The 55,913-nt window shown below is 61.7% G+C and carries 55 protein-coding genes and 1 tRNA gene (2 of these 56 only partly in view); 27 read left to right on the forward strand and 29 right to left on the reverse strand.

The annotated features are described in order from the left end of the window. Nucleotides 1-16, reverse strand: partial view of a substrate-binding protein gene (locus OEG81_RS11250; RefSeq protein WP_264129334.1) — the 5' portion only. Its footprint begins 1,337 nt before the window's first position; the window shows 16 of its 1,353 coding nt (coding positions 1-16); it begins with the start codon at nt 14-16; its stop codon lies beyond the left edge, outside the window. A gap of 372 nt (nt 17-388) precedes the next feature. On the opposite strand from OEG81_RS11250, the gene OEG81_RS11255 reads away from it, so the two are divergent. The 5 genes from OEG81_RS11255 (at nt 389) to OEG81_RS11275 (ending at nt 3,894) form a co-directional block, all read left to right on the forward strand. Continuing rightward, on the forward strand, nt 389-586 hold the full coding sequence (locus OEG81_RS11255; protein WP_264129335.1) for a hypothetical protein: 198 nt from the start codon (nt 389-391) through the stop codon (nt 584-586). A 155-nt stretch (nt 587-741) separates the two neighbouring features. Next, nucleotides 742-1,233, forward strand: a complete 492-nt coding sequence (locus OEG81_RS11260; protein WP_264129336.1) for a hypothetical protein — start codon at nt 742-744, stop codon at nt 1,231-1,233. 16 nt (nt 1,234-1,249) lie between these two features. Continuing rightward, entirely contained in the window at nt 1,250-1,612 is a 363-nt protein-coding gene (locus OEG81_RS11265) for a hypothetical protein (protein WP_264129337.1), read from the forward strand. Between the two features lie 45 nt (nt 1,613-1,657). Continuing rightward, nucleotides 1,658-1,999 (forward strand): hypothetical protein, encoded by a 342-nt coding sequence (locus OEG81_RS11270; RefSeq protein WP_264129338.1) that lies wholly within the window; start codon nt 1,658-1,660, stop codon nt 1,997-1,999. Between the two features lie 29 nt (nt 2,000-2,028). Continuing rightward, a complete protein-coding gene (locus tag OEG81_RS11275; RefSeq protein ID WP_264129339.1) occupies nt 2,029-3,894 on the forward strand; it encodes a monovalent cation:proton antiporter-2 (CPA2) family protein in 1,866 nt (621 codons plus the stop codon). Here the strand turns inward: OEG81_RS11275 and OEG81_RS11280 are convergent. The 3 genes from OEG81_RS11280 to OEG81_RS11290 all read right to left on the reverse strand — a co-directional run bounded on the left by OEG81_RS11280 (nt 3,891) and on the right by OEG81_RS11290 (nt 8,435). Then, complete coding sequence (locus OEG81_RS11280; RefSeq protein ID WP_264129340.1) at nt 3,891-6,737, reverse strand: adenosylcobalamin-dependent ribonucleoside-diphosphate reductase; 2,847 nt, start codon at nt 6,735-6,737, stop codon at nt 3,891-3,893. The two genes, OEG81_RS11275 and OEG81_RS11280, sit on opposite strands and share 4 nt — an antisense overlap. 197 nt (nt 6,738-6,934) lie before the next feature. Then, nucleotides 6,935-7,651: an SDR family oxidoreductase gene (locus tag OEG81_RS11285; RefSeq protein WP_264129341.1), complete on the reverse strand. Its 717-nt coding sequence runs from the start codon at nt 7,649-7,651 to the stop codon at nt 6,935-6,937. Nucleotides 7,652-7,793: 142 nt separating this feature from the next. Further along, nucleotides 7,794-8,435 carry a TetR/AcrR family transcriptional regulator gene (locus OEG81_RS11290; protein WP_264129343.1) on the reverse strand — a complete coding sequence of 214 codons (642 nt, stop codon included), beginning with the start codon at nt 8,433-8,435 and terminating at the stop codon, nt 7,794-7,796. Nucleotides 8,436-8,883: 448 nt separating this feature from the next. Between OEG81_RS11290 and OEG81_RS11295 the strand changes: the two genes are divergently transcribed. Beyond that, a complete protein-coding gene (locus OEG81_RS11295; protein WP_264129344.1) occupies nt 8,884-9,075 on the forward strand; it encodes a hypothetical protein in 192 nt (63 codons plus the stop codon). Between the two features lie 67 nt (nt 9,076-9,142). Here the strand turns inward: OEG81_RS11295 and OEG81_RS11300 are convergent, their stop codons facing one another. Beyond that, a complete protein-coding gene (locus tag OEG81_RS11300; protein WP_264129345.1) occupies nt 9,143-10,039 on the reverse strand; it encodes a manganese catalase family protein in 897 nt (298 codons plus the stop codon). A 261-nt stretch (nt 10,040-10,300) separates the two neighbouring features. Between OEG81_RS11300 and OEG81_RS11305 the strand changes: the two genes are divergently transcribed. After that, nucleotides 10,301-10,684 carry a hypothetical protein gene (locus OEG81_RS11305; RefSeq protein WP_264129346.1) on the forward strand — a complete coding sequence of 128 codons (384 nt, stop codon included), beginning with the start codon at nt 10,301-10,303 and terminating at the stop codon, nt 10,682-10,684. A gap of 362 nt (nt 10,685-11,046) precedes the next feature. Here OEG81_RS11305 and OEG81_RS11310 read toward each other — a convergent pair whose 3' ends face one another. Next, complete coding sequence (locus OEG81_RS11310) at nt 11,047-11,355, reverse strand: hypothetical protein (protein ID WP_264129347.1); 309 nt, start codon at nt 11,353-11,355, stop codon at nt 11,047-11,049. A gap of 280 nt (nt 11,356-11,635) precedes the next feature. Between OEG81_RS11310 and OEG81_RS11315 the strand changes: the two genes are divergently transcribed. Further along, complete coding sequence (locus OEG81_RS11315; protein WP_264129349.1) at nt 11,636-11,815, forward strand: hypothetical protein; 180 nt, start codon at nt 11,636-11,638, stop codon at nt 11,813-11,815. 101 nt (nt 11,816-11,916) lie between these two features. Here the strand turns inward: OEG81_RS11315 and OEG81_RS11320 are convergent. Together OEG81_RS11320 and purB are read right to left on the reverse strand one after the other, a co-directional pair. After that, nucleotides 11,917-11,992, reverse strand: a tRNA-Lys gene (locus tag OEG81_RS11320). 151 nt (nt 11,993-12,143) lie between these two features. Beyond that, nucleotides 12,144-13,520, reverse strand: coding sequence for an adenylosuccinate lyase (gene purB, locus OEG81_RS11325; RefSeq protein WP_264129350.1), 1,377 nt, complete (start codon nt 13,518-13,520; stop codon nt 12,144-12,146). Nucleotides 13,521-13,792: 272 nt separating this feature from the next. Between purB and OEG81_RS11330 the strand changes: the two genes are divergently transcribed. Further along, the gene (locus tag OEG81_RS11330; RefSeq protein WP_264129351.1) at nt 13,793-14,407 is read left to right on the forward strand and encodes a glutathione S-transferase N-terminal domain-containing protein; all 615 of its coding nucleotides are present in this window, start codon (nt 13,793-13,795) and stop codon (nt 14,405-14,407) included. Between the two features lie 65 nt (nt 14,408-14,472). On the opposite strand, the gene leuD is transcribed toward OEG81_RS11330, so the two are convergent. Both leuD and leuC read right to left on the reverse strand, forming a co-directional pair. Further along, the gene (gene leuD / locus OEG81_RS11335; RefSeq protein ID WP_264129352.1) at nt 14,473-15,117 is read right to left on the reverse strand and encodes a 3-isopropylmalate dehydratase small subunit; all 645 of its coding nucleotides are present in this window, start codon (nt 15,115-15,117) and stop codon (nt 14,473-14,475) included. Further along, nucleotides 15,114-16,535 (reverse strand): 3-isopropylmalate dehydratase large subunit, encoded by a 1,422-nt coding sequence (leuC, locus tag OEG81_RS11340; RefSeq protein WP_264129353.1) that lies wholly within the window; start codon nt 16,533-16,535, stop codon nt 15,114-15,116. The genes leuD and leuC overlap by 4 nt, the downstream gene beginning before the upstream one ends. 125 nt (nt 16,536-16,660) lie before the next feature. Between leuC and OEG81_RS11345 the strand changes: the two genes are divergently transcribed. Next, complete coding sequence (locus OEG81_RS11345; RefSeq protein ID WP_264129354.1) at nt 16,661-17,584, forward strand: LysR family transcriptional regulator; 924 nt, start codon at nt 16,661-16,663, stop codon at nt 17,582-17,584. 47 nt (nt 17,585-17,631) lie between these two features. Here the strand turns inward: OEG81_RS11345 and OEG81_RS11350 are convergent, their stop codons facing one another. Beyond that, nucleotides 17,632-18,432: an IclR family transcriptional regulator gene (locus OEG81_RS11350; RefSeq protein WP_264129355.1), complete on the reverse strand. Its 801-nt coding sequence runs from the start codon at nt 18,430-18,432 to the stop codon at nt 17,632-17,634. 112 nt (nt 18,433-18,544) lie between these two features. Here OEG81_RS11350 and OEG81_RS11355 point away from each other — a divergent pair, with 112 nt between their 5' ends. The 6 genes from OEG81_RS11355 to OEG81_RS11380 all read left to right on the forward strand — a co-directional run bounded on the left by OEG81_RS11355 (nt 18,545) and on the right by OEG81_RS11380 (nt 24,815). Continuing rightward, the gene (locus tag OEG81_RS11355; protein WP_264129357.1) at nt 18,545-19,462 is read left to right on the forward strand and encodes a polysaccharide deacetylase family protein; all 918 of its coding nucleotides are present in this window, start codon (nt 18,545-18,547) and stop codon (nt 19,460-19,462) included. 13 nt (nt 19,463-19,475) lie between these two features. Beyond that, on the forward strand, nt 19,476-20,702 hold the full coding sequence (locus OEG81_RS11360) for an LVIVD repeat-containing protein (RefSeq protein ID WP_264129358.1): 1,227 nt from the start codon (nt 19,476-19,478) through the stop codon (nt 20,700-20,702). 2 nt (nt 20,703-20,704) lie between these two features. Further along, complete coding sequence (locus OEG81_RS11365; protein WP_264129359.1) at nt 20,705-21,769, forward strand: CobW family GTP-binding protein; 1,065 nt, start codon at nt 20,705-20,707, stop codon at nt 21,767-21,769. 40 nt (nt 21,770-21,809) lie between these two features. Beyond that, nucleotides 21,810-22,787 carry a Bug family tripartite tricarboxylate transporter substrate binding protein gene (locus OEG81_RS11370; protein WP_264129361.1) on the forward strand — a complete coding sequence of 326 codons (978 nt, stop codon included), beginning with the start codon at nt 21,810-21,812 and terminating at the stop codon, nt 22,785-22,787. A gap of 83 nt (nt 22,788-22,870) precedes the next feature. Then, nucleotides 22,871-23,869, forward strand: a complete 999-nt coding sequence (locus tag OEG81_RS11375) for an asparaginase (RefSeq protein WP_264129362.1) — start codon at nt 22,871-22,873, stop codon at nt 23,867-23,869. 136 nt (nt 23,870-24,005) lie between these two features. Beyond that, on the forward strand, nt 24,006-24,815 hold the full coding sequence (locus OEG81_RS11380) for a sulfite exporter TauE/SafE family protein (protein WP_264129363.1): 810 nt from the start codon (nt 24,006-24,008) through the stop codon (nt 24,813-24,815). A gap of 97 nt (nt 24,816-24,912) precedes the next feature. Here the strand turns inward: OEG81_RS11380 and mnmA are convergent, their stop codons facing one another. The 6 genes from mnmA to aroG are packed head-to-tail and all read right to left on the reverse strand — an operon-like array spanning nt 24,913 to nt 32,494. Next, complete coding sequence (mnmA, locus tag OEG81_RS11385) at nt 24,913-26,028, reverse strand: tRNA 2-thiouridine(34) synthase MnmA (RefSeq protein WP_264129364.1); 1,116 nt, start codon at nt 26,026-26,028, stop codon at nt 24,913-24,915. A 9-nt stretch (nt 26,029-26,037) separates the two neighbouring features. Then, nucleotides 26,038-27,276, reverse strand: a complete 1,239-nt coding sequence (gene glcF, locus OEG81_RS11390) for a glycolate oxidase subunit GlcF (RefSeq protein ID WP_264129365.1) — start codon at nt 27,274-27,276, stop codon at nt 26,038-26,040. Between the two features lie 9 nt (nt 27,277-27,285). Then, nucleotides 27,286-28,386 carry a glycolate oxidase subunit GlcE gene (gene glcE, locus OEG81_RS11395; protein WP_264129366.1) on the reverse strand — a complete coding sequence of 367 codons (1,101 nt, stop codon included), beginning with the start codon at nt 28,384-28,386 and terminating at the stop codon, nt 27,286-27,288. Nucleotides 28,387-28,395: 9 nt separating this feature from the next. Then, a complete protein-coding gene (locus OEG81_RS11400; RefSeq protein ID WP_264129367.1) occupies nt 28,396-29,889 on the reverse strand; it encodes an FAD-linked oxidase C-terminal domain-containing protein in 1,494 nt (497 codons plus the stop codon). Nucleotides 29,890-29,933: 44 nt separating this feature from the next. Beyond that, on the reverse strand, nt 29,934-31,346 hold the full coding sequence (locus OEG81_RS11405) for an FAD-binding oxidoreductase (protein WP_264129368.1): 1,413 nt from the start codon (nt 31,344-31,346) through the stop codon (nt 29,934-29,936). A gap of 53 nt (nt 31,347-31,399) precedes the next feature. Next, entirely contained in the window at nt 31,400-32,494 is a 1,095-nt protein-coding gene (gene aroG / locus OEG81_RS11410; RefSeq protein ID WP_264129369.1) for a 3-deoxy-7-phosphoheptulonate synthase AroG, read from the reverse strand. A 373-nt stretch (nt 32,495-32,867) separates the two neighbouring features. Here aroG and ehuB point away from each other — a divergent pair, with 373 nt between their 5' ends. The 4 genes from ehuB to ehuA are packed head-to-tail and all read left to right on the forward strand — an operon-like array spanning nt 32,868 to nt 35,882. Next, the gene (gene ehuB / locus OEG81_RS11415) at nt 32,868-33,725 is read left to right on the forward strand and encodes an ectoine/hydroxyectoine ABC transporter substrate-binding protein EhuB (protein WP_264129370.1); all 858 of its coding nucleotides are present in this window, start codon (nt 32,868-32,870) and stop codon (nt 33,723-33,725) included. A gap of 15 nt (nt 33,726-33,740) precedes the next feature. Continuing rightward, nucleotides 33,741-34,412, forward strand: a complete 672-nt coding sequence (gene ehuC, locus OEG81_RS11420) for an ectoine/hydroxyectoine ABC transporter permease subunit EhuC (RefSeq protein ID WP_264129371.1) — start codon at nt 33,741-33,743, stop codon at nt 34,410-34,412. Nucleotide 34,413: 1 nt separating this feature from the next. After that, nucleotides 34,414-35,106, forward strand: coding sequence for an ectoine/hydroxyectoine ABC transporter permease subunit EhuD (ehuD, locus tag OEG81_RS11425; protein WP_264129372.1), 693 nt, complete (start codon nt 34,414-34,416; stop codon nt 35,104-35,106). Continuing rightward, nucleotides 35,103-35,882 carry an ectoine/hydroxyectoine ABC transporter ATP-binding protein EhuA gene (gene ehuA, locus OEG81_RS11430; protein WP_317135347.1) on the forward strand — a complete coding sequence of 260 codons (780 nt, stop codon included), beginning with the start codon at nt 35,103-35,105 and terminating at the stop codon, nt 35,880-35,882. Before ehuD ends, ehuA begins: the two co-directional genes overlap by 4 nt. A gap of 81 nt (nt 35,883-35,963) precedes the next feature. On the opposite strand, the gene thpD is transcribed toward ehuA, so the two are convergent. From thpD to OEG81_RS11465, 7 genes are all read right to left on the reverse strand, one after another. Beyond that, nucleotides 35,964-36,884, reverse strand: a complete 921-nt coding sequence (thpD, locus tag OEG81_RS11435) for an ectoine hydroxylase (protein ID WP_264129373.1) — start codon at nt 36,882-36,884, stop codon at nt 35,964-35,966. 16 nt (nt 36,885-36,900) lie between these two features. Further along, complete coding sequence (locus OEG81_RS11440; RefSeq protein ID WP_264129374.1) at nt 36,901-37,296, reverse strand: ectoine synthase; 396 nt, start codon at nt 37,294-37,296, stop codon at nt 36,901-36,903. Further along, the gene (gene ectB / locus OEG81_RS11445; RefSeq protein WP_264132576.1) at nt 37,293-38,600 is read right to left on the reverse strand and encodes a diaminobutyrate--2-oxoglutarate transaminase; all 1,308 of its coding nucleotides are present in this window, start codon (nt 38,598-38,600) and stop codon (nt 37,293-37,295) included. The genes OEG81_RS11440 and ectB overlap by 4 nt, the downstream gene beginning before the upstream one ends. Nucleotides 38,601-38,713: 113 nt before the next feature. Beyond that, nucleotides 38,714-39,277, reverse strand: a complete 564-nt coding sequence (gene ectA, locus OEG81_RS11450; RefSeq protein WP_412034061.1) for a diaminobutyrate acetyltransferase — start codon at nt 39,275-39,277, stop codon at nt 38,714-38,716. Beyond that, complete coding sequence (locus tag OEG81_RS11455; protein WP_264129376.1) at nt 39,274-39,816, reverse strand: MarR family winged helix-turn-helix transcriptional regulator; 543 nt, start codon at nt 39,814-39,816, stop codon at nt 39,274-39,276. The genes ectA and OEG81_RS11455 overlap by 4 nt, the downstream gene beginning before the upstream one ends. Before the next feature lie 647 nt (nt 39,817-40,463). Continuing rightward, entirely contained in the window at nt 40,464-41,921 is a 1,458-nt protein-coding gene (tldD, locus tag OEG81_RS11460; protein WP_264129377.1) for a metalloprotease TldD, read from the reverse strand. Nucleotides 41,922-41,943: 22 nt separating this feature from the next. Beyond that, nucleotides 41,944-42,762 carry a carbon-nitrogen hydrolase family protein gene (locus OEG81_RS11465; RefSeq protein WP_264129378.1) on the reverse strand — a complete coding sequence of 273 codons (819 nt, stop codon included), beginning with the start codon at nt 42,760-42,762 and terminating at the stop codon, nt 41,944-41,946. Nucleotides 42,763-42,908: 146 nt separating this feature from the next. Between OEG81_RS11465 and OEG81_RS11470 the strand changes: the two genes are divergently transcribed. After that, nucleotides 42,909-43,274, forward strand: a complete 366-nt coding sequence (locus tag OEG81_RS11470; RefSeq protein WP_264129379.1) for an H-NS histone family protein — start codon at nt 42,909-42,911, stop codon at nt 43,272-43,274. A 107-nt stretch (nt 43,275-43,381) separates the two neighbouring features. On the opposite strand, the gene OEG81_RS11475 is transcribed toward OEG81_RS11470, so the two are convergent. Further along, nucleotides 43,382-43,999, reverse strand: a complete 618-nt coding sequence (locus tag OEG81_RS11475; protein ID WP_264129380.1) for a DUF4136 domain-containing protein — start codon at nt 43,997-43,999, stop codon at nt 43,382-43,384. Between the two features lie 217 nt (nt 44,000-44,216). Between OEG81_RS11475 and pepN the strand changes: the two genes are divergently transcribed. Together pepN and OEG81_RS11485 are read left to right on the forward strand one after the other, a co-directional pair. Next, nucleotides 44,217-46,910, forward strand: a complete 2,694-nt coding sequence (gene pepN / locus OEG81_RS11480; RefSeq protein ID WP_264129381.1) for an aminopeptidase N — start codon at nt 44,217-44,219, stop codon at nt 46,908-46,910. 15 nt (nt 46,911-46,925) lie between these two features. After that, on the forward strand, nt 46,926-47,936 hold the full coding sequence (locus OEG81_RS11485) for a class 1 fructose-bisphosphatase (protein WP_264129382.1): 1,011 nt from the start codon (nt 46,926-46,928) through the stop codon (nt 47,934-47,936). A gap of 39 nt (nt 47,937-47,975) precedes the next feature. On the opposite strand, the gene OEG81_RS11490 is transcribed toward OEG81_RS11485, so the two are convergent. Then, entirely contained in the window at nt 47,976-48,962 is a 987-nt protein-coding gene (locus OEG81_RS11490; RefSeq protein ID WP_264129383.1) for a quinone oxidoreductase family protein, read from the reverse strand. Between the two features lie 81 nt (nt 48,963-49,043). Between OEG81_RS11490 and OEG81_RS11495 the strand changes: the two genes are divergently transcribed. Next, nucleotides 49,044-49,910: a DMT family transporter gene (locus tag OEG81_RS11495; protein WP_264129384.1), complete on the forward strand. Its 867-nt coding sequence runs from the start codon at nt 49,044-49,046 to the stop codon at nt 49,908-49,910. 7 nt (nt 49,911-49,917) lie between these two features. Here the strand turns inward: OEG81_RS11495 and OEG81_RS11500 are convergent, their stop codons facing one another. From OEG81_RS11500 to OEG81_RS11510, 3 genes are read right to left on the reverse strand one after another with little or no spacing between them, the layout of a single operon-like run. Next, nucleotides 49,918-50,985 carry a tartrate dehydrogenase gene (locus tag OEG81_RS11500; RefSeq protein ID WP_264129385.1) on the reverse strand — a complete coding sequence of 356 codons (1,068 nt, stop codon included), beginning with the start codon at nt 50,983-50,985 and terminating at the stop codon, nt 49,918-49,920. Between the two features lie 32 nt (nt 50,986-51,017). Further along, entirely contained in the window at nt 51,018-51,956 is a 939-nt protein-coding gene (locus OEG81_RS11505; RefSeq protein ID WP_264129386.1) for a 2-hydroxyacid dehydrogenase, read from the reverse strand. A 30-nt stretch (nt 51,957-51,986) separates the two neighbouring features. Further along, entirely contained in the window at nt 51,987-53,492 is a 1,506-nt protein-coding gene (locus OEG81_RS11510) for a helicase HerA-like C-terminal domain-containing protein (RefSeq protein WP_264129387.1), read from the reverse strand. Nucleotides 53,493-53,599: 107 nt separating this feature from the next. Here OEG81_RS11510 and OEG81_RS11515 point away from each other — a divergent pair, with 107 nt between their 5' ends. The 3 genes from OEG81_RS11515 to hemF form a co-directional block, all read left to right on the forward strand. Next, nucleotides 53,600-54,331: a YebC/PmpR family DNA-binding transcriptional regulator gene (locus OEG81_RS11515; RefSeq protein WP_264129388.1), complete on the forward strand. Its 732-nt coding sequence runs from the start codon at nt 53,600-53,602 to the stop codon at nt 54,329-54,331. Nucleotides 54,332-54,395: 64 nt separating this feature from the next. Then, the gene (gene purD, locus OEG81_RS11520) at nt 54,396-55,685 is read left to right on the forward strand and encodes a phosphoribosylamine--glycine ligase (RefSeq protein ID WP_264129389.1); all 1,290 of its coding nucleotides are present in this window, start codon (nt 54,396-54,398) and stop codon (nt 55,683-55,685) included. A 41-nt stretch (nt 55,686-55,726) separates the two neighbouring features. Next, nucleotides 55,727-55,913, forward strand: the beginning of a protein-coding gene (hemF, locus tag OEG81_RS11525) for an oxygen-dependent coproporphyrinogen oxidase (RefSeq protein WP_264129390.1). Its footprint extends 722 nt past the window's final position; only the first 187 of its 909 coding nucleotides appear in the window; the start codon lies at nt 55,727-55,729; its stop codon lies beyond the right edge, outside the window.

Genomic DNA, 55,913 nt, shown 5'->3' on the forward strand with positions numbered 1-55,913 from the left:
ATTTGTTGTCATCCATCCTGAATCTCCTTTGTGAATTACAAAAAAATGCTGATGTGCCTCGTGCCGGTCTGCGTCGGCTTGGAAGCGTCAAAACGACTAAACGACCTCATGCCCCCCCGAAAAACCTATCGTCTGACGATATCAATGAACGATATATCCATGCGACAGGCATAAACGGACACTATTCCGATAGAATCAAAAAGAACTTTTTGCTTCAGTGGTGCAAAAAACGATATGGCTTTGTCTCATACCGCCGACGTGGAACCGGCAGCTTGAATAATTAGAATTTCCGGCGCGAAAACATTTTGCTTTCGCGCTCAGTATTAGAAATACAATTTGAAACTTACGTAAAACTTACATAACAGCTTTGCGCGTCCGCATAAACTCAATGAAAATCTGGTTCATCCTGCTCAGCCTGCTGGCCATGGCTGCCACATGGTTCTGGGGAAACTACCGTCATCCGCAAGCGCGCGCCTCGTTCGGTCAGCGCATGAAACTCCTGTCCCGCAGCCTGATCGCGGGGGTCATCGTGTATTTCGCATTGATGTCGGCCGCCCTGCTCTTTCTGATGGTCAAAACCGGCTAGCGGGGGTTCGCATCCTTTTGTGTCCGCATGGGCGAAACCACTTGCGCGACGGGCTAAAATGAAATGTAATAGTCCTTACAATGCAAGCACTTAATGCATGATTTGTAACGAGTGCTGCTACCTTGTCCGTCCCGTTTTCTGCTCAGGATCCCACCATGGCTGTTTCTCCTGCTTGCTGGGCGGTTGGCGTAATGCTGATGGCCACAAGCCTGCTGGCTTCCGCGACTTCACCCGCCACCTGGCCCGTCAGTCCTTCGCGGCTGAACCTTGCAACGCCTTACGGCACGCTGCAGGTCGCCACCAGCGAATACGTGTACGAATCGCAATTGCGCATCGACGGCATCGACGTCTATCCAGTCATACGCGGCATCCTGAACATCACTTATGCGTTCAAGATGCCCAAGGCGCAGGTCGCCCTGGTGTCCATCAACAACGGCAACAATCTGTGCCCCATCGCCTACCGCTGGGTGGTGCTGCAAAAGTCGGGCTACACGGTCTCGCCCGAGTTCGGGTCCTGCAACGACCAGATCAAGGTGTCGGCCAAGGGGCGTGTCCTGACCCTGCAAACACCCAACACGCAAAAGCCGGATAAAATCGACGTATACATCTACGACGGTAAAACGCTCAAACAACGCACCACGCCTTAATTCCGAAGACACGAATTTGACTACGCCCAGTAACGAATCTTGGGGTTTCCTGCACCCCGAATGCCACGGCCATAACGCATTGCTTTTTTTCAGTTGGGATCTGGCCAAGACGATCGAACAGCAATTCAAGCTGCATGCCGAATCCTCGCTCGCCGTACAACTGCACGAAGCGCAAAAGGCCGTCGACCGGCTGTTGAACCAGTACGTGCAGATACAGGCCAACCCGGGCGCCTTTGAAGGCCAGAGCATCAAGCTGCGGCTCGAGCGCGACGACAACAGCCCCGATACGCCAGTGCTTGCGCTGCAAACGTCCCCGCGCCTCGAAGAGCTCATCCTTGAAGTGCAGGCGCAGGAAAAAGCCTCCCGCACGATCAACTAGGCTTTGCGGGCCCCAACCAATTCGCCCCTCTTGTTCGAGGCTGACATGACAACACGCCCCTGGGGTTACGAACGCGCCGACTGCCGCGGAGACTTTGCGCTTAGCCTGTTCCTGGACGACATCGAGCACCTGGTCGATCACTATTCGGCCCGGACCGAAGAGCAATTGGAAGCGCGCATTTTCCGGGCGCAGGCCGCGGCAAACAAGCTTTTGCAAGCCTACGAAAAAAATGCGCGCAACACCGATGCATTCACCCGCCAGTTCATCGAGATCAAGTGCGTCACCGATGAACACGACACGCAACAGTTCGTGCCCATTTTTTCCAGCGGCCTGAAAGCGCAATTGCTCAGGCTGCTGCACCGTACGAACCAGACCTCGCGGCACTGACCGGAACCCGCCGCCACGGAATTGCCGATATGGAAAGCACAGGCTTATTGTGGTTGGCCTTCGTCTACCTGACGGCCGGCGTGATTTCGGTTCCCATCGCCCAACGGCTGGGACTTGGGTCGGTGCTGGCCTATCTTATCGCCGGCCTGCTGATCGGCCCCTTCGTCTTCCATCTCGTCGGCGACCAGACCGATATCATGCACTTCGCGGAATTCGGCGTGGTCATCATGCTGTTCCTGATCGGACTGGAGGTGCGTCCCGCCGTGCTCTGGAGCATGCGCGGCGTTTTTTTCGGCCTGGGAGGCGCTCAGGTGGCCGCCACCAGCGCAGCGCTCGCCGCGGCCGGCATGGCAGCCGGGCTGGACTGGCGTCCGGCCCTGGCCCTGGGCCTTTGCCTGTCGCTCTCGTCCACGGCGATCGTGCTGCAGACCTTTCAGGAAAAAGGACTGCAGCACACAGCGGCGGGCACCGCCGCCTTTGGCATTCTTCTGTTTCAGGATGTCGCCACGATCCCCATGTTCGCCGCGCTGCCTCTATTGGCCATGGGAGGCACGGGCCAGACAATGCCGGAGCACGGCATGCTGAACGCCTATCCCGCCTGGATCCAGGCGCTCGCGGTTCTTGCGGCGGTGCTGCTGGTCATCGCCGCCGGCCGGTACCTGACTCGCCCCGCCTTCCGCTTCATCGCCCAGACCCGGTCGCGTGAAATATTCACCGCCTCGGCGCTGCTGCTGGTCATCGCCGTTGCCCTGCTGATGGAGGCGGTAGGCCTGTCGCCGGCCCTGGGCGCCTTCCTGGCCGGCGTGGTCCTGGCGGACAGCGAGTTCCGGCGTGAACTGGAGGGCGACATAGAGCCGTTCCGGGGCCTGCTGCTGGGCCTGTTCTTCATTTCCATTGGCGCCAGCATCGATCTCCAGCTGGTCGGCTCCAGGCCTTTGCAATTGGGGCTGTTCGTGACCGGCCTCATGATCATCAAGGCTTTGGCCATCTACCTCGTCGCGCGCCTGTTCGGCATGCGGGGCCGGGCCGCCACGCTGACCGCGGTCGCATTGGCCCAGGGCGGCGAATTCGCGTTCGTGCTGCTGGGCATCGCCTCGGCTTCCGGGCTCATCGCCGCGGATATCTCGTCGCTGGCGGTGGCCGCCGTGGCGCTCTCCATGGCCCTGACGCCGATAACCCTCATAGCCTACAAGCGCTGGTGTTCGCTGGGCCTTTCCTCCGCGACCGGGCAGCCCGAGAACGGCGCCTTCGATGAACGCCCCGATGTCGTCGTTGCCGGATTCGGGCGTTTCGGCCAGATCGCCGCGCGCCTGTTGATCGTCAATGGCTTCAAGACATCGACGCTGGACTCCAGCGCCGAACAGGTCGAGCTGGTGCGCCGATTCGGACGCAGGGTGTATTACGGCGACGCTACCCGGCTGGACCTTCTGCGGGCCTCGGGCGCCGCCGAGGCCAGGCTGCTGATCGTCGCCATCGACGACCGGGACCAGGCCGAAAAACTCGTCGAGCTCGCCGCCCGCCACTTTCCCAACTTGACGATACTGGCCCGCGCCTATGACAGGCGGCATGCCTATCGCCTGCTGGACAAGGGCGCCCACGCCGTGGAAAGGGAAACCTTCGAAGCGGGGCTGACCCTGGGCGCCCGGGCACTGGAAGCGCTGGGCATGCACAAGGCCCAGGCAACGCGCGCCGCCCGCCTGTTCCGCCACCACGATGAACGAATGTTCACGGCACTGGCGGATGTCTGGGGCGATGAAGAGCGTTTCGTCATTGCCAGCAGGGAAACCAGCGACCGCATGAATGAACTGCTGGCCGCCGACATACAGTCGATGCTGAACGAGCCGGATGCCGGCGCGGATGCGGCGGCATCCGGCCGGCCGGACAGCCCGGCTTAGCCGCAGGCCCCTATCGCGCCGCACACGGTGCAGAACTCGCAGCCGTCCTTCTTGATGACGGCATGGTTGCCGCATTCGGAGCAGCGCCTGCCCACCATGGCGGGAGCCGTGGCCGGCCTGTGCTGAGGCTCGTCGGCCACCACGCCCATGGCGTTCACCGGCATGCCTTCTTCAGTCAGGATGCCCAGCATGGCATAGCGATGTATGACCAACTGCGCCACATAGGCGACGGTCGAGGGATAGTTGGCTTGCTTCTCACTGCCCGGGACACGCGCCAGGAAATCGCCGCGCGGCTCGGCATAATTCAGCAGCTTGCGCAGCTTCATGCCTATCCAGGCGGGGTCCACCACCCGCATGTCCAGGCTCAGCAGCTTGCACAAGCCATCGAGGGCGCGCGGATGCGCGCCCGTCAGCCACATGCTGTAGGGGCGGCGGCTGCCATCGGGCATCTGCAGTTCCTTCAGCATCAGCACGAAATCATCGTCAGTGGATGGATTTCGCACATCGGCCACCCAGGCCAGCGTGCCATCCGTGCCGGTTTTGGGTTCGTGCGGCGCGAACAAGGCATTCAGCACGGGCGAAGGATCGCCCTCGCGGGCGCTCAGTGCGCCCAGGTCGTTGTAGCGCCATTCGACCAGCCTGGCGAGCGCCGCCGTCGCGCTGGGCACCTGAACCTGTTTGCCGTCAGGCGGCATGGGCATCCGGAATCCGTCTCCGTAGGCGTGGGCCAGCACCGACAGCTTCTTGCGCAGCCACCCGCGATCGTTGGCGCGCATATCGGTCGACAATGTTTTTGCAATGGCGTCCAGTCCGCGGGGCGGCTGCCCGCCCAGCACCCAGACTTCGAATGGGACGCTGTCGTGGTCCGCCACCGCTACGGCGAATTCGCCCTGGGGAGTGTGTATGGTTTCACTGACCCACCCCGCCGCGCCGGCCGGAAGCGCGGGGCGCGAAGGCCAGCGCAATGAGGCCAAGGGCGGGGACATCGCCACCTCGGTCAGCACCAGCCGCTTGTCCTGTTCCGACAAGGTAATGGGCGCAGGCGCGCTGGCCGCATCCACCGGCACGGACAGCACCGCGCCCAGTATGGCGTTCGGACGGTAGGTGGTTATGCCTTTAAGGCCACGATGCCAAGCCTGCAAATACAGGTCCTTGAAATCATCGTAGGGATAGTCGGCTGGAACATTGACGGTTTTTGAAATCGCCGCATCGACATGGGGCGCCACGGCGGCCACCATCAGCATGTGATCGATGGCCGAAATATCCAGCGCCGACACAAAGGCATCGGGCAGATTGCCGGTATCTCCGCCCATGGCCCGATAGGCCCGATAGGCATGGTCCTCGACCGTATAGTCTTTCTTGCTGCCGTCGGGCATGCGCTTGCTGCGTGTGTAGAACCAGGAAAAGGCGGGCTCTATGCCGTTGGACGCATTATCGGCGAAGGCCAGCGAGATCGTGCCGGTGGGCGCAATGGAGGTCAGGTGCGAGTTGCGTATGCCGTGCTCACGGATGGCTTCTTGCAGCGCTTCAGGCAATCGCGAAGCAAAACCGCCTTGCAGATACCGTTCGGCATCGAACAGCGGAAAAGCGCCCCGCTCCCGGGCCAGTTCGACCGATGCCTCGTAAGCCGCGACGCACATTTCCCGCGCCACGTCGGCCGCCAACCGGCGGCCCTGTTCGGAGTCGTAGCGCAGGCCCATCATGATCAGCGCGTCGCCCAAGCCGGTAAAGCCCAGGCCCAGACGCCGCTTGGCATCGGCCTCGCGCTGCTGCTCCTCCAGAGGCCATTTGGTGGCGATCAGCACGTTGTCCAGCATGCGCACGGCCAGGCGGGTGGCCTTCTTCATTTTCGCGAAATCGAATCCCGCCCTGTCGCTGAAGGGCGAGGTGATATACGCGGTCAGGTTCAGGCTGCCCAGGCAGCAGCAGCCATAATCAGGCAAAGGCTGCTCGCCGCAAGGATTGGTGGCCTCGATGACTTCGCAGTAGGCCAGGTTGTTCTCGGCATTTATGCGGTCCAGATAAAGCACGCCGGGCTCGGCGGCCGCATAAGTGCTTTGCATGATCAGGTCCCAGACCTCGCGCGCCTGCACTTTTTTGTATACCCATAAGCCGTCCTCGCGCAGATAGGCGCCCTGGCCCTTCAGCTCGGCGGCGGGTTCGGCGGCATGCGTCAACTCAAAGAGGCCGCCCGACTCGACCGCTCTCATGAACTCGTCGGTGACTCCGACGGAAACGTTGAAATTGTTCAGTTGGCCTCGTTCCTGCTTGGCCGTGATGAATTCCATGACGTCGGGATGAGTCACATTCAAAACCGCCATCTGCGCGCCGCGCCGCGCCCCCGCCGATTCCACCGTCTCGCATGAACGATCGAACACCCGCATGTAGGAAATGGGCCCCGACGCGCTGCTGCCCGTCCCCTTGACCCGGGCGCCCTTGGGGCGAATGGCGGAAAAGTTGTACCCCACTCCGCCCCCGCGCCGCATGGTTTCCGCGGCCTGGGCCAGGGCCGTATAGATACCCGGCTTGCCGCCGATGTCTTCGGTAATGGAGTCGCCCACGGGCTGGACGAAGCAATTGATCAGCGTGCTTTGCAATTCGGTGCCCGCGGCGCTGTTTACCCGGCCGGCGGGAATGAAGCCATGCTGCATGGCCCACAGGAATTCGTCTGCGTATTTCTTGCGTTGCTTGGGTTCTTCCACTTGCGCCAGCGCGGCGGCCACCCGCGCCCTGACCTCGGTGATGCCGGCCTCGTTCCCTTTGGCGTATTTCTCGAGAAGGACTTCGGTGGAGATGGCTTGCGGCTCCGCCAAGGCGATGGCGGTGCTTTCCATGTGTTGCATGATAGATTCCTTGATGCCCCGCGCGGCGCCATGAACTGGGCGCCGGCTGCGGAAATTACGGTGTTGCATCACCAAGATATCATATCGGGCCTCGCCCACCTTTGATCTCCATTAAGAAGACATGGCGGCTTACATCCTCGATAAATCGTACTGCAAGCGCGTCAGGCCCGCCAGACCCGCTCACCGCTCGCAAGGAGCTAGGCGGCCGCCCTATGAGGATGGCTCAGATAGATGGCCGGCTCGGCCGAAAGACCGCGCTTCACCTGCCGCGTGCTATCGTCGGCCAACACCTCCTGAGCCCCGGCGGCTAAACCGTCCAGCGCCTGGCTGACGACGGCCGCCGGCGGTATTTTGGGAACATCCAGCCCGCGCGTCAGGTCGGTATCCACAAAAGACATGTGCAGGCCCAGCACCTGGGTGCCCTGCTCGTGCAGCTCATGGCGCAGGCCGTTGGTCAACGCCCAGGCCGCCGACTTGGAAGAGCCATACGGGGCAAGGCTGGGCAAGTTCGTCCAACTGGCGACGGACAACACATTCAGGATCGCACCGCCGCCATTGCGCGCAAGGATGGGGGCGAAGGCCCTGCTCATCGCCAGCATGCCAAAAAAATTTGTGTCCATATGGCGACGGGTCGACTCCACGCTGTCTTCCGCCAGGAAACCACCCAGATGGGCGATGCCGGCATTGTTGATGAGCAGGCTTACATCGCCGCAAAGCCCGGCGGCGGCCTTTACTTGCGCATCATCGGTCACGTCCAGGCGCAAGGGCACGACACCCTCGAGCGTAACCGTGGATGGATCCCGCGCGGCGGCATAGACCTTTCGGGCGCCGCGCGCCAGCGCCTCCTTGGCAAAGGCCAGGCCCAAGCCACGATTGGCCCCTGTGATCAGTACGACGGAATTGCTGAGATCCATGATGTTCTCTCCTTGAATAAATGATGCTGGATGAGCTGTTGATAAATAAAATCAAAACCTCTTAATATGACGATCATCATATTTTTGGCCGGCATTGAGCGCTAGGAAAATCCTTGATGCAACCATGGGGCGGCGTCTGATGTCAGGCCGGGTTGGGGATCGGGCTTGGACCGCCCAGCCCCGAATCGTCCTTGGCTGGATGGCCCGGATCGTCGTACCGCGCCAGCAGCGCGGCACGGCTGCTGGCCAGCAGAGTCTTGCTTTCCGGCCCGCCACCCAGGGCACGGGCCAGCGAAAGCGTCCCTACCAGGGTGCTGGCAATCACCGCGGCCTGGTCGGGATCTACATGCTCGGGCAATACCTGCCGGACCACGCTGAACATGATGTGCACGCGCTCACGCGAAGCGGCCTGAACCTCCGGCACCTGCCGGGGCATGTCGGATGCGAGAGCCGCAACGGGACAGCCGTTTTCCAGCCCTTCCAGATGCCGCTCGGACAGATAGCTTTCGACGAGGGCCCGAAACGGACTGGCGCCTTGCTTGCGCAGTTCCTCGGTCCGCTCGGCATATATCTGCAGGACCTGCCGGCCGGCGTATTGCACCGCCTCGGCCAACATGGCGTCGCGCGACGGAAAATGCGCATAAAAGCCGCCGTGGGTCAGGCCGGCTTCTTTCATGATGTCGGCCACGCCCACTCCGCCATAGCCGCCGCGGCGTATGGCTCGGGCGGCCACTTCAACGATGCGTTTATGGGTCGCCTCTTTACGGCTGAGTTTTGTGTCCATGGCATCAATGCCCTAATATGATGACAATCATATTATTATCCGGACGACGGGCGGTCAAGAAATTTATTTGCTGCGGGAACGATACTTGCTACCAAAGGTCTCAAAACCAAAAGTATTTTAACGGAGAGCGGTATGAACCCCAGCGGCATTTCATTCCTTCTTTGCGCTCTTGGAGCACTCTTTATCGGCATATCCGCCTGCCTGCAATGGTGCGAACGACGATTGAACCATATGACGGATAACACCCGGCAACGGCGTCCAGCCGCCGCAGCGTCTGCATGGCGCTCATTCCGGTTTCGAGAAAGCGGCGAGGCGCCGGCCTCGGCAATGGCGCAGCCGGGCGGCGAGTAGGCACATGTCCCTAAACCGAAGAGCGGACGCCGATCCCCGGTTCAGGGCATGGAAGTTGCTGCTGCCGCAGCATCTGAATTCATCAAGTGGAGCATATATGACGCAAGCCAAGATCGAACCCGGTGAAACCGATATTTCACTGGCGGGCAGGCAGAAGCCGCGCGATGACATTCAAGACAAGGCCCGGAAAGATTTACACCCGGGCTCCGATTCAAGGCAATCGGGCAAGAAAAAAAGCGGCCAGCCCAAGGCTGGACCGCTGGATCGCGGCATAGACCTGGGCAATTGACGGCCGTCTTTCAATGCCCGGCGGGCCGGATCATGGGATCCGGCCTTTCCTTTTCATGGTACTGATGTCAAGCCAGGTCGTCATCATCGTCGAAGTCACTGCTTCCGAGCTCGGCTCCCGTCACCGGATCGGCCATCGGGTCCGACGCTGTCCGCACAGCCATGGCCTTCACCACTTGCGCCTCTTTGTCGCTCAGATTTACCGACGCCGCTCCATCTCCGCCATCGACCGCGGACATTTCATCCCATTGATCGACTCGCCTGAAATTGGCCTCGTTGTTCCATGGCCCTTCCATCGCTCCCTCTCCCTGGGATAAATTGAAATACGTATCGGCAAATTCGGGATCCGCGGGCAGCTTCCCGGGAGGGAAGTTCGGAGAGATCGAGTACAAGGCTTTTTCGAATGACTTCAGGTGGGCCGCTTCCCGTGTCATCAGGAAGATCAGCGCATCCTTCACACCGGGATCGTCAGTGACGTTTATAAGGCGTTCATAGACGATTTTCGCTCTTGCTTCCGCGGCGATGTTCGAGCGCAAGTCAGCGGTCGGTTCGCCGATGGTATCGATATAGCCCGCCGACCACAACTGACCGCCGGAGTTGGTCAAGGCGGGGCCACCGCCATAGAGCACCTGCGTGACATGGGAATCGTTGCCCGCGCCGTGCAACTTCTGGTAGAGCTCCGCCTCGGTATCGACCGCCTCGGCCAGCTCGCCCTTGGCTCCTTTATTGAGCATGGCCACCAAGTGCCCGATGATTTCCAGATGGCTCAGTTCCTCTGTGGCGATATCAATGAGCATGTCCTTGCGCCCGGGGTCATCCTCGCCGATATATTGGGTGAAATAGCGACAGGCGGCGGCAAGCTCGCCTTGCGGACCGCCGAATTGCTCCAGCAGCAAATTGGCCAGGCCCGGGTTGGTTTCCGCCACCCTGACGGTGTACTGCAAACGCTTGTTATGGGCAAACATATATGGTTCTCCTTTGAATAGCGCTCAGTCCGGGAGATCCAAAACAGAGCGTTCCGGCGCACAGCAAGGGCTATGCCTGTAAAGCTCTGGATCGATACCGGCCTGGCCGTCGCACCAGGCCCGCATGGGCCGGCGCTTCGTGGGAACGTCGCTTGCTTTACCGGGACACAAGCTGCTCTTGAAGGCTGTCTCGGTCGAGCGACCCAGGTGAGCTTGGGGGGACGCAGCGCAACCCTCAATCGTTTTGATAGGAGTATTTCCATGAATGGCAAAATGAATTTTTTCAAACCCTTGCTTGTCGGCGGATTCGCATTGGCGTCGGCTTTCGGCTCCGCCGCCTGGGCCAACGAAACGCATGCCGGCATGACCGCCGATCAAATCTCATCGCAATATGACAGCGCAATGAAGCATTGCGACTCCCTGAAAGGTAATGACAAGGACGTCTGCGAGGAGAAGGCCAAGGCACAGCGCGATTCCGCGAAAGCCGACGCCAAAGCCGGCAAGGCTTCCGCGGAAGCGCAGCATGACGCGACCGAGGAAGAACGCGACTCCGCTTACAACGTTGCCAAGGAAAAGTGCGACGCCATGTCGGGCGATGCAAAAGATCAATGCATCACGCAAGCCAAGACAAAATTCGGAAAGTAAGCGCCTGGATGGCCATGCGGCTTGAATTGACGGCCCACTTTGCTGACAGGAGGAAATATGACCAAGCATATGCCAGATACCGATCCGCTGAAACGCGAACCACCCGGAGCGGTCAGCAGAGTCCCGGATAAGGACGTAGACCGCAGCGGTCCGCCAGCCGGCAAACCAGACGAGCAAGGCGGCGCGGCAACAGGCGGCCGACCCGGAGACAAGCAGCCCAGGGGCGATGAGCCCTTGAATCGTTGACATTCCACACTTGATCCAGACCCGCTTCGGCGGGTCTTCTTTTGCCGCCCGCCCTATATGATGAGTTCGGATGAGGCCCGACGCTTTGTCGCTGTAGAAGCGGACACGGCGGTGCTTTACGCCAAACTGGCCGCGTCGGGCTCGGGCTCCAAACCCCGCCGGTCGTCGCTTCCGCTCTTGACGGCAAGCCGCCCCTCTTCGACGGTGATCCGGATCGGACCGGGCGTAGGGCGATCGGCCAGTTCGCAGAGCAATTCGGCCAGTTCCGTTCGATCATGATCAAGGACACACAGCTCCAGAACGATGCGCCTTGGCCCACCCCGAAGATATAGCTTGCACCCGCCATGGTCCGGTAAATTATCGTAGGCAATGATGTGACGCTTCAGAGGCACTGGCAAGCTTCCGATCCATTTTCCGTAACTCATAACGACACACTTGCTCCTATTTGGCTGCAACGCAGGATACCGACCCGGCATTCATGGAATGCCCATTTGGCTTGGCCCGCTACGCAACGCGTTCATACCCCTGCGCTGGAAGGCGCAAATTAAACCGCCAGATTCCCGCATGACGGATTCCGGGTTCTGCTCATGGGAGCATAGGATACAAGCGCTTTTTCATATTGGCAAAATGGCGTCGCCGCAACACCATCCACCGTCAGGCATGCTTATTGCGGCCCGGTTCCGCCAAACTGACAGGAGTGCAAACATGACGGAACCCGAACTCGACAAAGAATCCCCCAGCCTGACGCCTCATGGAGATGTCATTAGAGTGCCCGGCGGCAAGCCGAAAGATGAAGAATCCATCGATAAGGCGAAGAAAGAGGAACGGCCCACGGACGACAAGCAGCATTACCGGTCTGAAGGCGACGAACCGAAGAACCGCTAAGGATTCCGGTCATAGACGAGATGAAGGAATGCCCTCACCTCGCGCCTCATAAAAGCAAAAGGCCAACCCCCGAAGAATTGGCCTAAATGCTTGATTTTTACTGGTGGGCTGTGACAGGCTCGAACTGTCGACCTACGGATTAAGAGTCCGCTGCTCTACCAACTGAGCTAACAGCCCATCGCTGCAAAGAAAAAGATTCTAACTCGAAAAAAGCCTTCGCGGCAAGAAAAAAATACAAAAATCGTAATGAACGGCGCAGTCCACCACGTTCAGAAATCAATGCCGCGTGACGCAGCGGGCTCGAACCAACCCGCTTGAACGCACATGCTTAAATCTTCCTGGCCAGTTCGGCCGCCAGGCCGACGTAGCTGCGTGGAGTCATGGCCAGCAGGCGGGCCTTGGGTTCGTCGGGCAGATCCAGGCCGCCGATGAACTCAGTCAGCCCTTCGCGGTTGATGCCTTTGCCGCGCGTCAGCGCCTTCAGTTGCTCGTAGGGCTGAGGCAGCCCGTAGCGGCGCATGACCGTCTGCACGGGCTCGGCCAGGACTTCCCAGCACTCGTCGATATCCCGATCGATGGCGGCGGCATTCAGTTCCAGTTTGTGCAGGCCGCGCAGGCAGGCATCGTAGGCGACAGCGCAGTAGCCGAAAGCCACGCCCAGGTTGCGCAATACGGTCGAGTCGGTCAGGTCGCGCTGCCAGCGCGATACGGGCAGCTTTTCCGACAAATGCCGCAGCACGGCATTGGCCAGTCCCAGGTTGCCCTCGGAGTTCTCGAAGTCGATGGGATTGACCTTGTGCGGCATCGTGGACGAACCGACCTCGCCTTCCTTCAGGCGCTGCTTGAAGTAGCCCAGGGCGATATAACCCCAGATGTCGCGATTCAGGTCCAGGATGATGGTATTGGCGCGCGCGACGGCATCGAACAACGCCGCCATCCAGTCATGCGGTTCGATCTGTATGGAGTACGGATTCTGCTCCAGTCCCAGGCTGCCCAGCACCCCCGCGCTGAAGGCCGGCCAGTCGATTTCCGGATACGCCGACATGTGGGCGTTGTAGTTGCCGGTGGCGCCGTTCATCTTGGCCAGGGGCTGCACCGCCTTGACGGCGGCGACGGCGCGATCGAGGCGGGCCGCGACGTTGGCGAATTCCTTGCCCAGCGTGGTGGGGCTGGCCGGCTGGCCATGCGTGCGGGACAGCATGGGCTGGTCGGCAAACTGGCGCGCCAGCGTCTTCAGGTGCTCGCACAGCTCGGTCAGGCGCGGCACGATGAACTCGGAACGCGCGCGCGTCAGCATCAATGCATGAGAAGTATTGTTGATGTCTTCGGACGTGCAGGCGAAATGAATGAACTCCGCCGCGGCGGCCAGCTGCGCATTGCCCGCCACGCGCTCCTTCAGCCAGTACTCGACCGCCTTGACGTCATGGTTGGTGGTCTTTTCGATTTCCTTGATCCGGGCGGCGTCGTCTTCCGAGAAATCGTCGACCAGCGCTTTCAGCAAGGCCTTCGATTCGGCGGAGAACGAAGGCAGCTCGGGCAGGCCGGCTTCGGACAGGCCCAGCAGCCAGGCCACCTCGACTTCGACGCGGTGGGCCATGAAAGCCGCTTCGGACAAGGTATGGCGCAGCGTCTGCCCTTTGGCGGCGTAGCGGCCGTCCAGGGGCGACAAGGCATTGAGATGGCTTAATTGCGGGGCTATTTGCATTGCAGTACAGGTAAAGAAAATCCAGCCCGAATTCTAGCATCCGTCACCCGTGCGACTTGGGTTCTGAATAAAAGCTGAATAACATCGATCCAACGCGGGGATTCCCCCTTACCCGACTTTCGCTGAAATGTCACACCCCGACAGTCGAATAAGCATATAAACGACACATTGCATAGGTATACCCTTAGGTAGCGGTTTTGTCCGCCCATTCGCGACGAATACGCAACGGTATCCTGCTATACTTTTTTTGCCTGTAACTTCCAAACTTTGCCATGAAACTTATTGGTTCGCTCACTAGTCCTTACGTTCGCAAAGTACGCGTCGTAATGGCAGAGAAAAAGCTCGATTACGAATTCGTACTCGAGAATGTGTGGGCCGAAAATACACAAATACAAGCCCACAACCCCCTGGGGAAGGTGCCCTGTCTACTTATGGACGATAACGGCAGTCTCTTCGATTCCCGGGTCATCGTCGAATACCTCGATACGCTTTCTCCGGTCGGCCGCCTCATTCCGCAACAAGGCCGTGACCGCGCCGCGACCAAGTGCTGGGAAGCCATCGCCGATGGCGTCCTCGACGCCGCGCTGGCCATCTACATCGAAACCCACCGGCGTCCGGCCGAGCTGCGCAGCCAGCAATGGATAGACCGCCAGTACGGAAAGATAAACGTGGCGCTCGACTCCATGGATAAAAGCCTGGACGACCAGCCTTTCTGCATGGGCGTCAATTTCAGCCTGGCCGACGTGGCCGTCGGCTGCGCATTGGGCTATCTGGACTTGCGTTTCTCGGAGCTCAATTGGCGATCCAAGTACGGAAACCTGCAGCGGCTCGAAGAGAAGCTGCAAACCCGGCCTTCCTTCATGGCGACAGTGCCGGTCCAAAGCTGATAGCAGTTCATCGCATAAAAGCCAGGCTTGCCGCAAGCCTGGCTTTTTTATTGAGCCGTGCCGGCTCAGCCCCGGTGCAAACGTTCACGGGTGCGGCCGGCCACATTCTTCAGCCAGGGATACAGATCCCCGTGCCGCGAGGCGAAGGCATCGATGGCGGGCCTGTGCTCCAGCGTGGCGCCTATCATGTCCAGGCCTTCAAGAAACATGTGGCGATGCCTGGGCGCCATGGTGAAGCGGGCTTCGCAACTGTGGCTGCGCACCGTCATGGCCTGTATGTCGATGGACATTTCGGATGTCGAAGGCCGATCGGCATCGGCCATGATGGCCTGCACTTCGGGCTCGGTCAGCGCCACAAGCAATAGCCGGTTGTTCATGGCATTGGCATGAAAGATCTCGGCAAAGCTGGATGCGATCACCGCCTGTATGCCGAATTGCTGCAAGCCCCAGACGGCGTGCTCGCGACTCGATCCACAGCCGAAATTCGAACCTGCCACCAGTATGCGGGTTTGCGCATACGCCGGCCGGTTCAGCACAAAGTCGTCGTGCTTGCGGCCCTTTTCATCAAAACGCATGTCGTAAAAAACACCGGCGTCCAGGCCGCTTTTGTCGATGCCGCGCAAAAACTGCTTGGGCATGATCTGATCGGTGTCCAGATTGGCCAGCGGCAAGGGGGCCGCCACCCCGCTGATGCGAAAATTGTCGCTCATGGGATTTCCTGGGTGGAAAGGTGCCGGACATCGGTAATGACACCTGTTACGGCCGCCGCCGCGGCCATGGCCGGACTCATCAAATGCGTAATGGCGCCGCGCCCCTGACGCCCCTCGAAATTCCGGTTGGTGGTCGATGCGCAACGCTGATCCGGCCCCAGCACATCGTCATTCATCGCCAGGCACATGGAACAGCCCGGCTGCCGCCATTCGAAGCCGGCCTGAATGAGTAAGTTGGCTATGCCTTCCTGTTCAGCCTGGGCTCGGACGGCGCCCGAACCGGGCACCACCATGGCCCTGACGCCTTTGGCAACCCGCTTGCCGCGGACGACCCGCGCCACGTCGCGAAGGTCTTCGATCCGGCCGTTGGTGCATGATCCTATGAAGACATGCTGTACCGGAACCCCCTGCACCGCCATCCCGCCGGACAGGCCTGTATAGCGCAGCGCCTGCAGGGCCGACGCCTTGTCCACGCCATCGGCCAGCTCGTCGGGCGACGGTATGGCGCCATCTATCGCTATGGCCTGGTCGGGGCTGGTGCCCCAGGTGACGTAGGGCGCCACGTCGGCCGCATCGAACCGATATTCGCAATCGAACGGCGCGTCGGCGTCGCTGGCCAGCGTGGCCCAGTGGGCGACCGCCTGTCGGCGCATATCGCCGCTTATATCGGGCGCCCTGGAAAGCACGTAGTCGATCGCGCGCTCGTCCGGCGCGATGAGCGCGCCACGAGCTCCCGCCTCCACCGTCATGTTGCACAAGGTAAAACGCGCTTCGATGGACAAGGCGTCGATGGCCGGGCCGCAGAACTCGACGGCATAGCCGCGCGCGCCCTGGGCCCCGATACGGCTGATGATCATCAAAATAAGGTCTTTGGCGGTGGTGCCCAGCGGCAAGACGCCATCCACCCGTATGCGCATGTCCTCCGCCGGACGATAGACCAGCGTCTGGGTTGCCAGCACATGTTCGACATCCGACGTTCCGATGCCGAAGCCCAGGGCGCCCAGGGCGCCGTAGGTGGTGGTATGGCTGTCTCCGCAGATGACGACCATGCCCGGCCGTATCATTCCGTGCTCCGGCGCCACGACATGTTCGATGCCCTGCAAGGCATCGTTCGTGTCGAACAACGGTATGCCATGGCGCTGGCAGTTGCGCTTCAGGTTGCTGGCCTGCAAGGCGGACGCCGGATCCGCGATGACGCGGGGCCGGACCGGATGCGTGGGGATGATGTGGCTGACCACGGCCACATTCTGTTCGGGCGCATACACGGCGCGCCCCTGTTCGTGCAGCCCCGCAAACGCCTGAGGGCTGGTGTATTCGTTCATCAAATGCAGATCGGCATAAAGCAGCACATTCTGGTCGTCCAGCCTGGCCACCGTATGCGCGTCCACGAGTTTCCGGTACAAGCTGCGCGCTGACATTGCATAACCTTGAAGATTCCTGCTACCCGGCAATGTTAATATGAGAGTCGAAGTTGATAATGTCGAAAACTCCACTACATTATTTACTCTAAAGACATAATCGCCTCCGCCTCAATCCTGTCCTCATGGATCCCATCTCCGATCTCGGCTTTTTCGTCTTGACGGCCAAGCATGCGACCCTGGCCCGCGCCGCCCAGGAGCTGGGGGTCACCGCGTCCACCGTCAGCAAAAGACTGGCCGCGCTGGAGCAGCGGCTGGGCGTGCGATTGATGAATCGCACGACCCGGCGCATCAGCCTGACCGCCGAAGGCGAGGCCTATCTAGCCGAAGGCTCCACATTGCTGGATGGGCTGAACGTACTGGAGCAGACCATCGCGGGCGGCCACGCCGTGCCGCGCGGACTGCTGCGGGTCCATGCGACACTGGGCTTCGGCAGGCGCCACATCGTTCCGGCGGTGTCCCGATTCATCCGGGAATTTCCCCAGGTCGAGGTTCAGTTGCACCTGAGCGATCGCCCCGCCAGCCTGGTCGAAGATGGATTCGACGTCGCCATCCGTTTTGGCGACATGCCCGACTCCCGACTGACCGCGCGCACCATCGCCCTGAACCGCCGGCTGCTGTGCGCCTCGCCGCGGTATCTTGAGAAAGCCGGCGAACCCGCCCGCCCTTCCGACCTGCCGTCGCACGACTGCATCGTCATCCGCGAAAGCGATGAAACCTACGGCACCTGGTATTTATCGTCGGGCTCGCGAACGGAAACCCTGAAAGTGCGCGGCCGGCTGAGTACCAACGACGGGGCGGCCGCACTGGAATGGGCGCTGGACGGACACGGAATACTGCTCAGGTCCGAATGGGAAGCCGCAGCCTACCTGCGCTCGGGCCGGCTGAAACAGGTATTGGCCGACTGGACCCTGCCGTCGGCCAACATCGTTGCCGTCTATCCCACACGTCAGAATCTGTCGGCCCGCACCCGCGCCTTCGTCGGGCAACTGGCCGACTGGTTTGCGGATCAGCGGCGGCTTGGCGCCAAGGTCGGAGACCACTGGTAGCCAGGTGCGGTCAATCTCCGGCCGGCCCGCTGGGCCGTCAATGCAGGCTAACGCCGGTACAGCAAGCCGGCCAGCAAATCCACCTCGGCGCGCAGCACAGGCAGCAGCTCCGCCTGGCGTTGCGGCGTCATGCGGCTGGTGGTGGCGGCCATGGTAAGGGCCGCCGCGGGAGATCCGAATTGCGTTATGACAGCCAGGCCCATGGCGGTGACGCCAGGCACGGCCATCTCGCCTATGCTGGCATAGCCCAGTTCCCGGCTGCGCGCCACCAGCCTGCGGATATCGGCCTCGTCGCAATTGCCGTACACGCCAAGCCGTGTAGCCACGGCCGCCAGAATCGTATCTATTTCGGACGAGGACAAGGCCAGCAACATGGCCAGTCCTCCCGCATTGACTCCCAAAGGCTGTCGGCTGCCTATGGTTACCACCGGAGTCTGGATGGAGTAATGCCCCAGCACGCGATCGATGCAGACGGCATCGTTGCCTCGGCGAATGAACAGGAAGGCGGTGTCGCCGCTCGTGTCGGCCAGCCTGCGCAAGGACGGCGCGCTCATTTCCAGCAGATTGAACTGCGGCGCGGCGGCAATACCCAGTTCGAATGCCAGCGGACCGAGCCGGTAGCGGCGAGTGGCGGCGTCACGCTCCACCATCTGCTCCGCCTGCAAGGCTTTGAGCATGCGGTGGGCAGTCGGCTGCTGCAAGCCGCAAAGCTGGGCCACTTCGACAAATCGCAGGCCGGCCTCCTGGTACTCCGCCAGGACCTTAAGCACATCGACCAGGCGGCGGATGGCCTGGGTACCTGGCACGGCTTCCCGGCGAGTCGATCCAGCCTCAGGAAAATTATCCATATTGTGGAATTATAAACAACAGCCGTTGACACTGCCAAAGCACGTATCTAGATTGGCGGTAAGGTTGAAAATTTCGAACTTCATATTACCGCACTTACATGTTATCCATATTATGAATACTAATCCTTCTGCAATACCCGCCGAACGACTGCCCTACTCGGCCATCATAGATCGCGCCCCGTTAAACAGGCCCGGCAATGCACGCATCATCGTGTGGCCTATCGTCAATGTGGAGCACTGGGACATTGCCCGTCCCATGGCCCGCCAGGTGTTGCCGGCTCCGACCGGCGTCACGCCCTTTCCCGATATCCCCAATTGGGCCTGGCATGAATATGGCATGCGTGTAGGGTTCTGGCGCATGAAGGCCTTGTTCGACAAACTGGGGGTCGTTCCCACGCTCTCCATCAATGGCATGGTTTGCTCCAGCTATCCGCGAGTCGCCCAGGCTGCGCATGACGCCGGCTGGGAATTCATGGGGCATGGCTATATCCAGATGCCGACGCACGCGGTCGACGACCAGGCCGCCATGATCGCCAAGACGGTCGACGCCATACGCAGCTTCACGGGCAATGCGCCCGTCGGCTGGCTTGGCCCCGGACTCACCGAAACCCTGGACAGCGTCGACCTGCTTCATGCAGCCGGCATACGGTACATCGGCGACTGGGTTCTGGACGACGAGCCATGCCGCCTGAAGACCGCCACCGGCCCTATGGTGGCCATGCCTTATTCCGTGGAACTGAACGACGTTCCCATGATGGCGGTCCAGCACCATCGCTCCGAAGAGTTCTACACACGCGTGCGGGACAGTTTTGATCGCCTGTACATGGAAGGCGAGGAACGCGTGCGGGTGATGGCGATTGCCGTCCATCCCTTCCTCAGCGGCGTTCCCCACCGCATCAAGCACCTGGAGAACGCGCTGACCTACATAGCAGGGCATGAAGGCGTCCGCTTCATGACCGGCCAACAGATACTGGAATGGTACGACAAGGTCAGCCCTGCCCAACCCGGCCCCGCAACCGCTCAACCCTAAGGAAACCCAAGGCATGCAGAAAACCTTTTATCCTCAGCAGCGCAACATGCGCTTGCTATCGCAAGACACCCTGGGCGGTTTCGGCGGCGTAGGCGAAGGCATCGCCATGCAGTGCCTGCCGGACGGACGACGCGTCCTGTGGCTGGCGCACGAAGGCGCCCCGAAGAATTTCACGGCCGTCGATGTCTCCGATCCTCGCCGCCCCCGGGTGCTGGTCCAGACCGATCTTCCGCACGCCAACGTGCGGTCGAACTCGCTGGAAGTCAGCGGCAACCTCATGGCAGTAGCCTATCAGGTCAGCCAGCCAGGCCTGGCTCCCGCCGGTTTCGACCTTTTCGACATCAGCCAACCCGAAAAACCCCGCCTGCTGTCCCACTTCGACGCCTCCGCCCCCCACTCCAGGGGCGCGCACTGCCTGTGGTTCGTGGACGGCACGACCGTCCACATGGCTTGCGGCGATCCCGAACTGGTTCCGCGCAACCCCAAGGATGATCAGGTGTATCGCATCGTGGATGTCAGCGACCCGACCTCGCCCAAGGCCATAGGGCGCTGGCACATGCCCGGAACCATGGAAGGCGACGACGCGCCGCCTCCCCAGCGCCTCGCCCCGGAATTCGACTCGGGCTTCCGCGCCCACAACACCAATGTCTATCCGCAGCGTCCCGACCGCTGTTATCTGGGCTACCTGGACGGCGGCGCATTCATCATGGATATCTCGGACCTGAGCAATCCCAAGCCGATCTCGCGCTTCATGAATTCCCCGCCATTCAAGGGCTTCACGCATACCGCGATGCCGCTGTTCGACCGCAAGCTGATGGTGGTCAGCGACGAAACCGTGCAGGACAACGCCGCGGACTGGCCCAAGCTGGTCTGGTTGGTGGACATCAGCGACGAGAAGCATCCGATCAGCATCTCCACGCTGCCCATGCCGCCGGTGGAGATACACAAGCAGAGAGGCGGCCGCTACGGGGCGCACAATGTGCACGAAAACACGCCGGTTCCTGGATCCTGGAAGTCGGAGGACATTCTTGTCTGCTCGTACTTCAACGGCGGCATACGCGCCTACGACATCCGCGATCCCTACAGTCCGCAGGAAGTCGCCTATTTCGTGCCTGACGCGCCGGCGGGTTCACCGGCCGGCTCCATACAGTTCAACGACGTCTTCGTCGACGACCGCGGCATCGTGTTCGCCGTCGACCGTCATGCGGGCGGACTGTATGCGATCGAGATGACGGTATAGCCATGCGGACGGATGCGCGCACACCCGTCATTGTCGTATCGGGCTTTCTGGGCAGCGGCAAGACCACGCTGCTCAAGAAAGTGCTGGCCACGCCGGAATTGTCCAACTCGATGCTCATCGTCAATGAGATCGGCGAAATCGGGATAGACCATCAGTTGCTCGAGCGCTCGAACGACGAAACGGTGCTGCTCGATAACGGCTGCATGTGCTGCCAATTGCGCGGGGACCTCCAGGCGCTGCTCGTGGACCTGGGCATGCGCCGATACCGCGGAGAGCTGCCCAGTTTCGACCGCGTCATCATAGAGACCAGCGGCCTGGCCGAACCCGGCCCCATCGCGCAAACCCTGTATGGCGATGGCCCGCTGTCCCGCGACTACCGGCTCGCCCATGTCGTCACGCTGGTCGACCCGATCAACGCACAGGCGCGTCAGGCCGCACAGGCCATAGCGGATGCCCAGATGGCGGCGGCCGACCTCATCGTCATGAGCAAATCCGACCTGGCCACGCCTGCCCAGGCCGAGGCCGCCTGGGCCTGGGCGCGCTCGGTCAATGGCTATGCCCATGGCATCGCCGCGACGCAGGGCGACATCGACATTGCCCTGCTGGCTCATGCCACACCGTTCAATCATCCCGCCTTGCTGCCGGCCGGGGGCGGCGGGCTGTTCGGCGACATTCGCGCCCTCAGGGAGGACGCGCCCGATGAAGCCGCCGCGCCGGACGCCGCTGGCGCCTACCTTGCCCGGCAGCGTTCCATTCACCCCGCCGGCATCGCCAGTTTCGCGCTGCGCTTCGACGTCCCGCTCGATCGTCCTTTGTTCGATCTGTTCATGTCCACCCTGCTCCGCCTTCGGGGCCAGGACCTGCTGCGCGTGAAGGGCATCGTCTATTTCAAAGGCGAGAGCCAGGCGCAGCTGATCCAGGGCGTATGCCATGTCTACGACAAGCCCGTGGCCCTGGAACGCGACCCCGATGACGCCCGCCAGTCCGCACTGGTGTTCATCGCCCGCAATCTCGAGCGCAGGCAGATCGAAGACTACTGGCAGTCCCTGCTGGCGCTCGCCCATTAACCCCCTTCCACCTTTTACGTTGCTATAACAGGAGACATATATGTTCAAAATTGCACGACTTTCCCGACCCTTGCTTTGCGCACTCGCGCTGGCGGCCAGCCCCGTTCTTGCACAGGGCAGTTACCCATCGCAACCCATACGCATGATCGTCGGCTTTCCTCCAGGAGGCATCTCCGACGTCGTGGCGCGCGCCGTGGCCAGCGAAGCCTCCACGGTTCTGGGACAGACCATCGTAGTGGAAAACCGCCCGGGTGCGGGCACGACCATCGCTTCGGATGTCGTGGCTCGCTCCAAGGCCGATGGCTACACGCTGCTGTTCCAGGATCTGACCACGCATGCGATCAATGCCAGCCTGTACAAGAAGTTGCCCTACGACACCGTCAAAGACTTCACCCCTGTGGCGATGGTATCGTCCACCCCCTTGCTGCTGGTCATCAACTCGAACTCGCCCGTCAAGACCGTGCAGGAACTGAACAAGCGCATACAGGAGAAGCCGGGCACGTACTCCTACGGTTCATCCGGCAATGGCACCATCATCCATCTGGCCAGTGAAATGATGAACAAGGAGGCCAAGAATGACATCGTCCATATTCCCTACAAGGGCAGCGCGCCGCTGGTGACCGCCATCATTTCCGGAGACATCGAGTACGCATTCAGCAGCATGCCTCCCGCCATCGCGCAGGTCAATGCCGGCAAGCTGCGTGCGCTCGCCGTCTCCACCCCCGACCGCGTCGACGCGCTGCCCGATGTCCCGACCATCCGGGAAGCGGGCGTACCCGCGGCCGAACTCACGCTGTACAGCGGAATCCTGGGGCCCGCAGGCATGCCCGACGAAATCGTGTCCCGCCTGAACGAAGCCTTCGGCAAAGCCGTGCAAAGCCCCAAAATAATCCAGACCTTCAGCAAGCTGGGCGCGAAGCCGCTGAGCACGCCACCCGCGGAGATTGCAAAATTGCTGGATTCGGAAATATCCCGCTATGGCAAGGTCGTGAAGGAAACCGGCATTACCATAGATTGACCAACCCGCCGGCGACAGGCAAGGGGCGCCTTGACGCGCCCCTTGCAGCGCATTCAGCAATCATCAAACATAGAATACACAGCATGTCCAAGCCCAAGCTCATCGTCGTTTCCACCGGCGGCACCATTACCATGACCAGCGGCCAGGGGGCGAAAGGCATCGCGCCCACGCTCACCGCCGCCGACCTGCTGAATGCCGTCCCCCAGATTGCGCAGCAAGCCGACATCGAAGCCCTGACCTTCAGCAGCATGCCCGGCGCTTCGCTGACGACGAACCATATCGTCGATCTCGCAAAGCTGATTCAGCAGCGGTTCGACGCCGGCATCGACGGCGCCATTGTCATCCAGGGCACGGACACCATCGAGGAAACGTCCTTCCTGCTCGATCTGCTCGTCGCCGACAGCAAGCCGCTCATCGTCACCGGCGCCATGCGGGGAGCCCAGGCCGCCGGCGCCGATGGTCCCGCCAACCTGCTGGCTTCGGTGGTGGTGGCCGGCTCGCCCCACGCCGCCGGCCGCGGCTCCCTGGTCGTACTGAACGACGAAATCCATGCCGCCGCCTTTGTCCGAAAGGGGCATACCGGCCTGACATCCTCCTTCATATCCCCCAACTGCGGCCCCATCGGACTGGTCTGCGAGCAGCGCGCGCTGTTCACATCCTCACCCGCCGCGCCCCGACGCTCCACGCCCGCACCCGGCGCCCTGGCGGACATTGCCATCGTCAAGGCATGCCTGGGCGACGACGGCCGGATTCTCGACGCCTTGCCCGGCATGGCCTATGCCGGCGTCGTCGTCGAAGCGATGGGTGCGGGACACGTTCCGCAAAGCTGGGTCCCCGGGCTGTCCGGCCTGGCTGAAAAAATGCCGGTCGTGCTGGCCGTGCGCACGCCTGCGGGGCCGGTATTCAACAATACATACGGGTTCCCGGGGTCCGAGATCGACCTGATAAACCGGGGGCTGATACCCGCCGGGCTGCTGGACGCACTGAAGGCGCGCCTGCTGCTGGGGGTATCGATGGGGAATAACGAAACGCCGGAGGGCATACGCCTTCAATTCAAGCGTTTCAGCTATCTGCAAGATTGACAGCACTTCAATCGGTGGAATGTGTCATGATACCGGTGGTTTTTATTCCGGTACCTGGCGCTGCTTGCCAGGCGCATTCTTTTTTCATGGCGCAAGCGTCCGTCATTCCGGCGCCGCGCCAAGCCAGCTCAACGTTATGAATACCTTCCACATCATCGAACTTCTTCTACTTGGGATCGGCAGCGGCTTTCTGGCCGGCCTGCTCGGGATAGGCGGAGGCATGGTCCTCGTGCCCTTTCTTACCTTCATGTTCTCTTCGCAGGGCGTCGACAGCGAGTTGGCGGTCAAAATGGCTATTGCCACATCCATGGCAGTCATCATCTTCACCTCCATCTCCAGCGTGCGGGCCCACCACAAGCGCGGCGCGGTGCGCTGGGACATCGTGCGCAAGCTCGCCCCGGGCATTGTCATCGGCAGCATGATAGGCAGCGTGGGCGTGTTCTCGATTCTCAAGGGCGCCTACCTGGCCATCTTCTTCGGCATCTTCGTCGCCTTTTCAGCCACGCAGATGTTCCTGGACAAGAAGCCGCCACCCACACGCCAGATGCCGGGCACCGGCGGCCAGTTGCTCGCGGGCGGCGCCATCGGCTTCCTGTCCGGCCTGGTCGGAGCGGGCGGCGGCTTCATCAGCGTGCCCTTCATGGCCTGGTGCAACGTTGCCATCCACACGGCCGTGGCCACCAGCGCGGCACTGGGCTTTCCCATCGCGGTCGCCAACGTGGCGGGCTACATCGTTTCGGGAATGTCGGTCACCGGGCTGCCACCGGGGGCCTTCGGCTATATTTCCCTGCCCGCACTGGGCCTGATTGCCGCGGCCAGCGTCTGCACCGCCCCCCTGGGGGCCAGGGCCGCGCACAACCTGCCCGTCAAGAAGCTCAAGCGTGTCTTTGCCGGCATGCTGTATGCCCTGGCGATCTATATGTTCCTGAAAGGCATCAACTCCTGATCGGACGCGGACGCGGGCCCGGCGACCCGACCGGCCCGCGGGCGCAGCGATCCCCGAAGCGCTGGAGATTTCCAGCGCTTTTTCATGCCGATGAACGCTAGGCGATGATCCCGCCGCCCAGGCAGACGTCGCCGTCATAGAGCACGGCCGATTGCCCCGGCGTGACCGCCCACTGATGCTCGGCAAACGACAAGGAAAAACCGCCTTCGGCGGCGCCCTCCAGGGCGCATGCCGAATCGGCTTGCCTGTAGCGGGTCTTTGCCGAATAGGAACCCGGTTCGGGGGCATGGCCGGCCACCCAGCTGGCGTCCAGGGCATGCAGACTCTGGCTCAGCAGCCAGGGATGATCGTGCCCCTGCACGACGTACAGGGTGTTGCTTTCAATGTCCTTGCGGGCCGTATACCAGGCGTCCGCCGTGCCATCGTCGCGCTGCCTGCCCTTGACGCCGCCTATGCCCAGCCCTTTGCGCTGGCCCAGGGTGTAGAACGACAGCCCCTGGTGCTGCCCCAGCACCAGGCCTTCAGGCGTCTTGATGGGGCCGGGCCGGGTGGGAAGGTAGCGGTTCAGGAATTCCCGGAAAGGCCGTTCGCCGATAAAGCAGATTCCGGTCGAGTCCTTCTTGGCGGCATTGGGCAGTTGCAGGGACTGTGCAATGCGCCTGACTTCAGTCTTGGGGATCTCCCCCAGGGGAAACAGCGTTCTGGCCAGTTGCGCCTGGTTCAGCCTGTGCAGGAAATAGCTTTGATCCTTGGTCAGGTCCAGCGCCTTCAGCAACTGATGCTGGGTGCCGTTGGCGGTTTCGACCTTGCGCACCCGCGCATAATGGCCGGTCGCGATATGCTCCGCGCCCAGCGACATGGCGTGGTCCAGGAAGGCCTTGAACTTGATCTCGGCATTGCACAACACGTCGGGATTGGGCGTGCGGCCGGCGGAGTACTCGCGCAGGAAGTCGGCGAATACCCGGTCTTTGTATTCAGCCGCGAAATTCACGGCCTCGATGTCGACGCCGATCAGATCCGCTACGCTGGCGGCGTCCAGCCAGTCCTGCCGTGTGGAACAGTATTCGGAGTCGTCATCGTCTTCCCAGTTCTTCATGAACAGGCCCAGCACGTCGTAGCCCTGCTCCTTCAGCAGCCACGCGGTGACCGAGGAATCGACCCCGCCGGACATGCCGACCACGACACGCCCTTTCGATACAGAATTTTTAGCCATGCGCGTATTTTAGACGCTGGCGCGGGACAAGGCCTGATCGACGACTTCTATCCAATGGCGAACGGGTATTTCCGTGCCGCTTTGCAAATGCGTAATGCATCCGATATTCGAGGAAACGATGCAGTCGGGCCCGCTTGCCTGTATGGCATCCAGTTTCCGGTCGCGCAGGGACCTGGACAACCCGGGCTGGGTGACCGAATAGGTGCCGGCCGAGCCGCAGCACAGATGCGATTCATTGAAAGGCTGCATGGCAAACCCCAGGTCGGCCAGCATGCGCTCGCTGACGCCCCGCAGCCCTTGCCAATGCTGCAGCGTGCATGGCGGATGGAACGCCGTCTTGCCGGGCAGGCCTTCCAGCCTGGCCTTGAGCTCTCCGGCATGGGGCGCGACGATCTCGGCCACATCGCGCACTTTGTCGACCAGGCGCAGGGCCTTGGTGACGTACTCGGGATCGTGGCGCAGATGATGCGCATATTCCCGGACCATGGCGCCACAGCCCGATGCATTCATGATGATGCTCTCGGCCTGGCCGTTATCGAGCAGCGGCAGCCACGCATCGATATTGGCGCGCATCTGGTCGAGCGCGGCTTCCTGCGCATCGAGGTGGAAATTGATCGCTCCGCAGCAGCCGGCGCCCGGGACGACCCGTGTGCCTATGCCAAGTGCGTCGAGCACGCGTATGGTGGCGGCGTCGATGGCGGGCATCATGGCGGGCTGCACGCAGCCTGACAGCATCAGGACCTGGCGCGCATGGCGCGCGCCATCCGATGGGACGGCGCCGGCGGGCCGGAGCGCGGGAATCTTGTTTTTCAGTACCTCGGGCAGCGCCGGGCGCAGCAGCCGGCCCAGCGTCAGGGCCGGGCCGAACAAGGGCGAATTCAGCATGCGGCGCAGCACGGCGCGCGTCATGCGCTGTCCGATCGGCCGCTCGACCCGCTGATCGACCAGATTGCGTCCGATGTCCACCAGAGCGCCGTATTCAACGCCTGAAGGACAGGTGGTTTCGCAGTTTCTGCATGTCAGGCATCGATCCAGGTGCTCTTGCGTGGCGGCGGTGGGCTCCACGCCTTCGAGCACCTGCTTGATCAGATAGATGCGCCCGCGCGGGCTGTCCCGCTCGTCGCCCAGGATTTGATAGGTGGGACAGGTGGCCAGGCAGAAACCGCAATGCACGCAACGGCGCAGGATTTCATCGGCATCCTGCCCCAGGTCGGATTCCTGCGCCCATGACGCTAGATTTGTTTGCACGGTTTACTCTCAAAAATCGGGAAACAGGCGTTTAGGATTGAAGATGCCCACCGGGTCGAGTTCCTGCTTCAGGCGCCGATTGATATTCTTCAGGCCAGGCTCCAGGGGGTGGAACACCGGCACGCCGGACGGTTTGGAATCGAAGCGGAACAGGGTCGCGTGTCCGCCGCGCCGGGCGACGGCGGCGCGGAAATCCGCAGCCGAATCCACCGCCGAGACCCATCGCTGTCCGCCATTCCATTCGATCAGTGTCGGGCCGGCGCCCAGCATCGGTGTTTGGGGCGGCACCGCCACACGCCACAAAGGCCGCGCCTGGAAGAACGGATGGGTCTGATCGCGCAGGCTGTCCCAGAATTGCGTGGCCGCCGGCTCGGGCATCGTGTCGCCGCCCAGCCTTTTCAGGCCGTTCAATACCGCGGGCTCGCTGCCCGACAGCCGGACATGCAGCAAACCGGCGGGCGCATCGGCTTGCGCCAGCCAGGCGGTTCCGGTAATGGGCATGGGCAGGCTGCGCCATGTGTTGAAGCGCTCCAGCGCGCCGGCTTCATCGACCTGGATCAGGACGGTTTTTTCCTGGAAAGGCTTGGGCGCGACCTTGATGGAGACTTCGATGAGCGCCCCGAATATGCCCATGGAGCCCGCCAGCAGCCGCGACACATCGTAGCCCGCGACGTTCTTCATGACCTCGCCGCCGAAACTCAGGGTGAGCCCCGAAGAATCCAGCAGCTTCGCGCCCAGGACGAAGTCGCGCACACTGCCGGCCGCCATGCGCCTGGGGCCGGAAAGCCCGCTGGCGACACATCCGCCTATGGTGGAGGCGGCGCCAAAGCGCGGCGGCTCGAAGGCCAGCATCTGGTTCTGCTCGTCCAGCGTTTTTTCGAGGTCGCTGAGCAGCGTTCCGGCCTTGACGGTGACCACCAGTTCGGAGGGCTGGTAATTGACGATGCCCTGATAGCCGGACAGGTCCAACACGGCAAAGTCGGGAATGGCCTCGCCGTCGAAGGGCTCGCCGTAGAAATTCTTGGTGCCGCCGCCCCGTATATAAACAGGGCGCTCGGCTCCGCGGGCGGCCATGACTTGTTGCGAAAGCTCGGACAGCGCGAAATCCATGCTTGATCCTTAAAAGCGGGGCAGATCGGGAAAGCGGATTTCACCGCCGTGGACATGCATCTTGCCGTATTCGGCGCAACGCACCAGCGTGGGGATGAGCTTCTCGGGATTCAACAGCCCATAGGGGTCGAAGGCCTTCTTGAAGGCACTGAAGAAATCCAGCTCTTCGCGCGTGAACTGCACGCACATCTGGTTGATCTTCTCCAGGCCCACCCCGTGTTCGCCGGTAATCGTGCCGCCCACCTGCACACAGAGCTCCAGAATGGCCGCACCGAATTTCTCGGCGCGTTCAACTTCGTTGGGCTGGTTCGAGTCGAACATGATCAATGGATGCAGATTGCCGTCGCCCGCATGGAAGACGTTGGCGCAACGCAGGCCGTATTCGTCCTCCATTTGCTCGATGGCGTTCAGCACACGCCCCAGGTGCCGGCGCGGAATCGTGCCGTCCATGCAGTAATAATCGGGCGATATCCGCCCTGCGGCGGGAAATGCGTTCTTGCGGCCGGCCCAGAACAGCAGCCTTTCCTCTTCGGAGCCCGATACTTGCAAGCGGGTGGCGCCGGCTTGCTGGAACACCGCCTGCATGCGCGCGATCTCGTCGTCCACTTCTTCGTCGGTGCCGTCCGACTCGCACAGCAATATGGCGGCGGCATCCAGATCGTAGCCGGCATTGACGAAGGGCTCGACCATATGGACGGCCCGCTTGTCCATCATTTCGAGGCCGGCGGGAATGATGCCGTCGGCAATCACGTTGGTGACGGCCTGGCCCGCCGTTTCGACACTGGGGAAACTGGCCATGATGACGCGGGCGCAGGTGGGCTTGGGTATCAGCTTGACGGTGACTTCGGTGACGACGCCCAGCATGCCCTCGGACCCGATGAAGGCCGCCAACAGGTCCAGCCCCGGGCCGTCCGGGGCTTCGGAGCCCAGTTCCAGGATATCGCCGTCTATGGTCACCACGCGTACGCGCAGGATGTTGTGCACGGTCAGGCCATACTTCAGGCAATGCACGCCGCCGGAGTTCTCGGCGACGTTGCCGCCGATCGAACAGGCGATCTGGCTGGATGGATCGGGCGCATAGTACAGTCCATAAGGCGCGGCGGCCTCGGATATGGCCAGGTTGCGCACGCCCGGCTGGACCACCGCCGTGGCGGTCTGGGGATCGATTTTCCGGATGCGGTTGAGCTTGGCCAGACCCAGCAGGATGCCTTGCGCATGCGGCATGGCGCCGCCCGACAGGCCGGTGCCCGCGCCGCGCGCGACGATGGGAATGTTGAAGGCCTTGCAGGCCTGCAGAATGGCCACGACCTGCTCTTCGTTCTCGGGCAGCACGACCACCGGCGGCAGGGCCCGGTACAGCGAAAGGCCGTCGCACTCGTAGGGCCGGGTGTCTTCCACTTTGGTCAATATGCAGTGCTGGGGCACGTTGTGCCTGATCCGCGCGATCAGGCCGGCAAAGTCCGGCACGGTCTCCTGTGCCGGCGCTATCGAAGTCTCGTTCATGTGTCTCTTTTGTTATTGCTGCGCCCCTTTTGGCACAGGCGCATTTATGTATGCGGAATGATCTTACCCGGATTCAGAATGTTGTGCGGGTCGAAGGCTTCTTTCAGGCTGTCCATCAGGTCCAGCGCATCCTGCCCGTGCTCGGCAAGCATGAACTCCATTTTGTGCAGGCCCACGCCGTGCTCGCCCGTGCAGGTGCCTTCCATCTGGATGGCGCGCTCGACCAGGCGGTGATTCAGCCTTTCGGACTCTTCCCATTCCTGGGGGTTGTCGGCATCGAGCAGCATCAGCACATGGAAATTTCCGTCGCCGACATGGCCCACGATGGTATAGGGAAAACTGGCGCGGTCCAGTTCGGCCGCGGTCTGGGAAACACACTCGGCCAACCGCGAAATGGGCACGCAGACGTCGGTGGTGCTGGCCCGGCAGCCCGGCCGCAATTGCAGGCCCGCGAAATAGGCATTGTGGCGCGCCGTCCATAGCCGGCTGCGGTCCTCGGGCCTCTCGGCCCATTGGAAATCCATGCCGCCGTTATCGTGGGTAATGCCCTGCACGATCTCGGCCTGCTCTTTGACGCTGGCCGGACTGCCATGGAACTCGAACAACAGCAGCGGGGACTCCTTCAGGTCCAGCTTGCTGTAGGCGTTGGTGGCCTTGACCGCCCAGGTGTCCATGAACTCGACGCGCGCCACCGGCACGCCCATTTGTATGATTTCGATCACGCTCTGGACGGCGGCGTCCAGGGTGGGGAAATTGCAGATGGCCGCCGAGATGGCCTCGGGCTGGGGGTACAGGCGGACCGTGACCTCGGTAATGATGCCCAGGGTGCCTTCGCTGCCCACGAAAATACGCGTCAGGTCGTAGCCCGCGGAGGACTTCCGGGCGCGATTCGCCGTTTCGATGACCCGGCCGTCGGCAGTCACGACTTTCAGCGACATGACGTTTTCGCGCATGGTTCCGTAGCGCACCGCGTTCGTGCCCGAGGCGCGCGTGGCCGCCATGCCGCCCAGGCTGGCGTCGGCGCCCGGATCGATGGGGAAAAACAGGCCGGTATCGCGGATTTCCTCGTTCAGCTGCTTGCGGGTGACGCCCGCCTGCACCGTCGCGGTGAAATCGCCCGCATGCACGGCCACAAGCTGGTTCATGCCGGAAAGATCCAGGCTGATGCCCCCTTGTATGGCCAGCAAATGGCCTTCCAGCGAGGAGCCGACCCCGAACGGGATCAAAGGCACCTTGTGCTCATGGCAGTGCCGCGCCACCCAGGCGACGTCTTCGGTGCTGAGCGCGAACACCACGCCGTCCGGCAGCATGGGCGGATAAGGGGATTCATCGCGCCCATGATGCTCGCACACCGCCTGCGCGGTGGAGAAACGTGATCCGAACCTGTCTTGCAGCGCTTCAAGAAAGCCTGCGGGAATCATGCGGCGCATGGCTTGCGTAACGGCGGGGGCATTCATGCCAGAACTCCTTGAAACGATCCCATAATTTCCCTATCTGAATACTAACGTTTTCAGGCGCGGTTGCCGATCAGGGCATTTGCCGATTGCGTCCGGCACTGCCGCCGATTCTTCACGGCCTGTGACAGCCGTTCGAGCACCTGTAAAGAAGCGTCCCAGTCTATGCACCCGTCGGTAATGCTCTGGCCATAGGTCAGCGGCTGCCCTGGCACCATGTCCTGCCGCCCCCCGACCAGGTTGCTTTCCACCATGACGCCGAATATACGCTCGTCGCCCGCCTCCATCTGCCCGGCGACATCGTCCAGGACGGTCGGTTGGTTCCTGTAGTCCTTATTGCTGTTTGCATGGCTGGCATCGATCATGATGCGGGGGCGCAGGCCGGATTTTTCCAGTGTCTGGGATGCCGCTTCGACATTCTGGGCGTCGTAGTTGGGCACTTTGCCGCCGCGCAGGATGACATGGCAATCGTTATTGCCCAGCGTGGAAACGATGGCCGAATGCCCGCCCTTGGTGACCGACAGGAAATGGTGCGGCTGCGACGCGGCCTTGATGGCGTCGATGGCGATCTTGGTATTGCCGTCGGTGCCGTTCTTGAATCCGACCGGGCACGAAAGGCCGGAAGCCAGCTCGCGATGAACCTGGCTTTCGGTAGTGCGCGCGCCGATGGCTCCCCAGGAGACCAGGTCGGCAATGTATTGGGGCGTGATCATGTCAAGGAACTCGCAGCCGGCCGGCAGCCCAAGCTTGTTGACTTCGATCAGCAATTCGCGCGCCGTGCGCAGGCCCTGATTGATGTTGAAGCTGCCGTCCAGGCCGGGATCGTTGATCAGCCCCTTCCAGCCCACCGTGGTGCGAGGCTTCTCGAAGTACACCCGCATGATGATTTCCAGCTCGCCCTTGAAGTGCTCGCGTTGCGCCACCAGGCGCTTGGCGTACTCGATGGCCGCGACGGGATTGTGTATGGAGCAGGGCCCGATCACCACCGCAAGGCGGTCGTCCTTGCCTTCCAGTATGTCGTGCAGGGCATGGCGCGCGGCGTAAACGGTGGACGAGATTCCGGTGGTGCAGGGAAACTCGCGCATGACGTGCGACGGGGGGCTGAGTTCCTTGATTTCCCGGATACGTAAATCATCAGTATTGTGCAACACGGCTTAACTCCAGAGTGGGTGTCAACGTAGCGAGCGGTACAAAAAAAGCCGCCTAGCTTCGCTGGCGGCTTTTTGGGAATTTGGTTCTTTTTTACTGCGTACAACGCTTCCCTTCCTCCACCAGCGGTTTTGGAAAAGCAAAAAAATAAAAAAAGAAAAATTGGGAAGCGCGATACATAGTCGTGAATCCTAGCACAGACTGGCCATGCTGCCAAACAATACTTTCACGCATGCGCCCGATGGATTCATTATGTATATATTGATTTGAATTGAAATAATTTTATAGTGTATGATTTTTGTAGCTATCGTTCAGTAGCAAAACAATATCGCTGAGGGAGTCCTCGTCGTGCCAATCACCTAAAAAGGACAAGCAATGAACAAGACTCATCAAGTCGCCGCCTATACCCTTGCCGCCCTGCTCGCCGCGGGCGCCGCCACGATGGCCCATGCGGCCAGCCTGCAGGACATCAAAGACCGCGGCCATGTCCGCATCGCGGTCGCCAATGAGATCCCTTACGGGTATATGGATCTGGACGGCCAGGCCAAGGGCGCGGGTCCCGATGTGGCCAAGCACATCATGGAACAACTGGGCATCAAGAAAATCGAATGGGTCACCACCAACTTCGGCTCGCTGATACCGGGGCTGCGGGCCAACCGCTTCGACATGGTGGCGGCCGAGATGGCCATCCTGCCCCAGCGCTGCAAGGAAGTGCTCTTTTCGGAGCCCAATAGCTCCTATGGCGAAGGCCTGCTGGTCGCCAAGGGCAATCCCGACAACGTCCATACCTACCAGGATTTTTCAAAGTCGGATAAAAAAGTGGCCATCATGGCGGGCGCCGACCAGCTCGAGATGATGCAGGCGCTGGGCGTCCCTGCCGAACGCATGGTGACCATCTCGAACAATGCCGATGCCATTTCCACGGTGTCTACCGGCCGTGCCAGCGCCTATGCGGCCACCAGCCTGACCGTCAGCCAGTTGGCCAGCAAAAGCAAGAAGGTCGAGGCCGCCGCCAACTTTACCGACCCGGTCATCGATGGCGTCCCCGCCCGTAGCTGGGGCGGATTCACCTTCAGCCAGGACTCCCAGGATTTCCGTGATGCGGTGAACGCCGAACTGGCCAAATTCAAGAAAACGGCCGGCTGGGAAAAAACCATGACTCACTACGGGTTCAGCGAGACCGATGCGAAAGAGTCGTTCAGCAAGACCACCGAGCAACTGTGCGCCGGCTAAGGCCCTGAGTCGCCCATGGAATGGTTAAGCTACAGCACCCCGCTGCTGCAGGGTGCCTGGGTCACCGTACAGCTGACGGTCTACTCCACGATACTTGGAGCATTCTTCGCCTTCGCCTTCGGACTGGGAAAACTATCCCACAATTGGCTGCCGCGGATCGTGTCCATCGTTTTCATCGAAGTCTTTCGCGGCACCTCGCTGCTGGTGCAGTTGTTCTGGCTGTACTTTGCGCTGCCGATACTCGGGCAAGCCATCGGCCTGGACCTGCGCCTGCCGCCGGTGATTGCCGGCACGCTGGCCCTTAGCCTGAATATCGGCGCTTATGGGGCCGAGGTGGTCCGCGGCGCCATCCAGGCCGTGCCGCTCTCTCAGCACGAAGCCGCCAAAGCGCTGGATTTCACGCCCAGGCAGGTGCTGTGGCGCATATCCCTGCCCCAGGCCATCCCCGAAATGATGCCCAGCTTCGGCAATCTCGCCGTCCAGAATCTGAAAGATACCGCGCTCGTATCGCTGATCAGCCTGGGCGACCTGGCATTCCGGGCCGAGCAGATACGCAACTTCACGCAGGACAGCATCACGGTCTACACCTTGCTGCTGCTGATGTATTTCGGCATGGCGCTGGTGCTGACCGCCATCATGAAGCTGCTGGAACGGTCGGTCGGACGCTGGCGCACAGGGAGGACCTGACATGCTTTTCGGCATAGAGTGGAATACGGCCAGCAACTGGCTGTTCGCGGGCTCCATACTGCCCATATTGCTGAAAGGCCTGGTGGTGACTCTGCAGGCAACGGCGCTGGGCTTCGTCGTGGCGGCGGTGCTGGGGCTGGTGCTGGCCGCGCTGAAGGCATCGCGCATACGGCTGATCTCCTGGCCGGCCCGGCTGTTCACGGAATTCATCCGCGACACGCCACTGCTGGTACAGCTTTTTTTCCTGTACTACGTCCTGCCGGAGTACGGCATCGTGCTGCCGGCCTTCCTGACGGGCGCGCTGGCCCTGGGCCTGCAATACAGCGCCTATACCTCGGAAGTCTACCGGGCCGGGATCGAATCGATCGCGCATGGGCAGACCGAAGCGGCGCGGGCGCTGGATCTTTCAGCGCTGCGCACCTTCAATGCCATCATCGTGCCGCAGGCCATCCCGCGCATCATTCCCGCACTGGGCAATTACCTGGTGTCCATCATGAAGGACGTTCCGGTGCTGTCGGTCGTATCGGTTCTGGAGATGCTCAATGTCGCCAAGATCATCGGCGATCGTACCTTCAATTACCTGATCCCCCTCTCCATGGTAGGCGGCCTGTATCTGATATTGACGCTGGTGGCTTCCGCCGCCGTGCGCTATCTGGACACGCGCCTGCCCAAGCAAGGACTTCCCCTGCGATGACTGAACCCATTATCAAATTCGACAAGGTGATCAAGCGCTTCGGCGACGTCACCGTCCTGGACGAGCTGGACTTCGAAGTGCAGAAAGGCGAGAAGGTCACCATCATCGGTCCGTCCGGGTCCGGCAAATCGACCGTGCTGCGCATACTGATGACGCTCGAGACCATAGAGGAAGGAGTGATCCATGTCGCCGGCAAGCCCCTGTGGCACCAATACAAGGATGAGCGCCTGGTGCCCGCCAGCGAGGAGCATCTGCGCGAAATGCGCAAGGAAATGGGCATGGTGTTCCAGCAGTTCAACCTGTTCCCCCACATGACCGTGCGGCGCAACATCACCGAAGCGCCGGTGCAGGTGCTGGGACTGCCCAAGGACAAGGCCAATGAGCGCGCCGAAAAATACCTGGAACTGGTCGGCCTTTCGGACCAGGCCGATAAATTTCCCAGCCAGCTTTCGGGCGGCCAGCAGCAACGCGTGGCCATTGCCCGCGCCCTGGCCATGCGGCCCAACATCATGCTGTTCGACGAACCCACCTCGGCGCTCGACCCCGAGCTGGTGGGCGAAGTGTTGACGGTCATACAGCGCCTGTCCGAGGAGCACGACCTGACCATGCTGCTGGTGACTCATGAAATGCAGTTCGCCAAGCAGATTTCGGACAGGGTGTGTTTTTTCGACAAGGGCCGCATCGTGGAGCAGGGGCCGCCGGAGCAAGTCCTCGCGGAGCCGCGGGAAGAACGTACGCGCGAGTTCCTGAAGGGGTTCATCAACCCGGAAGCCTGACTCCGCCTTTGCAACAGAAAGGGCCGGGTATCGCACCCGGCCCTCCTTTTATCCGCCGCCGTGGCGGCGGGTCTGGCCCGGTCAGCCGGCCACCGCGGCTTCCAGCGGAACCAGGGGCTCGAAGCTGCGCCTTGCGGCGATGTGCTCGGGACGCGGCTTCAGCTGGTATTTGGGCGGCTCCAGCGTGTTGTCCACGCTGTTGTATACCATGAACACATTGGCCCGCGGCCACGGCGATATATTGCCGTTGGAGCCGTGCATGGTGTTGCAGTCGAAGAAAATCACCGATCCGGCCGTCGCGGTCATGGCCCGTATGCCGCCCTGCTCCACCAGCAATTGCAGGCTCAGGGGATCGGGCACACCGTATTCCTGCTGCTTGAGCGAGCTCTTGTAATGATCGTCGGGCGTCTTGCCCTGGCACGAGATGAACTGCCGGTGCGAGCCCGGAACCAGCATCAGCGGTCCATTGCACTCGTTATTGTCCGTAAGAAGGACAGAGCAGCTAAGAGCCCGCATGCCCGGCATGCCGTCTTCGACATGCCAGGTTTCGAAGTCGGAGTGCCAATAGAACTCCTTGCCTTTGAAACCGGGCTTCATGTTGGCACGCGACTGGTGCATATAGACTTCAGAACCCAGTATCTGCCGAGCAATATGGATCAGGCGCGGGTCCCGGGCAAGCCTCGCCAGCTTGTCGCTCAGCTCGTGCACCCTGAAGATGGACCTGACGGCCTCGCTGCCCGGCTCGGTAATCGCCTCTTCCAGGCCGGTGATGGACGGGTCCGCGCTCATGCGCTTCACCTCGTCCAGCAAGGCCTGGACTTCGTCGGGGCCGAACACGTTTTCCAGCATCAGGAAACCGTCGCGCTCATAGGACTGGACCTGCTCCCCGGTCAGGGCGTCTGCATACCGCCCTTCTTCGTAAACGACCGGATCCCGTCTGGCGATGATGGCCGAAGTCCGGTCGGTGCGGGAAACATATAAATCATTCGCTAAGGTATTCATCTATTCTCCTTGAGGCCTATGCCACATTCGCCTCGGCGGGATAAACGCCCTTATCGTCATGGACCTCGAAGCCGGTCAGCGGCGGATTGAACACGCAGATCACGCGCAAGGGCTCTTTGCCGCCCCGCAGCCAGTGCTCGTCGTTCTGATCCAGCGCGTACACCACGCCAGGCCCCAGGGCGTACTTCTTCCCGTCGGCGATGGTTTCGATCTCCCCGTCGCCCTCGATGCACCATACGGCTTCCAGATGGTTCACGTAATGGATGTGGGTTTCGGTTCCGGGAAAGATCACGGTTTCATGAAAGGAAAAACCCATCCCGTCCTTCTTCAGCAGCACCCTGCGGCTGAGCCAGGTGCTTGTCTTCACTTCGTGTTCGGTGCCGATCACGTCTTTCACGTTTCTTACGATCATCCTGCTCTTCCTCCAAATTTCAAGACATGCGCGCGAGCGCCTTTGCTGCTCAGCACCTCTCCCAGGCTGCGCTCTATGACCTCCAGGCCACGCTGCAGCAATTCGTCTTCTATCGTCAGTGCCGGCAAGACCTTCAAGACCTCGTCATTCGCGCCGGAGGTCTCGATGACCACGCCGTGTTCGAATGCCTTCTGGGCCACGCGGGCGGCAACGTCGTCGTCGGCCGGCGTGACCAGGCCCTGGATCAGGCCGCGGCCGCGCACGCCCAGGCCGGCCCCGGGATAGCTGTGCACCAGATTTTCCAGCCAGTCGCGCACGCGCCTTTCCTTGCGTTGAGTTGCCTTGGCGAACTCGTCGTCGCGCCAATAGCTGTCCAGCGCCTGCGCCGCCGTGACGAAGGCCATGTTATTGCCCCGGAATGTGCCGCTGTGGGCACCCGGCTTCCATATATCCAGCTCGGGCTTCATCAGCACCAGCGACATGGGCAGGCCAAAGCCCGACAGCGATTTGGACAAGGTGATGATGTCCGGCTTGATGCCGGCCGCCTCGAAACTGAAGAAGCTGCCGGTCCGGCCGCAACCAACCTGTATGTCGTCGACGATCAGCAGCATGTCATGCCGGCGGCACAGGCGTTCGAGCTCCTGCAGCCAGCGCTTGGACGCCACATTGACGCCACCCTCGCCCTGGACCGTTTCGACGATCACGGCGGCGGGATGATCCATGCCGCTGCTGGGGTCGTCCAGCATGCGCTCAAGGTAGGCCATGGTGTTCACATCAGGACCCAGGTAGCCATCGAAAGGCATGAAGGTGGTGTTGCCCAGCGCCACGCCGGCCGCCTTGCGGAACTTGGAGTTGGCCGTTACGGCCAGGGAGCCGCCGCTGACGCCATGGAAACCGTGGGTGAAGGAGATGATGTTCTGCCGGCCTTTCACCTGCCGCGCAATCTTCAAAGCCGCCTCGACGGCATTGGTGCCGGTGGGTCCCGTGAACTGCAAGGTGTATTGCCATGAACGCGGCTTCAGCAGGACTTCATCCACGGTTTCAAGGAAATACCTCTTGGCGCTCGTCGCCATGTCCAGCCCATGCACCAGCCCATCGGTATCCAGGTACTCGATCAGCTTCTGCTTCAGCACAGGATTGTTGTGGCCATAATTGAGCGTGCCCGCGCCGCTGAAAAAATCGATGTACTCACGATCATTTTCGTCGATCAGCACAGATCCACGGGCCTGTTTGAAGACGACTGGGAAAGACCGGATGTAGCCCCTCACTTCCGACTCCATCCGGTCAAATATTTTTAAGTCCATCATTTTTTTCTTCCTCTCGTAGTTATGAAACGCCATGCCCTCGGAATCGGAAAAAGCTCCGCGGCGGACGCTTCCGTTGAAAGCTTCCGGCAAACGCCTGACTGTGACGCTACCTACGCGGCCCCGAAGGGACCTATGCGCAACAAAGGCTCATCTTCATGACTTTCGGCGCCGAACAGTTCGGGCTGGAAGCAGGGTTCTTCATGTACATGCGCGTCCAGTTGCCGCGCCAGCCCCGTGAATACGCCGCGAGAAGCCGCGTTCTCCGGACCGACGGTGGTTTCTATGTATTGGACGGCATCGAGACCGGGACGCTGGAGCAGCTCGCTCAGCAAGCGGCGTGCCAGCCCTTTCCCCCGGGCGCGCTCATGGACGGCCACCTGCCAGACGAACAGGGTGCCGGGCCGCTGGGGGGGAAGGTAGGCGGATATGAAACCGTCCAGCGTCCCGCCGCGTCCGGCGACGATGCAGGTCCGCGGAAAATGCTCGCACAGGAGCAGATAGGTGTAGACGGAATTGAGGTCGAGTGGCGGGCACTCTGAGATCAATCGATGGATGGCTGCCGCATCGGTCTTGCGCGGTATTCTGATCCACGTTTGTTCGGCGGCGCGGATGTCGATATCCGCGCTCGTATGAGAAATATCAGGAGGGAGTGTAAGGTTCGCGCAATCTGTCACACCACCAGTCCCGATTCGGGAAGCGCCCCATTTATGGGAACGTCCAGTATGGGCGAGGCAGGCTCGCCGGGCGCTTCGGTTGGCGCGACGCCGTCCGATTCCATCAGGTCGACAATGCGTTCAAGCGATACGGTCATCATGGCCCGCTCTCGTTCGGGCAAGGCGTTCAGGGCGTCGGACAGCTTCTTCTGCAGGGGCGACGGCGTATCGCCGGCCAGCTTGATGCCGGCTTCGGTGGCCGTAATGAATACGATGCGGCGGTCTTCGCGGCCGCGTTCGCGGCGAACCAGCCCTTTGTCTTCCAGGCGATCGAGAATGCCGACGACGGTGCTGGCGCTGACATGAATTTCACGGCTGATGGCGGTGGCCGTAAGCGGGCCGCGATCGATGACCGCACGCAGGCAGACGAGCTGCGGAGCGGTGATATTGCTGCACGCGGCAAGCTGCCGGGAATGCAGGGCGACCGAGCGCGTGATGCGCCGCAAGGCGCGCAATATGCGCAAGTCGTAGTGCCGGTCCGCTGAAGGGGCGTTAGTCATGATGAAGGTAATGATTCAGGTGGAAAAAAGTTCAGTTAAATTAATTTCTATTGAAATCATAAGCCCCGTGGTGGATTGTGTCAAATGGTCCGGAGCGCTGCTTGGGCAGGCGATGCTGTCCGGGTGTCGAATTAATCCAATCTATTCTACCTATATGTTTTATAGGGGTTTTTTACGCTGTTAACAGACGTCGAGGGTGGGAGTGTTTTGACGGATGCTCTACGTCTGCGGTTCTTGATACGCATGCTTGATAGGCATGCTTGATAGGCGTGCTTGCGTTCTTAACACGCGTCGGGGGTGGCGGGTGGGAGCCCCGAGCCCCCGTGACCGGTTCGGCGCCCAGCGCGCCGAACCGGTCACGCGGTTCCACGGCCAGGATAGGCTAACCTCCGGGCGTGATAGAAACCATAACCCCGGCACTCACCGCAGCCGATAACAACACCCCAAAAGATAGAGTCATCAGATGCTTGCCAAACAGGGGCGGACGAGCAAGGCCAGGCGGTGTTCGGCGCACTGGACACCGAACCGGTCACGCGGTTCCACTGCCCAGGCAGGACACCCTCCGGGTGTGACAAAAACTGCAGCCATAAAAAACAACAGCTATTTGCCTAAGTACCGCTCTAACCGCTACACGCGAGCCTTAGAGTTCAGGCCGTGCCGCCCACCGTCAAGCCGTCCATCCTAACCGTAGGCATCCCGACCCCAACAGGCACGCTCTGCCCCTCTTTCCCGCAAGTGCCGACCCCCGAATCCAGCTGAAGGTCGTTGCCGATGAAACTGACGCGATTCATCGCATCCGGACCGTTCCCGATCAGCGTAGCGCCCTTCACCGGATACGTCACCTTGCCGTTTTCTATCATGTAGGCTTCCGACGTCGAAAAGACGAACTTGCCGCTGGTGATGTCCACCTGGCCGCCGCCGAAGTTCACCGCATACAGCCCCTTCTTCACGGAAGCGATGATTTCCTGCGGAGGCGTCTCGCCCGCCAGCATATAGGTATTGGTCATGCGCGGCATGGGCAGATGGGCATACGATTCGCGGCGGCCATTGCCGGTGACCGGCATCTTCATCAGGCGCGCGTTCATCGAGTCCTGCATATAGCCTTTCAGGATGCCGTCCTCGATCAGCACATTGCGCTGCGTGGCATTGCCTTCGTCGTCGATGTTCAGCGAGCCCCGGCGGTCGGCGATCGTGCCGTCGTCGATGACCGTGACGCCCTTGGACGCCACGCGTTCGCCGATGCGGCCCGAGAAAACGCTGGAGCCCTTGCGATTGAAGTCGCCTTCCAGGCCATGCCCGACGGCTTCGTGCAGCAAGATGCCGGGCCAGCCCGAACCCAGGACGACCGTCATTTCGCCGGCGGGTGCGGGGCGTGCCTGCAAGTTGGTCAGAGCCTCGTGCGTGGCGCGCTGTACATAGGAGCGCAGGATATCGTCGGTGAAGTAGGCAAGGCCGCTGCGGCCTCCGCCGCCCCCGTGCCCCATTTCGCGTCGGCCGTCGCGTTCGGCGATCACCGTCAACGACAGACGCACCAATGGACGCACGTCGGCCGCAAGGCGGCCGTCGCTGCCCGCCACCAGAACCACGTCGTACTCGGCGCCCAGGCCGGCCATGACCTGGATGATGTGCGGATCGGCCGCGCGCGCCATCGCCTCGATGCGCTCCAGCAAGGCCACTTTGTCGGGCGCGGACAAGGTATTGACCGGATCGATGGCGGGATACAGATCGTGCCCCTTGGGCGGATGGCCGCTGACCACCTTCTGCCGGCCGGCGCCCTGGCGTCCTATGGTGCGCACCACGCGCGCCGACGACAGCAAGGCATCGGGAGACAAGGTATCGGAATAGGCGAATGCCGTTTTTTCTCCGCTTATTGCGCGCACGCCAACGCCCTGCTCGATTGAAAAGCTGCCCGTCTTCACGATGCCTTCTTCGAGACTCCAGCTTTCACTGCGCGTATATTGAAAATAAAGGTCGGCATAATCGACCTTGTGCGTGAATATCTCGCCCAGGGCTCGCGCCATGTCGGCTTCGCCCAGGCCCCAGGGGTCCAGCAGAACCGATTTCGCGGTGGCCAATGCATTAATGCCTGGATCAACAATTTTCATATATGTAATAACCGTGATGTGTTTACATCGTGCGATGTTTGAGAGCGGGTAAAGAAGCGCGCACTTCGGCCAGCCGCTCAAGATTCATATTGCCTATGGCGTATCCCGGACCCTCGGCAAGGCAGTCCACGATTTCACCCCAAGGGTCGATTAGAACAGAATGCCCCCAGGTGCGCCGGCCGTTTTCGTGCTTGCCGCCCTGGGCCGCCGCTAATACATAGCATTGGTTTTCAATGGCTCTGGCGCGCAGCAGGACTTCCCAGTGCGCCGACCCTGTCGTATAGGTGAAGGCGGCCGGCAATATTAAAAGGCTTATATCGCCCAAGGCCCGGAAAAATTCGGGAAAACGCAAATCGTAACAAATAGAAAGGCCGACCCGCCCGCAAGGCGCCATGAACGTCTGGGGCGGATTATCTCCGGGCCGTATGGTGGCGGACTCATTGAAGGATTCGGAGCCTTTATTGAATCCGAATAAATGGATCTTGTCGTAGCGCGCCAGTTGCGTTCCGGATGGGTCAAAAACCAGACTGGCATTATAAATGCGGTCGGGCTCTTCATTATCGAGCGGCACAGTTCCGCCGACCAGCCATACTCCGTGCCGACTGGCCTGGCCGGCCAGGAACTCCTGGATCGGCCCTTTACCGGGCGCTTCCTTCAGCGCCAGCTTATCGGTGTCTTTGCGGCCCATGAAACAAAAATACTCTGGAAGCGCGATAAGCTCGGCGCCCTCGCCCGCCGCTCGCGCAATCAGTTCGGCCGCCTCGCTCAAATTACGCTGGAGCTCGGTGGACGACACGGTTTGTATGGCGGCCACCCGGAAATCATTTTTTAGTGCATTCATTATTGGATAATCATCAAGGGGCTAAGATATTTAATAAATCCGGCGGATTCTTTTTTATCTAAATAAAAAATACGTTAGAATTCATCGGGCTTTGCATAAATAACTTTGCCCGGAAGCGTCTGTAAACATTCAACCAGGAATATCGAATGACTCGCGATTCTTACACCGCTCTTAAACAAAAAATTGAAAAAGAAATCCTGAAACTGCAAAAACAGGCCCAAAATCTGCAGACCAAGCGCCGAGGCCCCGTCATTACATCGATAATCCGCTCCATGCGCGAATACGACATCACTCCTGAAGATATTACAGCAGCGTATAGCAAAAAAACCACCCGCGCGTCAGTACGCAAACCATCGGCCTCTTCGGGCGCCTCCGCCAAACGCACGGTTCCCGCCAAATACCGGCACCCCGACACCGGCGAGACCTGGACAGGACGCGGAAAGGCTCCCCGCTGGATCGCCGCCGCCGAGGCTGAAGGAAAAAGCCGCGACACTTATCTGATCAACCAATAAACGCAACGCCGACAAGCTGTGGCGCCGGCAAGCCGGCGCCATTTTCGTATGAACGCTGACGCCGCATCGCGGCATCAAAAGACCGTTTCAGTCAGGACGTGGGCTCATTAGCGCCTATGATCGTACCTGACCTCGCGCACCTGGCCGTTATTGCCCGGAAAGCCGTCGAATACCGCCTGCGCCAGATAAGGCATGACTTGCAGAAGATTTTCGCCGGCGCTGACATTTACCGCGCTCGACCTATATACTTCGGCGCCCTGGTTCCGATTATCTTTTATGGTCACGGTCAATGTGTTTTTGTACACGTCGACCGGCACATTCGATACGGAGGGCGTCATGTAGATGCCTCCGCCCCATCCGCTATAACCGCCGTAATATCCCCCGAAAGCGGGGCCGAAGCCCCAGCCATCGTTTAAATAGGGATCGTTATAGCGCTGCACCCAGGCCTGCGTGACCGGATTATCGTAACTGATGTGCACATCGAACCGGGGTGAACCGCCCGAGGCGGCCTCGACCAGCCCGGTGGGCCCGATGGCGGCGCGTATCATGTCGGCGATACTGTCGAATTCCAGATTATTGACCTGCGTGGCGGCCGGCACGATACGATAGCTCTGCCCCGACGCATCCGCGGGCCATTGCTGGAAGCTGGTGACACGCGCCGATATCGTCGATGCGCAGCCTGCAAGCAGCGCCATGCTGGCCATCACGGCCCAAAATCGCAACATTGTGCCGGACAGCCGGCCTGATTTATTCCACATACGTCCCCCTGCCTATTTACCCATGGCGCCAGCATAATGCGTTCCCGCTCGGGCCCGCCGCCGCAATGCGCCCATTATGCTTGAGACCGCGATAAGGGTCCGAAGGTTGCATTGCTCGCGGTAAAAGCCGCAACAGGACGCAAACACTACAATAGGCGCATCCGGAATATTTTAAAGACCGATCATGCGTACCGATAGCGCCCCCACCATTTCCCGCCACGATTATCAGCCCTACCCCTACCGCCTGCCCGCCGTCGAATTCACCTTCGATCTGGATCCCGCCCAAACCCGCGTGCATGCCCGCATGGAGTTTGAAAGGTCGACGGAACAGGCCCAGCCTCTGGTACTGAACGGACAGGACCTCGAACTCGTATCGCTGCTGCTCGACGGCCGGGCCGTGGCGTCCGAGGAATATCGCCTGGAGAACGGCGCCCTGACGCTGTTCCCGTCCGCGCAACGCTTTACGCTGGACATCACCAGCCTGTGCCGGCCCGCCGACAACTCCAGCCTGATGGGCCTTTATGTATCGGGCGGCAAGCTGTTCACCCAATGCGAAGCCGAAGGCTTCCGGCGCATTGCCTGGTTTCCCGACAGGCCGGATGTCATGTCGCGTTATCGCGTGCGGCTGCGCGCCGACAAGCAACGCTATCCGCTGCTGCTGTCCAACGGGAACCTGCTTGCGCAGGGAGACCTGGCCGATGGCCGGCACGAAGCGCTCTGGGAAGACCCGCAGCTCAAGCCGAGCTACCTGTTCGCCCTGGTCGCCGGCGGCTTCGATTGCCGTGAACAAACCCTGCGGACCGGCAGCGGACGCCAGGCCCTGCTGCAGGTATACAGCGATCCGGGCTCCGAAAACAAAACCGCCTGGGCCCTGGACTGCCTGGCCCGCTCCGTGCAATGGGACGAGCGCCGCTTCGGGCTGGAACTGGACCTGGACCGCTTCATGATCGTCGCCGCGCGCGATTTCAACATGGGCGCCATGGAGAACAAGGGGCTGAACATTTTCAACTCGGCCTACGTCCTGGCCGACCAGGACAGCGCCACCGACTCGGCCTACCGCGCCATCGAGGCTGTGATCGGACACGAATACTTCCACAACTGGACGGGCAACCGCGTAACCTGCCGCGACTGGTTCCAGCTTTCATTGAAGGAAGGCCTGACGGTATTCCGCGACCAGGAATTCTCGGCCGACATGCTGGCCAGCGGCCTGTCCGGTCCGGAGGCGGACAGCGCGCGCGCCGTCAAGCGCATCGACGACGTCAGCACCTTGCGCATTGCCCAGTTTCCCGAAGACGCCGGCCCCATGGCACATCCCATCCGGCCTGAAAGCTATCAGGAAATCGGCAACTTCTACACCGCCACCGTTTACGAGAAAGGCGCCGAAGTCATACGCATGCAGCACACCCTGCTGGGCGAAGAAGGCTTTCGCGCCGGGCTGGACGAGTACTTCCGCCGCCACGACGGCCAGGCCGTCACCTGCGACGATTTCGTCAGCGCGATGGAATCCGTGTATGCGCGGCGCAATCCGGGCAAGACGCTGGATGTGTTCCGGCGCTGGTACTCGCAGGCCGGCACGCCCCGGGTTGCGGTCTCCCTGGCCTATGATGCGGCCCGGCAGACATGTTCGATCACCCTGCGCCAGCGCTGCGCGCCGGTGGGCGTGGAAAAACTGCAGAATCCTCCCCTGCCCAAGCCGCCCCTGCATATTCCGTTTGCGCTGGGCCTGCTGGACCGGCAAGGCCGGCCCATGGCGATCACGCTCGAAGGCAAGACCGCCGAGACGGTCCTGCTAGAACTGACCGACGCCGAGCAGACCTGGACATTGACCAACATTGGGCAAGAGCCGGTTCCTTCGCTGCTGCGCAATTTCTCGGCCCCGGTCATCGTCGAGTTCGAGCGCGGCGATGCCGATCTGATGCTGCTGGCCCGGCACGATACCGACCCGTTCGCCCGCTGGGAAGCCGGGCAGGAACTGGCCACCCGGGCGCTGCTGGCGATGGTTCAGGCCTATGCCGACGGCGGCGAACCCAATGCCGGCGCCGCGCTTATCGACACCTGGCGCGACCTGCTGACCGATCCGCTGTTGACCGCGGCCTACAAGGCGCGCGTGCTCACCCTGCCCACCGAAAAAGAGCTGCTGGAAAAAACCGCTCCCATGGATCCCCTGAACGCGCTGCGGGCCAGCAAGCGCATGCGGGCTGAGCTGGGCCGGGCGCTGGCGCCCTTGTGGCTGGAAGCCTACCAGGCCCATGCAAGCAGCGACGGCCTCTACCGGCCCGACCCGCTGTCGTCGGGCCGCCGTGCGCTCAAGAACCTGGCGCTGTCCTACCTGATGGCCGCCGCGCATTCCCAGGCCGAAGGGCTGGCGCTGGACCAGTACTACAAGGCAGGCAACATGACCGACCGCATGGGCGCGCTGTCCGCGCTGGTGCATCATGGCTCGCCCGCCGAATCGGCGAAAGCGCTGGATCATTTCTATGAGCAGTGGCAACAGGACGACCTGGTCATGGACAAGTGGTTTGCCTTGCAGGCCACGGCGCCCGGCACCAACGTCCAGGCCGTGCGCGCGCTCATGCTGCATCCCGCTTTCTCGCTGCGCAATCCCAATCGCGCGCGCTCGCTGATCTTCCAGTTCTGCATGAACAACCTGCAAGGCATCCACAACGCGGAAGGCTATGCCTTCTGGGCCGAACAAGTCCTGGCGCTGGATGAACTGAATCCCGAAATCGCGGCCCGCCTGGCACGCACGTTCGATAACTGGCAGCGCTATGCGCCGGTTTATCGCCAGGCCATGCACAATGCGCTCAGGCAGATACAGCAACACCCCGACCTGTCACGCAACGTGTCGGAAATCATTTCCAAAGCATTGAACATCTAGTTCCGGAGCATGTAGATGAAACGCAAAACCCTGACCCAGTATCTGGTCGAACAACAAAGAAAGAAACAGGCGGTATCGGCCGAGGTGCGCCTGCTGATCGAAACCGTCGCCCGGGCCTGCAAGGCCATCAGCCATGCGGTCAGCAAGGGGGCGCTGGGCGGCGTCCTGGGCAGCCTGGATACGGAAAACGTACAGGGCGAAGTCCAAAAGAAGCTCGATGTGCTGTCCAACGAAATCCTGCTGGAAGCCAACGAATGGGGCGGCCACCTCGCCGCCATGGCGTCCGAGGAGATGGAGACCATACACCGCATTCCCAACCGCTATCCCAAGGGCGAAAACCTGTTGCTGTTCGATCCCCTGGACGGCTCCTCCAACATCGACGTCAACGTATCCATAGGCACCATTTTCTCGGTGCTGCATGCGCCGCACCATGCCTCGGGCCGCGATGTGGATGAAAACGACTTCCTGCAGGCCGGCTCGCAGCAGGTCGCGGCCGGCTATGCCGTGTACGGCCCGCAAACCATGCTGGTGCTTACGGTGGGCAACGGCGTGGTGGGCTTCACGCTGGACCGCGAAATGGGTTCATGGGTGCTGACGCACGACGACATCCGCATTCCCGAACAGACCGCCGAGTTCGCCATCAACATGTCGAACATGCGCCACTGGGAAGCGCCGGTCAAGCGCTATATCGAAGACTGCCTGGCCGGCAAGACCGGCCCGCTGGGCAAGGATTACAACATGCGCTGGATCGCCTCGATGGTGGCGGACGTGCATCGCATCCTGACGCGCGGCGGCATCTTCATGTACCCGCGCGACGAGCGGCCTTCGGGCAAGGCCGGCAAACTCCGGCTGATGTACGAAGCCAATCCCATGAGCTTCATCGTGGAGCAGGCCGGCGGCGCCGCCACCGACGGAAGCCAGCGCATCCTGGACGTTCATCCGGCCGCCCTGCATCAGCGCATCGGCGTCGTCCTGGGATCGAAAGAAGAAGTGGAACGGGTGCAGCGCTACCACCAGGAAGCCTGAACACGCAAGGGCTCCGGCATCCGCCGGAGCCCTATATGCCTATTCCAGCGTAAGAATGGTTGCGCCGGTCGTCTTGCGCCCGGCCAGAGCTTCCTGCGCGTCTCCGGCGGCGGCCAGCGGAAAACGCTGGCCGATGGTGATGCCGATTTTCTTCCTGGCCACCAGGCCGAACAACTCGTCGGCGGCCGACTGCATTTTCTCAAGCGTGGTCACGTGCGCGCCCAGGGAGGGCCGGGTCACGTACAAGGAGCCCTTGCTGGACAGCACGCCCAGGTTCACGTTCTCGACCGGGCCCGAGGCATTGCCGAAGCTGACCATCAGCCCGCGCGGCTCCAGGCAATCCAGGGACGTCATCCAGGTGTCCTTGCCCACGCCGTCGTAAACGACCGGCACTTTCTTGCCGCCGGTCAGTTCGTTGACGCGTTCGACCACGTTTTCACGGGAATAGTCGATGACCTCCCAGGCGCCGTGGGCTTTGGCCAGAGCCGCCTTCTCGGGCGTGGAGGCGGTGCCGATAAGCTTGACGCCCAGCGCCTTGGCCCATTGGCAGGCGATCAGGCCCACCCCGCCCGCGGCGGCGTGGAACAGGATGGTCTCGCCGCCTTGCAGGCGGTAGGTCTGGCGAAACAGGTATTGGACGGTAAGCCCCTTGAGCATCATGGCCGCCGCCTGGTCGAACGCTACGCCCTTGGGCAGCTTGACCACCCGGTTGGCCGGAACATTGCGCGTCTCGGCATAGGCGCCTATGGGGCTCTGGCCATAGGCTACCCGGTCGCCGACCTTCAAGTGCCTGACGCCGGCGCCCACGGCCTCAACGATGCCCGAGGCTTCGAAGCCCAGGCCGTGAGGCAGGGGATGAGGATAAAGGCCGGTGCGGAAATAGATGTCGATGAAATTAAGGCCCACCGCTTTTTGACGTATAGTTACCTCGTTTTCCGCGGGCGCGGGAACATCCACCGAAACAAGTTTCAGGACTTCGGGACCGCCGTGTTTCTCGATACGTATCGCTTTGACCTGGTTTTCCAAGACTGACTCCTTGCATGAAATAATGCGTGCTTGATGACTGCGCCTAGTTTAAATCCTTATTGCCTGTCCGTACCTGAAAATATGAATCGTCAGCGTGCCGTTTTTGCGATTCATATCGCTGCCATCCTGTTCGGCCTCACCGGCATTTTCGGCGAGCTGATCCAGGCCGATGCCATGGTCATCACCGCCGGCCGCGCCGGTTTCGCCGTGCTCTCCCTGTTCGCCGTCATGCGCTACGCCGGGACATCCCCCCTTCTGGGCATAACGCGCAGAAACATCGGCGTCCTGGCCATGGCCGGCTTCATGCTGGCCGTGCACTGGGTTACCTTTTTCCTATCGGTGAAGATCAGCGGGGTGGCCGTGGCCACGCTTGGCTTTGCCAGCTTTCCCGCCTTCATTACCCTGTGCGAATGCATTTTTTTCAAAGAGAAGATCAGCGTCGCCGAATGGCTGATCCTGCTGCTGGTCACGCTGGGCCTTGTGCTGGTCACTCCTTCATTCGATTTCCGGGACGACGCGACCATAGGCCTGGCATGGGCCATTCTGTCCGGGCTGACTTTTGCCCTCTTCACCCTGATCAACCGCCGCGCGGCCGCCCGCATACCGGCCCAGCAGGTGGCGTGCTGGGAAAACCTGTTCGTGGCGCTGATGACGCTGCCCTTCTCTTTTCCGGCCATCACGCAGCTGGGCGCGCTGGATTGGCTATGGCTGGCCATGCTGGGCATACTCTGCACAGCCCTGTCGCACTACCTGCTGGTGTCCAGCCTGATGGTGTTGAATGCCCGCAGCGCCGGCATCGTCATCGCGCTGGAGCCGGTCTATGCCATCTTCTTCGCCGCGGTGCTGTTCGCCCAATACCCGTCCGCGCGCGCGCTGCTTGGCGGGGCGCTGATGGTGGGCGCCATCGTATGGTCGGGCATGCGCAAGGCCGGCAAGGCGCCGGCCTGAGCCGCCGTCAGCCGCGCGACACGATGTCGGCCACGGCGCGGCCGACATCCTGCGTCGTGGCCTTGCCGCCCATGTCGGGCGTGCGCGGTCCTTGTTCCAGCACCGTTTCGATGGCCTTGAGCACCTCGGCCGCCGCCTGCGGATACCCCAAGAAATCCAGCATCATGGAGCCGCTCCAGATCTGGCCTATGGGATTGGCGATGCCTTTGCCGTAGATGTCGGGCGCCGATCCGTGGACGGGCTCGAACAGGGACGGGAACAGGCGGTCGGGATTCAGGTTGGCCGAGGGTGCGATCCCTATGGTGCCCGTGCAGGCCGGACCCAGGTCGGACAGGATGTCGCCGAAGAGATTCGACGCGACCACCACGTCGAACCAGTCCGGATGCTGCACGAAATGCGCGCACAGGATATCGATGTGGTATTTGTCCCAGCGCACGTCGGGATAGCTGCCGGCCATCTCGGCGACGCGATCGTCCCACCAGGGCATGGAGATGGAGATGCCATTGGACTTGGTGGCGGCCGTCAGGTGCTTGCCGCGCTTTTGCGCCAGTTCGAATGCGAACTTGAGAACGCGGTTGGCGCCTATGCGGGTGAATATGCTTTCCTGTATGACCACTTCACGGTCGGTGCCCTCGAACAGGCGTCCGCCGCTGTTGGAGTATTCGCCCTCGGTGTTCTCGCGCACGATGTAGAAGTCGATGTCGCCCGGCTTGCGGCCGGCCAACGGCGATGTCACGCCGGGCATCAGGCGCACGGGCCGCAAATTGATGTACTGGTCGAATTCGCGGCGAAACTTGAACAGGGACTCCCACAAGGCCACATGGTCGGGCACCGTCGCCGGCCACCCGATGGCGCCGAAGAATATGGCCTCGTGGCCGCCGATGCGTTCCTTCCAGTCCGCCGGCATCATGCGCCCATGCTTGGCGTAGTAATCGGAGCTCCAGTCCAGGACATCCCAGTCGAACCGGATGCCGTGGCGGCCGGCAACGGCCTCGAGCACGCGCAAGCCCTCGGGCATGACTTCCTTACCAATACCGTCGCCGGCTATGACGGCGATTTTATGACTATCGGACATGTAATTCCTTTCTGATTTAGTTGATGATGCGATCAATATCCCTGGCCCCTGGACACGACGCCGCTGATCGCCCGGCCTTGTTCCAGAAGTTCGATCTTGCGCAGAACCTGCCCCACGGTTTCCTCTTCAAGGGTGACGGCCGCAACGTGCGGCGTGACCCTGATTTTCGGATGCCGCCAATACGGATGGTCGGCGGGCAGCGGTTCGACGCGAAACACATCCAGCAACGCGCCCTGCAGATGCCCTTCGTCGATCAGGGCCAGCAGGTCTTCATCGACCACATGCGGGCCGCGCGCCACGTTGATGAGGTAGGCGCCGGCCCGCAGCCTGTGCAGGTTCTGGCGGTTCAGGATGTTTTCGGTATCGGGCGTCAGGGGCAGCACATTGACCAGCACGCGGCTGCGAGCCAGAAAAGCCGCCAGTTGGCCGGATCCGCCGAAGGCCTGCACGCCATCGATATGCCGGGCGCTGCGCGACCAGCCCGCCGTGGGGTACCCCGCCCCCGCCACCGCCTGCGCGACCCGGCTGCCGATGGCGCCCAGGCCCATGACGCCCACCGGCCAGTCATCGTAGGAAATGGGCGGAAGCTGGCGCCACTGCCCGGCCTGCTGCAGGTCGGCGTAATCGGAGAACCGGCGCGTTGCGTGGGCAATGCCGTGCAGCACATACTCGGCCATCTGCCGCGCCATGCCCGCGTCCTCCAGGCGCACGACGGGAAGCTCGGCGGGAAGCTCCGGCAAGCCCATGACGCTATCGACGCCCGCTCCCAGGTTGAACACGGCCTTCAGCCGCCGCTCCCGTCGGAACAGCGCGCCCGGCGGCCTCCAGACAATGGCGTAATCGGCGTCCACCGGCGCCTGTCCTTCGGCCCACTCGATGAACTGCACGGCCTTGCCGGCCCGGACGAAGCGCTCATGCCATTTCCGGGTGACTTCGGGTGTATTTCCTGCAATAACTATCCTGATCGACACAACATCCTCGATGATTGAAAAATTTCCGCCTCAACGGCGGCGTCCTATGAGTGAACCCAGCACGCCCCGGACCAATTGCGTGGCCGTGCTGCGTATGGCGCTTTTCACGGCGGACTGGACGACGCCCTCGCGGCGCCCGCCCCGGGGGCCGGTGGAGCCGAACAGGAAATCGTTCACCGTGCCCATCAGGCCGCCATCGTTCTGATCGGCCTTTCCACCGGGCTGCGCGCCGGCGCGGCCGGAATCCGCAGCCATCGCCGCGCTGCGCTTCTGCAACACCTCGTAGGCGGATTCACGGTCTATGACCTGCTCGTACTTGCCGCCCAGCAGCGACGCCGAACGCAAGGCCTGGCGCTCGGCAGCCGAAGCGGGGCCGATGCGGCTGCCCGGCGCCATCATCCAGACGCGCTCGGTGGCCGTGGGCCGCCCCTTGGCATCGAGCAGCGAAACCAGCGCCTCGCCCACGCCCAGCTCGGTAATGGCCGCCTCGATGTCCAGGCCTGGATTGGGCCGCATGGTCTGGGCCGCCGTCCTGACGGCTTTCTGGTCGCGCGGCGTGAATGCGCGCAAAGCGTGCTGAATGCGGTTGCCCAGCTGGCCCAGCACCGTATCCGGGATATCCAGCGGATTCTGCGTCACGAAATAGACGCCGACCCCCTTGGAGCGCACCAGCCTGACGACCTGCTCGATTTTTTCCAGCAGCGCCTTGGGCGCATCATTGAACAGCAGGTGCGCCTCGTCGAAAAAGAAGACGAATTTCGGTTTTTCCGGATCGCCCACTTCGGGCAGGCCCTCGTACAGGTCGGCCAGCATCCATAACAGGAAGACGGCATACAGGCGCGGCGATTGCATCAGCTTGTCCGCGGCCAGGATGTTGACGACGCCCCGGCCCTTCTCGTCGACGCGGATCAGGTCGAAGATATCGAGCATGGGTTCGCCGAAGAACTGGGCCGCGCCCTGGGACTCCAGGCGCAACAGACTGCGCTGTATGGCGCCTATGGACGCCGACGATACATTTCCGTATTGCGTGCGCAGCGCGGACGAGCGGTCGGCGACGTCCTGGAGCATGGCGCGCAGGTCTTTCAGATCCAGCAGCAGCTGCCCCTCGTCGTCGGCCACCTTGAAGACCAGGGCCAGCACTCCTTCCTGGGTATCGTTCAATTCCAGCATGCGGGACAAGAGCAAGGGGCCCATATCGGATACCGTGGCCCGCACGGGATGCCCCTGTTCGCCGAAGATGTCCCACAGGACGGCGGGGCAGCCGCCCCAGACGGGTTCGGGCAGGCCCAGCCTGTCCAATCTTTCCTTGAGCTTTTCGCTGCTGGCGCCCGCTTGTGATATGCCGCTCAGGTCGCCCTTGACGTCGGCCATGAACACCGGCGTTCCCATGCGGGAAAACGCTTCGGCGAGAACCTGCAGGCTGACGGTCTTACCCGTTCCGGTGGCCCCGGTAATGCAGCCGTGGCGATTGGCCAGCTCGGGGCGCAGCATCGATTCAGTGCTTGAATTTTTCGCAATGAGGACGGGGTCGGCCATATTCTTACCTTTCCGGACGCGGACTGAAGGGAAGCCCAAGTGTAATTCGACGCTCTCTACTCTGCACGGGTAAAATGAACTTCTTTATCTTCAATCGATGACACTTTATGGCCGGTCACAGTAAATGGGCGAACATCCAGCACCGAAAAGGTCGCCAGGACGCCAAACGGGGCAAACTCTGGACAAAAATCATTCGTGAGATCACGGTCGCGGCCCGCGCCGGCGGCGCCGATCCCGACTCCAACCCGCGCCTGCGCCTGGCCTGGGACAAGGGCACGGCGGCCAACATGCCCAAGGAAAACATCCAGCGCGCCATCCAGCGCGGCGCGGGCGGAGCCGATGGCGCCAACTACGAAGAAGTCCGCTACGAAGGCTATGGCGTCGGCGGCGCGGCCGTGATCATCGACTGCATGACCGACAACCGCATCCGCACCGTCGCCGAAGTGCGCCATGCGCTCAGCAAGAACGGCGGCAACCTGGGCCAGGAAGGCTCGGTGGCCTTCATGTTCAAGCATTGCGGCCAGTTCCTGTTTGCGCCGGGCACCTCCGAAGAACAAGTGATGGAGGCCGCCCTGGAAGCCGGCGCCGAAGACATCCAGACCGACGACGAGGGCATGATCGAAGTCGTTTGCGCCCCCGCCGACTACACCGCCGTGAAAGAAGCCTTCGAACAGGCCGCGCTGACGCCCGAAGTGCAGGGCGTCGTCATGAAAGCGCTGAGCGAAACCGAACTGGCCGGCGACGATGCCGCCAAGATGCAGAAAATGCTGGACGCGCTCGAAGGACTGGACGACGTGCAAGAGGTATACACTACCGCCGCATTCGACGAATCCGAATGACGTCGGCGCTTGCGCGCGTTTCTTTTCCTCTTTACTCCGCCTTACGGAAACTTTGGCTCTCACTATGAAATTACTGGTAATCGGTGGCGGCGGCCGCGAACACGCCCTGGCCTGGCGCCTGGCGCAGTCCCCGCGCATTCAAACCGTGTATGTCGCGCCCGGCAACGGCGGCACCGCCCTGTCGGCGCATATCAAGAATGTGGACATCGCCGCCGTTGACGAGCTCGTGGCGTTCGCGCAGCGGGAAAACATCGCCTATACCGTGGTCGGCCCCGAGGCGCCCCTGGCCGCCGGCGTGGTGGATGCCTTCCGCGCGGCCGGCCTGAAGATATTCGGTCCGACCCAGAAGGCGGCGCAACTGGAGAGCTCCAAGGACTATGCCAAGGCTTTCATGCTGCGCCACAACATCCCCACGGCGGCCTATCAGACCTTCACCGATCCCGTCCTGGCCAAAGCCTATGTGCAAGACCAGGGCGCGCCCATCGTCGTCAAGGCCGACGGCCTGGCGGCCGGGAAGGGCGTGGTGGTCGCGGAGAGCGTGGCCGAAGCGCAGCAAGCCATCGACCAGATGCTGGGCGACGGCTCCTTCGGCGCCGCGGGCGCCCGTGTCGTCATCGAAGAATGCCTGACGGGCGAGGAAGCCAGCTTCATCGTCATGTGCGACGGCCAGCATGTGCTTGCGCTGGCCACCAGCCAGGACCACAAGCGCCTGAAAGACGGTGACCAAGGGCCCAATACCGGCGGCATGGGCGCCTATTCGCCGGCCCCCGTCATCACGCCCGCGCTGCACAACCGCATCATGCGCGAAGTCATACAGCCTACGGTGGCCGGCATGGCCAGGGACGGCATCCCCTATACCGGCTTCCTGTATGCCGGACTCATGATCGGGCCGGGGGCCGATTCGACGCGCTCGCTGAAGGTGCTTGAATTCAACTGCCGCATGGGCGATCCCGAAACCCAGCCCATCATGATGCGCATCAAGAACGACCTGACTCAGGTCTTCGAACTGGCCGTCGCGGGCAGGCTGGACGAGGCCAACATCGACTGGGACCGCCGCACCGCGCTGGGTGTGGTCCTGGCCGCCAAGGATTATCCGGGCAAGCCCCGGACCGGCGACGCCATCAGCAGTTTGCCCGAGGACACCGACGAATGCATGGTATTCCATGCCGGCACCACGCTGGATAATGGCGTACTGAAAACATCGGGCGGTCGCGTCCTGTGCGTGACGGTGCTGGCCGACTCGGTCAAGCGCGCCCAGGCCACCGCCTACGCCGCCGTCGCCCAGACGCACTTCGATGGCCGGCAGTACCGCAACGACATCGGATGGCGCGCCCTGCCCGGCGCCGCCACCTGAACACAATCGCCGCTGCGCTGCGCCAGCGGCAAGGAAGCCGAATGACCGTACCCATTTCCACCGCATACGATTATTTCCTGGACCTTCAGGGGCGCATCGTGGAGGCCCTGGAAAGTTCCGATGGCAGCCGTTTCCAATCCGACCAATGGACCCGCGAAGAAGGCGGCGGCGGGCTGTCGCGCTACCTGGAAGGCGGGCCGCTTTTCGAGCGCGCCGGCGTGCTTTTCA

Source organism: Pollutimonas sp. M17 (genome assembly GCF_025836975.1).
Taxonomy (GTDB): Bacteria; Pseudomonadota; Gammaproteobacteria; order Burkholderiales; family Burkholderiaceae_B.

What these genes read in the sequence shown, in the direction of transcription:
- OEG81_RS11255 (WP_264129335.1), top strand. Translation starts at nt 389, where the DNA reads ATGAAAATCTGGTTCATCCTGCTCAGCCTGCTGGCCATGGCTGCCACA.
- OEG81_RS11260 (WP_264129336.1), top strand. Translation starts at nt 742, where the DNA reads ATGGCTGTTTCTCCTGCTTGCTGGGCGGTTGGCGTAATGCTGATGGCC.
- OEG81_RS11270 (WP_264129338.1), top strand. Translation starts at nt 1,658, where the DNA reads ATGACAACACGCCCCTGGGGTTACGAACGCGCCGACTGCCGCGGAGAC.
- OEG81_RS11275 (WP_264129339.1), top strand. Translation starts at nt 2,029, where the DNA reads ATGGAAAGCACAGGCTTATTGTGGTTGGCCTTCGTCTACCTGACGGCC.
- OEG81_RS11280 (WP_264129340.1), bottom strand. Translation starts at nt 6,737, where the DNA reads ATGCAACACATGGAAAGCACCGCCATCGCCTTGGCGGAGCCGCAAGCC.
- OEG81_RS11285 (WP_264129341.1), bottom strand. Translation starts at nt 7,651, where the DNA reads ATGGATCTCAGCAATTCCGTCGTACTGATCACAGGGGCCAATCGTGGC.
- OEG81_RS11290 (WP_264129343.1), bottom strand. Translation starts at nt 8,435, where the DNA reads ATGGACACAAAACTCAGCCGTAAAGAGGCGACCCATAAACGCATCGTT.
- OEG81_RS11295 (WP_264129344.1), top strand. Translation starts at nt 8,884, where the DNA reads ATGACGCAAGCCAAGATCGAACCCGGTGAAACCGATATTTCACTGGCG.
- OEG81_RS11300 (WP_264129345.1), bottom strand. Translation starts at nt 10,039, where the DNA reads ATGTTTGCCCATAACAAGCGTTTGCAGTACACCGTCAGGGTGGCGGAA.
- OEG81_RS11305 (WP_264129346.1), top strand. Translation starts at nt 10,301, where the DNA reads ATGAATGGCAAAATGAATTTTTTCAAACCCTTGCTTGTCGGCGGATTC.
- OEG81_RS11310 (WP_264129347.1), bottom strand. Translation starts at nt 11,355, where the DNA reads ATGAGTTACGGAAAATGGATCGGAAGCTTGCCAGTGCCTCTGAAGCGT.
- OEG81_RS11315 (WP_264129349.1), top strand. Translation starts at nt 11,636, where the DNA reads ATGACGGAACCCGAACTCGACAAAGAATCCCCCAGCCTGACGCCTCAT.
- purB (WP_264129350.1), bottom strand. Translation starts at nt 13,520, where the DNA reads ATGCAAATAGCCCCGCAATTAAGCCATCTCAATGCCTTGTCGCCCCTG.
- OEG81_RS11330 (WP_264129351.1), top strand. Translation starts at nt 13,793, where the DNA reads ATGAAACTTATTGGTTCGCTCACTAGTCCTTACGTTCGCAAAGTACGC.
- leuD (WP_264129352.1), bottom strand. Translation starts at nt 15,117, where the DNA reads ATGAGCGACAATTTTCGCATCAGCGGGGTGGCGGCCCCCTTGCCGCTG.
- leuC (WP_264129353.1), bottom strand. Translation starts at nt 16,535, where the DNA reads ATGTCAGCGCGCAGCTTGTACCGGAAACTCGTGGACGCGCATACGGTG.
- OEG81_RS11345 (WP_264129354.1), top strand. Translation starts at nt 16,661, where the DNA reads ATGGATCCCATCTCCGATCTCGGCTTTTTCGTCTTGACGGCCAAGCAT.
- OEG81_RS11350 (WP_264129355.1), bottom strand. Translation starts at nt 18,432, where the DNA reads ATGGATAATTTTCCTGAGGCTGGATCGACTCGCCGGGAAGCCGTGCCA.
- OEG81_RS11355 (WP_264129357.1), top strand. Translation starts at nt 18,545, where the DNA reads ATGAATACTAATCCTTCTGCAATACCCGCCGAACGACTGCCCTACTCG.
- OEG81_RS11360 (WP_264129358.1), top strand. Translation starts at nt 19,476, where the DNA reads ATGCAGAAAACCTTTTATCCTCAGCAGCGCAACATGCGCTTGCTATCG.
- OEG81_RS11365 (WP_264129359.1), top strand. Translation starts at nt 20,705, where the DNA reads ATGCGGACGGATGCGCGCACACCCGTCATTGTCGTATCGGGCTTTCTG.
- OEG81_RS11370 (WP_264129361.1), top strand. Translation starts at nt 21,810, where the DNA reads ATGTTCAAAATTGCACGACTTTCCCGACCCTTGCTTTGCGCACTCGCG.
- OEG81_RS11375 (WP_264129362.1), top strand. Translation starts at nt 22,871, where the DNA reads ATGTCCAAGCCCAAGCTCATCGTCGTTTCCACCGGCGGCACCATTACC.
- OEG81_RS11380 (WP_264129363.1), top strand. Translation starts at nt 24,006, where the DNA reads ATGAATACCTTCCACATCATCGAACTTCTTCTACTTGGGATCGGCAGC.
- mnmA (WP_264129364.1), bottom strand. Translation starts at nt 26,028, where the DNA reads ATGGCTAAAAATTCTGTATCGAAAGGGCGTGTCGTGGTCGGCATGTCC.
- glcE (WP_264129366.1), bottom strand. Translation starts at nt 28,386, where the DNA reads ATGGATTTCGCGCTGTCCGAGCTTTCGCAACAAGTCATGGCCGCCCGC.
- OEG81_RS11400 (WP_264129367.1), bottom strand. Translation starts at nt 29,889, where the DNA reads ATGAACGAGACTTCGATAGCGCCGGCACAGGAGACCGTGCCGGACTTT.
- OEG81_RS11405 (WP_264129368.1), bottom strand. Translation starts at nt 31,346, where the DNA reads ATGAATGCCCCCGCCGTTACGCAAGCCATGCGCCGCATGATTCCCGCA.
- ehuB (WP_264129370.1), top strand. Translation starts at nt 32,868, where the DNA reads ATGAACAAGACTCATCAAGTCGCCGCCTATACCCTTGCCGCCCTGCTC.
- ehuC (WP_264129371.1), top strand. Translation starts at nt 33,741, where the DNA reads ATGGAATGGTTAAGCTACAGCACCCCGCTGCTGCAGGGTGCCTGGGTC.
- ehuD (WP_264129372.1), top strand. Translation starts at nt 34,414, where the DNA reads ATGCTTTTCGGCATAGAGTGGAATACGGCCAGCAACTGGCTGTTCGCG.
- ehuA (WP_317135347.1), top strand. Translation starts at nt 35,103, where the DNA reads ATGACTGAACCCATTATCAAATTCGACAAGGTGATCAAGCGCTTCGGC.
- thpD (WP_264129373.1), bottom strand. Translation starts at nt 36,884, where the DNA reads ATGAATACCTTAGCGAATGATTTATATGTTTCCCGCACCGACCGGACT.
- OEG81_RS11440 (WP_264129374.1), bottom strand. Translation starts at nt 37,296, where the DNA reads ATGATCGTAAGAAACGTGAAAGACGTGATCGGCACCGAACACGAAGTG.
- ectB (WP_264132576.1), bottom strand. Translation starts at nt 38,600, where the DNA reads ATGGACTTAAAAATATTTGACCGGATGGAGTCGGAAGTGAGGGGCTAC.
- OEG81_RS11455 (WP_264129376.1), bottom strand. Translation starts at nt 39,816, where the DNA reads ATGACTAACGCCCCTTCAGCGGACCGGCACTACGACTTGCGCATATTG.
- tldD (WP_264129377.1), bottom strand. Translation starts at nt 41,921, where the DNA reads ATGAAAATTGTTGATCCAGGCATTAATGCATTGGCCACCGCGAAATCG.
- OEG81_RS11465 (WP_264129378.1), bottom strand. Translation starts at nt 42,762, where the DNA reads ATGAATGCACTAAAAAATGATTTCCGGGTGGCCGCCATACAAACCGTG.
- OEG81_RS11470 (WP_264129379.1), top strand. Translation starts at nt 42,909, where the DNA reads ATGACTCGCGATTCTTACACCGCTCTTAAACAAAAAATTGAAAAAGAA.
- OEG81_RS11475 (WP_264129380.1), bottom strand. Translation starts at nt 43,999, where the DNA reads ATGTTGCGATTTTGGGCCGTGATGGCCAGCATGGCGCTGCTTGCAGGC.
- pepN (WP_264129381.1), top strand. Translation starts at nt 44,217, where the DNA reads ATGCGTACCGATAGCGCCCCCACCATTTCCCGCCACGATTATCAGCCC.
- OEG81_RS11485 (WP_264129382.1), top strand. Translation starts at nt 46,926, where the DNA reads ATGAAACGCAAAACCCTGACCCAGTATCTGGTCGAACAACAAAGAAAG.
- OEG81_RS11495 (WP_264129384.1), top strand. Translation starts at nt 49,044, where the DNA reads ATGAATCGTCAGCGTGCCGTTTTTGCGATTCATATCGCTGCCATCCTG.
- OEG81_RS11500 (WP_264129385.1), bottom strand. Translation starts at nt 50,985, where the DNA reads ATGTCCGATAGTCATAAAATCGCCGTCATAGCCGGCGACGGTATTGGT.
- OEG81_RS11510 (WP_264129387.1), bottom strand. Translation starts at nt 53,492, where the DNA reads ATGGCCGACCCCGTCCTCATTGCGAAAAATTCAAGCACTGAATCGATG.
- OEG81_RS11515 (WP_264129388.1), top strand. Translation starts at nt 53,600, where the DNA reads ATGGCCGGTCACAGTAAATGGGCGAACATCCAGCACCGAAAAGGTCGC.
- purD (WP_264129389.1), top strand. Translation starts at nt 54,396, where the DNA reads ATGAAATTACTGGTAATCGGTGGCGGCGGCCGCGAACACGCCCTGGCC.